This window comes from Streptomyces sp. AP-93 (assembly GCF_022808175.1).
GTDB lineage: Bacteria > Actinomycetota > Actinomycetes > Streptomycetales > Streptomycetaceae > Streptomyces.
This window is the reverse complement of the sequence record NZ_JALGBX010000023.1, coordinates 55021-112691: the sequence shown is the minus strand read 5'-3', so window position 1 is coordinate 112691 and position 57671 is coordinate 55021. Positions and strand designations below refer to the sequence as shown.

The following is a 57671-nucleotide window of genomic DNA, read 5'->3' as shown; positions in this document are numbered from 1 at the left end:
GCTCTCGTCTCCGTGACCCGTGTGGGCGAGTACGGGGCCTGCCGATGCCAGGGCCATGGACAAGGCCATCGCGGTGGCGGCGCAGACGGAGATCGCCGTGGCGAGCCTCCGGCGGGCGGGTAGGCGCGGATTGCTGCGGGACATGGCACTCCTTGCAGGCGAGAGGAAGGCACAGCGCTCCGACTGGGGGACACGTCGGCTGACACGTGCTGCGCCAGGACTGCCACATGTTCACGCACAGTGACGATCTTCAGTGTTGAGGCGCGCCGGTCGGCTGTCACCCCGAGACGTGCAGGCGGGTGACTCCGGCCAACCAAAAGGTTTCTGCACGCCATCTACCAGCGCATTCGGGGCGTGAATGGGAGGCGGTCGGCGTAATCGGCCAGTCGGAGGACGGGAGGGAGTGGGAGTGCCGCATACGTTGTTGATTACTCTGCGCAGCATCGGCGTGGAGGTGTCGATCTTCTGGAGAGAGCATGGTGGACGATCTCAAGCTGCGTGAGAGCGACGACATCCAGGGTGATGTGATCGCCGGCTTCAAGAAGGACCAGATGACCCTGCTGTTCCTCAAGTTCGAGGACGCGGCGCGGGCGCGCACCTGGGTCAAGGCGCTGGAACCGCAGATCTCCACGACGCGGCAGGTGGCCGTCTTCAACGCCGCCTTCAGCAAGGCCAGGAAGGCCTCGGCCGGCGACGACCCGAAGGCGCTGAAGGCCACCTGGATCAATGTCAGTTTCACCTACGAGGGCCTGCGGCAGCTGACCGGCAAGGATCCGCTGCCCTCCGTCAAGCCCGGCAGCGGAATGGAGGCCTTCAAGCAGGGCTCGGACAAGCGGGCGCTCGGGGACACCGGCGACAGCTCGCCGGAGGTGTGGCTCTTCGGCAACGGCAAGGGCCAGGTCGTCCACGCCGTGCTCACCGTCGCCTCGGACACCGTCCAGGACCTCCAGGCGACGGTCAGACAGCAGCGCGAGGCGTGCGCCGCGGCCAAGATCGTGATCGTGTTCCAGCAGGACGCCGCCACCCTGCTCGGCAGCCGGAGGGGGAAGGAGCACTTCGGCTTCAAGGACGGCGTCAGCGAGCCCGGTGTCATCGGCTTCGACGAGCCGGACCCCGTCAAGCGCGAGTACGTCAAGGGACATCACGGCACCCGGCTGATCCCGCCCGGCGAGTTCGTCGTCGGGCACGACCGGGTCGGTGGCGTGCCGCACGAGACGCCCGACTGGGCTGACAACGGCAGCTTCCAGGTGGTGCGCCGGCTCGGCCAGGACGTCCCCGGTTTCTGGTTCCAGGTCGCCGGGCAGCTGAAGGCGCTCAAGCAGGCCAAGGTGGTGCCGCCCGAGGCCACCACGGAGTGGCTGGCGGCCCGCCTCGTCGGCCGGTGGCGGTCCGGCACCCCCGTCGCCACGTGCCCGAATGCCGACCGGCCCTCCAGCGCGCTGGCCGGCGAGGACAACGACTTCGGCTACCGCAACGACCCCGAGGGCTTCATCACCCCGCTCTTCTCACACCTGCGCAAGACCAACCCCCGGGACGGCCTGCAGGAGAAGCCCGGCGACCGGCCGTTCGACGAGAACCCGGTGATGGACCGCCGCCGGATCATCCGTCGCGGCGCCCCGTACGGCGCGCCCTTCGACCCCGCCTCGGAGGGCCCCGGAGGGCCCGACGAGAAGCGCGGTCTGCTCTTCGTGTGCTACCAGTCGGACCTTGTGCAGCAGTTCGAGTTCATCCAGAAGGCGTGGATCGACAGCCCGGACTTTCCACCCAACAGGACCAACAAGCCCGGCCCCGACGGAATGGTCGGCGCCGCCGGCAAGCTCAGCTACGAGACCCCCGGCAAGACCACACAGCTGAGCCTGAGCCAGTTCGTCTTCACCGAGGGGTCCGTCTACGCCTTCGCTCCCTCGCTGACCCTGCTGCGGCTGCTCGGTGACGGCCGGCTCACCGACAAGCCGCCCGCGGTCGTCCGGCCGACCGACGCCTTCCTGCCCATCCCCGACATGCAACGGGACAAGGGCAAGAGCTGGTATTGGGCGTATGGGGCGGGCAGCGACGGCGCCGTCTGCCGGACCGTCTCCATCGCCGACGGGGACGAGCACACGGACGTCCGCGAACGCCCCGACCGGCCGCTGACCATGTGGCCGTGCTACGCCGGGGTGACGAAGGTCGACGCGGTCCTGCCCGTCCCGGACGAACAGCGGATCAATGGCCGCAGCCGGTTCTGGCTGTTCCACACCGTCGAGGGCCGGCAGGTCTACCGGCGGATCTGGATCGCCGACGGCGTCGAGTCCGGGCTCCCACCCGAGCAGGCGGCCGGGACCGACCTGCCGGACCGTTCGCTCTCCGCTTGGGCCTCGTTCAGCGGCATCGAAAGGGTGGACGCCTTCCTGCCCGTGCCCGACATGCAGCGGGTGAACGGCAAGAGCCACTACTGGGTCTTCCACACCCTCATGGGTCGTCAGGTCTACCGGCTCATCTCGGTCGCCGACGGCAGGATGCACCAGGACGCCCTCGAGCGCGGCGACCGAGGGCTCGACCTGTGGCGATCACTGACCGGGATCACACGGGTCGACGAATTCCTCGCGGTCCCGGACATGCAGCGGATCAACGGAATGAGTCTGTTCTGGGTGTTCCACCAGGACCAGTACCGGATCATCGTGATCCGCGACGGCCACGGCCACGAGGACCAGATCACGGTCGAGGACCGACCCCTGACCATGTGGAGGTCCCTGACGGGCTGACGGGCTGACGGGTGCCCTGCCCTTGGCCCTCGGGAGCGGCCGCTCGACCATTGGCCCCCGCATCCCCGCCACGGCCGCCCCCGGGACCCGGCCGTGGCGGGTGCGGTATCGGCGTGTTCCGGCCAGGTAGTCGTGCCGCACCGGGGGCTGATGGCGAACGGTGTCGCCGCCGGGGTTTCGGGCATCGTGAGAATCAGGGGCACACAGACACCCTGACGGTCCTGACGGCGCACGGTGAGGGGGGCCACTACGGCATCCACGCCAACGCCTCACGGGTCCGTGACGTCGGCACGGCCTGTCGGCGGTGTACGAGCTCCACCACAAGCCCCGTCGCTTCGACGGCGGCCAACTCCGGCTGTACGACACCCTGCTCCGCGAGGGTGGGGGTCAGCCGGCGGAGTCCGACCGCACCATCGAGTCCGAGCACGACACCATCGTGTTCTTCCCCGCGAGCGCCTTCCACGAGGTCGTCCCGTCCACCTGCCGTACGGGAAGGGGATGAGGATGAGGGACGGATGTCGCCAGGAGGTGCGTCATGGCTCCGGTCAGGGCGAAGGCGAGCCGAGCATGGCCTGCATCATCGCGAGCGTGACCAGCTCGACGTCGGTGAGTTTCGGGTCGATACCCACCGTCGGCCGCCACGGAGCAAGCTGGGGCGAACCCTTCAGCAGGTCGTCGGTCTCCGCGTAGAAAGTCTGGTGGCACAACCTGACTTTGGGTTCTCTTGTCTCATCAGCTGTGGGTTCCCGTATCTCGTGGCTGGCGCCGGGTGGACCTCGCCCGGTTGCCGCAGCCGAGAGAACACCATGCCTGGTCACGGCGCCTGGCCAGGAAGAACATGCCGCAACTGGGGGCGTGGCAGCGCCGCACCCGCTGACGGTCCGGACCCGCGGCCAGGACGAGCGTCTCGCGGGCGACGACGGCGTCGGCGCTGCCACCCCGTTCCTGCTGTGCGAGCAGGCCGTCGCCGGTCATCCGGAAGACGACGGGGGCGGACGAGGCGAGTTCGTTCAGGCGGGTCCGCAGGCTGTCGGTGAGCGGCCGCTGTCCGGCTGTCGCGTCCAGCGCGTCGCGGACCAACCCACGCAGACGCTCCAGCTCCTCCAAGGAGAGGGCGGCCAATCTGCGGTCGGCGGCGCGGGCGCGCCACCGCCTGGTGAGTTCCCGATCGGCGAGGAAGTCGACGTCGCCGCGCCCCGGGCCTGCGCCGACGACGACGGTGTTGGCCAGGTCGAGGACCGGGTCCTCGCCGATCCACGGCATTTCCTGCAGGTCCCGGATGGTCATGCCTCTCAATCTACTGGATTCAGGTCGGTGAACCCGTGATAACTTCTGCTCACGGATTTGATCCACCAAGTCCGTGAGTCACGTGGCCGACGAAGGGTGATGCCATGAGTGCAACCATCGAGTACGTCAGGTTCGACACCGACGACCCCGCCGCCCTCACCGCCCACCGAGAGCAGCTCGTCGAACTGCTCAAGGAGCAGTACGGCGACGGCTTCCAGGGCGCCCACCTCGCCCAGTTCGACGACGGCACCGTCCTGGACTTCATCATCTGGTCGTCCGCCGCCGTCGCCGAACGCGCGGCCAAGGAAATGCCGGCCGACCCCCGGGCACAGGGCTTCTTCAGCCGAATCGGTACCGTGCACGAGATGCGGCACGCTCAGGTGCTGCACACCGCATAGCCCCCGAGATCAAGGAGAATGACGCCGTGCCCTCGGCAGACGAACTACTCGGCGCGGACACCGTCGCCGACCTCGCCCGATGCCTTACCCGAGCCGGTGACGGGATCACGGCGCATGAGACCCGGGGGTGCGGCGCCGTCCTGGACGGGCTGAGCTTCACCGAGCGTGTCGCCCTGATCAGAAATGCCGTCCTGGCTGATCTTCCGGCGGACTACCCGGCCTTCGCGAACGTGTTGCGCGCCGCACTGCGGGACAGCGATTTCACCGGATGGATGATCTTCCCTGTCACCGAGGCCGTCGCCGTACGGGGCCGGGACGCCTTCGAACCGGCGCTCGCCCTGCTGGCGGAACTCACCCCGCGCCTGACCGCGGAGATCGCCGTCCGGCCCTTCCTCCGTGCCGACCTGGAACGCGCGCTCCGGGTCATGACGCCGTGGACCGCGCATCCCGACCTCCACGTCCGCCGACTGGCCAGTGAGGGCACGCGGCCAAGACTGCCCTGGGCGCCCCAGCTCCCGGAGCTGATCGCGGATCCGACACCGGCGCTGCCCCTGCTCGACGCGCTGTACCGGGATGACTCCGAGTACGTCCGCAGATCAGTGGCCAACCACCTCAACGACATCAGCCGTGACCACCCCGACATCGCCGCTGGTGTCGCGGCGCGCTGGCTGAGCGACCCGGCACCGACGACGACCCGGTTGGTACGGCACGGCCTGCGCACCCTGATCAAGTCCGGCCACGCCGGGGCCCTCACGCTGCTCGGCCACTCCCCGAACAGTCCTGTCGCTGTCGAGGGCCCGCACGTCCACACCTCAGAGCTCCGGGTCGGCGACTATCTGCTGTTCGACTACTCGGTGACCAACACTCACGACCAGACCGCTCACCTCGTCGTCGACTACGTCATCCACCACATGAAGGCCAACGGGACCCGCACCCCCAAGGTCTTCAAACTCACCACGCGATCCCTGGCACCCGGCGAGACGTGGCGCGCGACACGCAGACACTCCTTCAAGCCGATCAGCACGCGGCGCTACCACCCGGGCGTACACCTGGTGCAGCTCCAGGTCAACGGCCGATCCCACGGGGAAGCCTCGTTCACGCTGCACTGCTGAGGGCAGCCGCCTCGCATCCCGCCGGGCTGGCGTGCCGCTGTCATTCAGGCGCAGGGGAAGGTGCGGGCGGCGGCTTCCGCGTTGAGCCGGTAGCTGCGGAACGTCTCTTGGACGAGGTCGATGGCGGTGTTGAGGGGGAGGATGTGGCGGGTGACGAGTTGTTCGTCGTTGTCGGCTGCCACGGGGTGCCAGTAGACGCCGTCGGCGGTGATGGTGACCTCTGGTACCAGTGTTTCCATGGTGAGCTCCAGGCCGTCGCCGGCGGCGCCTTGGTGGGCGAGGGGGCGGACGACCTGGTGTTCGCGTGGGATGCCGAGGGTGTCGAGGAAGGCACGTAGTTCTCGCTCTTCGTGCCGGTCGTCGGTGGTGAGGGTGGCGGCCACCCGCACGGTGAAGCCTTCGGCGAGTGCGGTGCGGATGCCGGCGACGGCTTTGGTCCAGGTGCCGGCGCCTCGGTGGGAGTCGTGCAGGTCGGGGGTGGCGGAGTCGAGGCTGATCTGCAGGGTGAGGCGGTCGCGGGGCATGGCTTGGAGGATCTGGAGCCGGTGCCCGCGAAAGAGCATGCCGTTGGTGAGCAGTGTGGTGGGCAGGGCGGCGGTGCAGGCGGTGACGATCTCATCGAGGTCGGGGAGGAGGAAGGGTTCCCCGCCGGTGAGGAGGATTTCGCTGACCCCGGCTGCGGGGGCGGCTTTCGCGATCTGGCGGATCTTGTCCAGGCCGAGGGCGCGCCGGTCGGTCTGGGGGGAGGACCGTGCGCAGCAGTAGTCGCAGGCGAGGTTGCAGTCGAAGTTGGTGTAGAGCCACAGCCGGGCTCCGGGGCGGCGATCGGCGGGCAGGGCGGCGATCGGGTCCGGCGGGCGTCCCCTACGGACCGTGATGCCGGCTTCATCCGCGGTGATGAGGGTGTTGCCCGTGCGATCACACCATGCGGCGGCGAGCGCGGCGTCGTGGGGTGAGGTGAGGGGGAGCGTGATGGTGTCGCCTTCCGCGGTGGCGGAGAGCCTCTCGACGAGGTCGAGGATCACCATCGGAGTGCGATCTCCTGTTCTGCGACCGCTTGGAAGAGGTCGGTGTAGCCGTCGAGCTGCGGGCGTACCCAGCGGCGCAGGCCTTCCAGTTCCATGATGCGGCGGTGCTCGGGGTCGTTCCAGTCCATGCCCAGGAGGTGGTTGGTCCAGGCGTCGGCCCGCTCTTCGGCGAGGGTGTCGAGGGCGGTGAAGTTGCAGTGGCAGTAGGTGGGGCTGGTCCAGAACGATTCCAGGGCGTCGGGCATCAGCTCGTCCCGGCCGATGGATTCCCAGGTGTTGATGCCGATGGCGGCGGCGTCGGCGTCGCCGTCGAGGACGGCGCGGATGGCGTCGAGTTCGCTGCGGCCGGTGTCGCCGTGTTTTCCCAGGTCGCTGTCGATGCGCAGGAGTTCGATGTCACCATTGGCGATGCCTTCGCGGCGCAGGTAGTGCAGGGGGAGGATGGCGGCCTGTGCGGAGTCTCGGCTGCCCAGCGCCAGGCGGCGGCCCTTGAGGTCTTCGGGTCCGCGAAGGCCGGCTCCGGCGCGGCAGACGAGATGGCTGCGGAAGGTCAGGTCGGTGTCGCGCATCGCGAGTGCACGGGCGCGGTGGCCGGTCTGAAGGACAGTGCGGACCCAGGCGAGGTTGGTGTTCCAGGCGATGTCGATGGTCCCGGCGACCAGTGCGTCGACCTGGCGGCCGTAGTGGGAGAACAGAACGAAGTCCATCTCGACGGGGCCGGTGCGGTAGTAGTCGCGGATGCCCTCCCAGATGGGCACGACGTTGGGGGTGTAGGCCACGGCGCCGACCACCAGCGGTTCCATAGTGCCTCTCCTTCGGACGGGTGGCGGGGTTCAGCCGAACACCGGCTGGCCGGTGATGGCCTTGCCGTAGAAGTCGTAGAGGGCGTCTGCGGTGGGGGCCATGACGTGGCCGGCGCGGGCGTCGCGGAAGTAGCGTTCGATGGCCAGATGGTTGGAGAAGGCGGCGCCGCCGCACACCCGCATGGCGTCGTCGGTGACGGTCAGGGCGGTGTCATTGGCCAGGGCCTTGACGCCCAGGACGTACAGGGGGGTCTGCTCGTCGGGTGCGGCCATGCTCGCCGCCGCGGCGGCGAGGTAGGCGCTCGCGGCTTCCAGCCGCAGGGAGGTCTTGGCGAGACGGGCGCGGATGGTGGGCAGCTCGGCGAGGGTCTGCCCGGTGTGCTGGAGGGTCGCGCTTGTGGTGTGCCGCACGGCTGCCTGCAGGGCGGCGGAGGCCAGACCGAGGGAGACGGCAGCGTTGCCGAGGTTGAACCAGGGCATGACCGTCTCGGTCATCCTGGCCAGGCCGCTTCCCGCCTCACCGAGGCGTGCGGTGTCCGAGACGCTCACCTCGAACCGCATGGGGGCGGAGGCATTGCCCCGCAGGCCGAGGCCGCGGAATGAGCCGGTCACGCTCACGCCGGGCCGGTCTGCTTCGATGGCGTAGAGGTCGACGGTGCCGGGCTCGTCGGCCGACTGTACGGAGGTGACGTAGAGCTGTGCGTGACCGGCGGAGGTCACCCAGCTCTTGTCCGCGGTGAACCGGGCATCCGGGCCGCCGTTGCGTTTGGCCTGGGAGATGGGCGCCCAGAAGTGGGAGCGGGAGCCGGGCTCGCTGAAGGCGAGCGTGGCGAGCGTCTGCCCGCCGGCCAGGCCGCGCAGTACGGAGGGCAGCGCCCGGGGCGGGGCCGACATCACGGTCATGGCCGCGCTGACGTGCATGAGGTAGACCATGGCCGTCGATCCGCAGGCCCCGGCCAGTGCGGCGGTTGCCCGGGCGAATTCCTGCGGGCCTCCTCCCAGCCCGCCCTCCTGCTCGGGCAGCGTCAGGCCCATCAGACCCGAGCCGATGAGCGCGGATACCGCCTCGGTCGGGAAGCGGCCGTCCGCATCCACGGCCGGGGCGTGCTCCGCAGCGGTGGCCAGGACGGGATGCAGCAGGGTGTCGAGATTCATGCGGGATCATGCCTTCCCGTGGCGGGGACAGAGGCGTCCGTACTGGTTTTCGGTGCCGGTGCCGGTGCCGGTGCCGGTGCCGGTGCCGGGGCCGGGGCCGGGGCGAGGCCGAGGGCGAGCAGGCCTACGGCGAAACCGAGGAGCAGCGCGACGGTGGAACCGTCGCCTCCGAGCAGGTTCGCACCCGTCCAGCCGATCTGCACCAGCTGCAAGACCGCGGCCGCCAGGAAACCAGCCCCGGCCAGCGTGATCAGCCCCCGCACCGCCGAGAGTCCGGCAGCCACGGCCACGGCGGCGAGGATCAGCAGCACCAGCGTCCCAGCCCCGCCGAGCGTGACGATCCGCCACGGCGGGCCGTCGGCGATACCCAACACAGCGCAAGCCGCGGCACCCACGCCCAGGCCGGCGGCCGTGGGGCCGATACCGGATCGTGGAATCTGCATGGGATCGTCCTCCAGATCTACGAGGCTGCGAGGAGCACCCGCGACCATCGGCCGCCTCGCTGCCGCCATACGGGGCGAAGAGCACTGTCCACGCCGTAGGCGCGCCCGGCCGCTGTGGCCAGCAACGCCAAATGCACGGCGTACATCAAGAAGTACGACCAGAACCACTCGTGCGGCGTGTTCAGTACGGAGAAGGTGATGGCGGTCGTCTGGACCAGCCCCACCACCGCCCAGAGGCGGGTGGCGAGGCCCACCAGCAAGAACGCGCCCAGGCACGCCTCGATGGCGAAGGCCCCCCAGGCGAACACCGAGAAGTTCGGGATGATCAGGTGCTCGACCAGCCACGCCCACGGGGCGAACACCTCGTGCTCCACCCCGTTCAGGGTCCAGGCGTACAGATCGCGCGGGGGGTCGGTGTTGTTCCCGAAGTGCGGCGGGTTCTTCCAGGAAAGGTTCTGGATCCACAGCAGACCGACCGTGACACGGCAGACGGCCAGCAGCACCCGCGAGAGGCGGGAGGAGCCCAGGGGCTCCGGAACGGGGTTCACAGTCCCTTTGGTGACGGCCATGCTGAGCGACCTCTGATCGTGCTGGCGGGGCCGAGGTTCTGCTGGCTGCACTTCCATCGACTCACGCCGCCACCGCGGTGGCAAGCCCGCGTGGCCTTACGGAACGTGAACGGCACCACCCCGGACCACCCCGGAACCACCCCGGACCAGGGTGGGCAGCCCCGGGCAACCCAGCACGCCCGGCGCGGAAGCCCCCGGTGGCCGGCCACACCTGCACCATTGAGCTGTCCGGCTCCGGTGGCGGGCTGGGTCGGGCGAGTGAAGCGGGATAAAGCGGGCATAAACGGTATGTCGGTCCATGCCTGCGCGTCATGGGTGATGGTGATGCCTTACGGAGGTCATGATGGACGTTCTCGTGCTGATCGGCCGCCTGCTGTTCGTCGGCCTCTTCGCCGCTTCCGCGGTGGCACACCTGACCAAGACCCAGCAGATGGCCGGGTATGCCGCTTCCCGCGGAGTGCCCCTGGCTGTCCCGGCCACGATCGTCAGCGGTCTGGTCCTGCTCTTGGGCGCGGTGAGCGTCGCCGTCGGCCTGTGGGCCGACATCGGGGCCCTGGCGCTGGCGGCCTTCTCGTTCTCGGTGGCCCTGCTGATGCACGGCTTCTGGAAGGAAAGCGACCCGCAGGCCAAGCAGATGGAGCAGACACAGTTCCTCAAGGACACCGCGCTCGGCGGCGCGGCCCTCGTGATGTTCGCGTTCTTTGCCTACGCGTGCCACGACTTGGGCCTCATGGTCACCGGTCCGGCCCTCTCGATCAGCTGAGGAGACCTCGGCTTTCAACACCACGGGCATGAACCAGACAGGCCCCAAGCGGAAGTCGGCGACGTCCTGCGGTCCTGCGGGCACCGGTGGGACGCGACATCGCCACCATGCGCCGCCCGCGGCCATGAACCCGTCGTACTCGATGCCCTGCTCATGTCAGCGGCGCATCTGGCGGCCCCGCCGCCCCCATCAGCCGGAGTCGAGTGGATCCGCGCGGAAGTCCGGGACGGCGCGGCCCTGGCCCGGGCGCTGCGGGGAGTGGATGCGGCGGCGATGCTGCTGGTGGCCATGACGGAGACCGGGGTGCGCGAGCTGCTGCTGGCGGGGTCGATGGCCGTGTACGGGGAGGGCGGCTACGACGAGGACGCGCCGGCCGAACGCGCAGTGCGTCCGCCGCGACCAAGCTGGCCCAGGTGCATCTGGCCCCCGCCTGGGCGCGGGCGTGCGGCGGCCGGGCGGTGGCGCTGCGCTACCACAATGTGTACGGGCCGGGGCTGCCGCGCGACACCCCCTACGCGGGTGTGGCTTCGTTCTTCCGGTCGGCGCTCGCCCGGGGCGAGGCGCCGCGCGTGTTCGAGGACGGCGGGCAGCGGCGCGACTTCGTGCACGTCCGTGACGTGGCCGCGGCCAATACGGTGGCGCTGGAGGCACTGGCCGGCCGGGAGCCGGGCCTGCTGCGGCGGCTGACCGGCGAGCTGGGCTGGCACGCCGAGATCGCCTTCGCCGACGGAATGAGGGAATTCGCGCACAGTCGCCTGCGCGGGACGGGCGACGCCCGCGAGTCGTGAGGACCGCATGCCCCGCACGGGCACCCAGGGTGCGTACGGTGTGGGGCGTGAGCGCCTCGAACGCGGCGACGGTCGCTGTCGTCCTGCCGTGTCTGGATGAAGCCCGCGGTCTGCCCTCCCTCGTGCGCGAGGTGGCCGAGGGGCGGGCCGATCTGATGCTCGGCCGGCGCCGGCCGCAGGGGCACCGTGCCTGGCCGCTGCATGCGCGGGCCGGGAATCTGGTGCTGGCAGGGATGCTACGTCGGCGGACCGGACTTCGGCTGCGCGATCTCGGCCCGATGCGCGCCGCCCGCCGGGAGGCGCTGCTCGGCCTGGACCTCACCGACCGACGCAGCGGTTATCCGCTGCAGGTGGTCGTCCGCGCCGCCGACGCCGGCCGCCGGATCCGGGAGCCGGATGTCCCCTACCGGCCCAGGACCGGGACGTCGAAGGTCACCGGGACCTGGCGGGGCATCTGGCACACCGTGCACGACATGTGCGCTGTGCTCGTCCAGCCTCCACGCACGAAAGCCAGAGAGGCAGGTGGGCTGTGACGATGCTGCTCGTCATCGCCAAGGAACCCCTTCCCGGCCGTGTCAAGACACGCCTCACCCCGCCCTACACACCCCAGGAGGCGGCCCTCCTCGCCGAGGCGATGCTCGCCGACACCCTGGCCATGGTGCTCGCCGCCCCCGCGCGACGGCGCGTACTGGTGCTGGAGGGCGAACCGGGCCCATGGCTTCCACCGGGCATCGACGTCGTCCCGCAAGGCCAGGGCCGGCTCGACGAGCGGCTGGCCGCAGCCTTCGCGCTCTGCACAGGCCCTGCCGTCCTGATCGCCATGGACACCCCGCAGGCGACGCCCGCCGACCTCGCACCCGCTCTCGCCGACGACGCCTGGCACGATTGCGGCGCATGGATCGGACCCGCCCTCGACGGCGGATTCTGGGCCCTGGGCCTGGCCGACCCCGACCCCGCACTGGTGCACGGGGTGCCGGTGCCGGAATCCGAAGTCTGCGCGCAGCAGCGACGCAGGCTCACCGCCGCAGGCGTCACGGTCCGCGACCTGCCGATGCTGCGCGACGTCGACACCGCAGCCGACGCCCACGCCGTGGCCACCTCAGCACCCCACACCCGCTTCGCCACAGCAGTCACCCAGCTGACCCGGGCAGCAGAAGGCGATGAACACCGGCGACATCGCGGATGACCGTACGGCCGGTGCGTGACGGGCCCGGCGTACACGAAACGCTGATGCCGCGTGTCTCCAAGCGACATCCAGGGCCCGCCGGCTGCCACGCTGAGCCCTGTGTTCAACCCGCGCACCGTCCGCAGCGGGCGCCTGCTGTCCGCACTCGTCGCCGTACTCGTCCTGACCGTGCGCACCGACGGCTACCACGACGACCCTGCGGGATTGTCCTGGTGGTACGCCGCCGCCTACTGCTGCCCGCCACCGCCGTAGCCGCACTCGTCTACCTGCCATACGCACTGCTGTCCGAGAGCTCCGTCCTCGGACATCTCGGCGGCTACCTGCGCGAGGAAGGCTACGACGACTCCGCCTCGTCGCACTGGACGGCCGCCGGGAGTGGCTGGGCATCACCCTCGCGGGCGCCGCGACCTACGTCACGAGCCGCGCCTTCGACAATGCCCACGCCGTCGGGCGCAAGTGCGGTGATCTGCATCAACCGGCCCCATATCCAAGCCTCTTGTGGCTTCCCGGGCATCGTCTTGGAGTTCCCCGTTCCGGCGTCGCCATGATCACTGCCGTACGGTGAGACGCCGCATGGACACGCTGAGTGGCCACTGGAAGCATCCGCACGTCTGATCCCCGCTTCTGATGGCAAGGAGTCGACAGCGTGCACAGCTCAACCAGCCGGTCCCGAGGACCGGCACGGGCCACGCGCCATGGCAGAGGCCTGGCCGTTCCCCTGGCCCTCCTGCTGCTCGCCGAGGCAGGTATCGCGGCGAGCATCGCCGCTCCCGCCCTCGCGGCAGCGGATTCCCCCGCCGCAGCGCAACGCGGCACCGTCGCGCGCAGCGACCGCGAAGAGACCGCGGCCCGGCTCACCGCGCAGGCCCAAGGGCGCCGGATCGAAGTGATCGGCAGCCGCACGGAGAACACCACGTTATGGGCGAACCCTGACGGGACCATGGCGGTGGAGTCGTTCGCCGGTCCGGTGCGGTTCCGCGAGAACGGCCAGTGGGTGCCGGTGGACGTCTCGCTCGTGAAGGGTCCAGACGGTTCGGTGCGGTCCAAGGCCCACCCGCGCGGCCTCAAGCTCGCTGGGCGCACCGGTGCGTCGGGCGGTGACCTGGTCACCCTGGGCGCCGGTGAGCAGGCCGTCACCCTGGGGTGGAAGGGCGCACTGCCGGAGCCCGTACTCGAGGGCGCGAAGGCCACGTACGAGAACGTGCTGCCCGCCACCGACCTGGTGGTCGAGGCCACGAGGACCGGCTTCGAGCAGTATCTCGTGGTCAAGGACCGCGCCGGCGCCGAGCGCGCCGCGACCTTCACCCTCCCGCTGCGGGCCAAGGGCCTCAAGGCCGGGCACGGCGCCGATGAGACCGTCACCTTCACCGACGCGAAGACCGGCAAGGCCGTCGGCCAGCTCCCGACCCCCTTCATGTGGGACGCCTCGCACGACAAGACCGGCCGCGAGGGCGCCAAGCGCGTCCAGGTCGACCTGGACGTCGTACAGCGGGGCGGGGAATTCGACCTCAAGGTCACCGCGGACAAGGGCTTCCTGGCCGACGAGGAGACGAAGTTCCCCGTCACGATCGACCCCGCCGTGTACTTCGGAACCAACTTCGACACCTTCGTCCGCAACGGCGACACCGACGACTTCTCCGGCAACATCGGGCTGAACGTCGGTCGCGAATGGCAGCGGGGCGAGGCCCGGTCGTTCATCAACTTCCCCCGGCACTCCTCGGTCACCGGGCAGGACATCCTCAACGCCGAGCTGAACCTGTACTCGGTGTGGTCCGACTCCTGCGAGGCGCGGTCCTGGGAGATCTGGGACACCGGAACCGCGTCGGCCGCCACCCGCTGGAGCACCCAGCCCGCCTGGCGCTCGAAGGTGACCGCCTCGACCCAGACCTACGGGCACACCGACTGCGGAGTGCGCTGGCTGTCGGAGGACATCACTCCGCTCGTCAAGCAGTGGTCGCAGACCCCGCGCGAGGTGGACACCATCGGCCTGCGGGCCACGGACGAGGCCGACTACAAGGCGTTCAAGATCTTCGCCTCCGCCGACGCGCCGGCCAACGCCCCCTCCATCCTGGTGACGTACGAGGCGCCGGCCGACCCGGTCAAGGACCACGTCGTGTACTGGAACGACGTCCTCCAGGCCACGTACAAGGCGGTCGGCGGAGCTCCGGGCCCGCTGGCGCGCGCGGGTGCCATGATGCACGGCGCGATCTACGACGCGGCGAACTCCGCCCGTTGCGCCGAAGGCGCCACCAAGTGCCTGGGTGACCCGTACCTGGTCAAGGCCACCGCCACCAACGGAGCCCTGCCGGACGTGAACAGCGCCATCGACCACGCGGCGTTCGAAGTCCTGAAGTCGGTGTATCCGCAGTACAACTTCGACGACGAGATCGCGAGCGCCCGCTCGACGATCCCGGCCGCCGTCACCGCCGAGCAGCGGGCAGCGGGCACCGAGGTGGGCCAGAAGACCGCCGCCGCGATGATCACGGCCCGGCAGAACGACGGCTCCGCGCCTGCCGCGCCGTACACCGGCAGCACGGTGGCGGGCTACTGGCGCCCGACCGGCACCGGAAACGGCGCTACCCCTCAGTGGGGCAAGGTCAAGCCCTTCGGTATGGCCTCGGGCACGCAGTTCCGGCCGGCCGGGCCGGCCGGCCAGACCGTCATGGACAGTCTTCTCAAGAGCCAGGCGTACACCGATCAGTTCAACGACGTGAAGAGCCTGGGCCGGGCCGACTCCGCTGCTCGGACCGCCGATCAGACCCAGGCCGCGCTGTTCTGGGCCAATGACCTCGACGGCACGTACAAGCCGCCGGGCCAGCTGTTCGAGCACACCCAGATCCTCGCCCGCCAGCAGGGCCTCACCGTCGCCGGCAACGCCAAGCTGTTCGCCCTGACGTCCTTCGCGATGGCCGACGCGGCGGTGACGGCCTGGGACGCGAAGTACCAGACCGAGATCGACCTGTGGCGTCCGGAGAGCGCGGTCCGCGTGGACGGCGACGGGAACGCGAACACGGTCGGCGACCCGAACTGGCAGCCGCTGTCCCAGGACCGCAATGGCAACCACTTCAGCCCGGCCTTCCCGGCCTACATCTCCGGTCACGCCACCTTCGGCGGCGCGTGGGCCAGGGTCATGCGGGACTGGTTCGGCACCGACCAGATGACGTGGACCGCCACCACCGAGGACCCCAACGCCCTGGGTGTGACCCGTACGTTCACCACCTTCTCGGCCGCGGCCACGGAGAATGCCGTCGGGCGGGTCTGGCTCGGCGTGCACTATCGCTGGGACGGAACCGACGGCGTCGCGGCAGGCGGCCAGGCCGCCGGATACGTCACCGCGAACAAGCTCAAGGCCAACACCGCCGCCGACTGGACCAAGTACGAGGACCTGAACAACCTTGGCGGCTGCGAGGCACAGGGCAAGCGCCTGGTCGCCGAGCACCGGTGGACCTCGTACAAGTGCACCCAGATCCAGTTCCCGAGTCCCGACCACACGCTCTACGTCAAGTAGTCGCGCCGTAAGGAAGAGAGACACAGCCATGCGTGTGTGGAACAAGGCCAGGACGCGACCGGGACGTGCTGCCCTCGCGGTGGTCGCGGCCGTGGCCATCGGGGCAGTTGCAGCCCCTCTGTCCAACGCCGTCGCCAGGTCTGCCGGGGAGAACACGGCGGTCTCTGCCAACGGCCGCCCGGACGATCTCCTGTTGCCTACGCCCGAGATGCCGCGCATCTCCGACGGCCCGTACGCGGGATTCCAAGTCTGCGCCGGCCCCGCGGGCAAGCCGGTGGTAACCAGTGGCTCGCCGACTCTCGCCGCGACGCTGGAGTCGATAGCTCCTCCCGGTACCGAGGAGACCGGCAACGCCGCAGGTCCCCGCCGGAAGGTCGTCTTCGAGGTCGAGGCCGCGGACGGCAAGCAGGTCGTACGCAAGCAGCTGACCAGCGACACCAGCGACGCCGCCGCCTTCCAGCTCCCGGAAGACAAGCTCGGAAACGGCGACTACCGCTGGCGGATACGCGTCAAGGACGGCGGCACCGCATCCGAATGGACTGCCTGGTGCGCCTTCACCGTGAAGCGGGCCTGAGCGGCTCCCGGATGAACAACACCTGGTGACAGGTGCCGCATAGCGGCAAGCGGCCCCGCCGGCACAGAGCCGGCGGGGCCGCTTCTCGGTCCGTCTTCGTCAGGCCTTCGCGAGCGCCGCGGCACCGAAGGAGACGTCGAAGCGGTCGCACCAGATGCTGACGCTCGTGTACTGGGAGAGGTCGACATCGGCGGGAAGGGTGTAGTTCTGGTCGCCCTTGTTGCCCTTGAGCTTGCCCAGGCTGACGTACTTGCCGTCATCGAAGACGTGCCAGCCCGCCTCCCCTTCCTTGACCGGCGCGTCGGTGAGCCACACCCGCAGGTCCGGCCCGTTGCTCGTGTCGAGGTTCTCCAGCCGCACCGTGTGGGAACCGTCGGCCAGGCGGACGATCTTCACACTGCCGGTCGTCTTGTGCTCATGACTGATCAGCTCGCCCGCAGCGATCGTCTGCGGTCCGGCCGGGGCCGACGGCGAGGGCGTCGTCTTCGGCTGTCCGGACGTCGTCGCTGTCGGGGCCGGTGCGGCTGAGGGCAGCGCGTCCTGCACCGTTTCGTCCTGCCACAGTTTCCATGGTTGGAACCAGTACATTCCGGCCCCGACCAGGACCACCGTTACCGCTGCGATGGCGAGCACCACCGGCCGGCCCGCTATCCGTCCACGCACCATGACAACCCCACTTCCTCGGTTTCTCGCCCGAGAGTAGACGGCTCGCGCCGTCAGGATGGACTTGCGTCCGAATCCAGGAAGAGATCAGGAGCGGCCTGAACATCGGGTTGGGGCGACGACACCCCCAAGGGGCCGTTGATCTGCTGAAATGAGGCTTGCTGGGACATGGTCTTGCCGCGGTCGCGTAACGGCTGCCCCACCGCGCGGTGAGCTGAGCGACGAGGAAGACCAGGGCAGCACGCTCGGCTTCCGCCCGGATCCGGGCGGAAGCCGTACAGGGACCAGTCGAAGGGAAACGTCCCCAACGCGACTCGCCCGTTCAGGTGCTCGCGCACCCGGTCGGCCGCATTGCCCGTCGCCGGCTCCTCGCGGTTGGTGACCACGTAGTTCAGGCCGAAGGTCGAGTAGGCGGCTGTCGACGCTGCCGGGCCTGACGATCGCCCTCACCGTTCTTTCGTTCAACAGCGTTGCTCGGGCCAGTAGCGGAAATTATCAGCCTGACTTTTGAGGGTTCTTTGAGTGGTGAAGCTGTTCATGGCCTGCCCAGGGATCTTCCAAAGCGACGAGGGGCAGATCCTGTGCGATGCAGCAGGCGTCGGGCAATGGCGGGCCGATCATGATGCGCGCCGATAGCGGCATCGCGATCGACGTGCTCGTCGAAAAGGACCTGGCCCGTGGGGAGACCGCCCCCCATCATCACGGCGAGGTCCGCAATTCGGGCTACGGTGCCTTCGTTACGATCTGGCCTGACCCCTTGCACCGCTGCGACCTGTGCACCACGCACTCGCGGGGACTGTGGAAAGTCCCTGGCCCGCGGACTGGTGTGGGCTGGGGATCAGGTCCTGAGATGGCGCCACGGGGATTCAAACTCCCCAGATTCTCCACGGGGTTGATTGCGGGCCGCGCTACGACCGGACTCGATCGGACTCAAGCCCTTGGGATGGAAAGGGCAGCCTCATTTGCCTGGGAATGGGGCCGGGGAAGGAGCTGCGCCCTCTGGCATTACACCCTTTCCTGGGGGTGATCCGCCCTCTCGGTGCCCTCGGTACAGATGATCTCGGTACATGTGGCTGAGAATTCCCCAGTTTTAGCTGGTAGGGATTCGTGACGGGCGAGCCATTTCGGGGCAGCGCCTTGGACATGCAGGCCTGCGGCCCATGTAGCCTGGGAAGATGTTGACAGAAGTCACCGCGACCCGCTATGTCACGCCTCTGCGCGAGGGTGGCTCGCTTCCCGGTATCACCGAGGCCGACGACCTCGGTATATACGTCATGTAGGCCTCGAGTCCGAGGCTCTGAGCTGGGCTTTCGACCCATCAGATGACGCTGACCTGCAGCGTTACTTCTTTCGGGATCTTTCACGGGCTTTCTGTCTTACGCGGCTAGAACTCCCCAGATGCTCCCCGTACGGCATCGAATCTCCCCAGGCGCTCCCCGCGGGACGCTCTGGGGAGACGCCGGGGCGGCGGACGGCGTGAGGCCGATACCGCTGCGAGCGGAGTCTTGCCGAGCGGCCGTTGCCTGGGAGGAAGTTGCTGGTCAGGCTGAGAGTCCGGCTGTGCCGCCGCGTGCACCTCGCCGACGGACGCACGCGACTGCGGGAAATGCTGGTTCATCCGCCGGTGCAGGGGTGAGCCCCGAGGGTGCTTGGTGTCGACGAGCTCGCCTTCCGGGGGGACGCACCTACGGAACCATCCTCGTCGGCGTGGAAACCAGCCAAGTAGTGGATGTTCTGCCCGACTACACATCCGAGCCCTGCGGCGCCTGGCTGCGCGAGCATCTCGGCGCGGAGATGATCTGCAGCGGCTTCACCGAATCCCCTCCTCCTCCACCGATTCGCCGGGGAGCCGGTTGGCGCGCTCCTGCATACCGGCCAAGAACATGACGGAGTAGTGGAAGGGCGCCGGGACGCTGCGGCCGGCACGGTGGGAAAAATCGGCCGGATCCTCTCCGGAGTACAGCAAGAACAAAATGTCCGAGTTACGAAAAAGGCGACCCTCTGGTACCCAATTCGAGGGTCGTCCCGGGTCATATCGATGCCGGTTTTAGGCCACTGCTTTTATTTCAGCCCACTCGGTGTAGAAATCCAGCCACACCTCGGCGACCATCCGCGCCGCACTACGGTGCAGCTCAAGCTGACATTGACATCGAGAGGGGGGAGCCCTGACTGAATCCTCCCAAACGGTCGACTCCTTGTCGAACTCGGAACAATTCGCCCATCGATTTTTCGTCGACGCCGGCCCCGTCGCCCGGGGTCAATACCATGAGGCTACATCCGATGCACCCTCATTAGATGCATTGAGCCTTCGGCTGATAAGTGACCAGCATCACGGAGGCGTACCAGTCAAAAGACCGTCCAAATCGGGCGATCGAGTCTTCTGGATTCGTTGACAACCATATCTTCGTGAAGGAAAAGTAGGCCCAAATTTCATCCGTTCATAACTCAGAGCGAGGACCTCCACTTTGAGGCCACTATTTCCCCCTTCGTGGCTACCCAGACAGGGGGCCTCGCGACGCGATCACCTGTTCCGGGCGCGGTTGCGTCCGGTTGCTGGTGTAGCCATGCTGTCCCTGGGCCTTGGTCTTCTGGCAGTGCCAACTGCCGCAGCCACCGGCGACCGCACCTTTGGCCCCGCCGATACCGACTGGCCCGCCGCACCCCCCAAGACTCGGACCGCCGACGAAACCGCCCTCGATGCAGCACGGACCCAGGCCAAGAGCACGGGCAAGCCCGTCGTCGTCGGCTTTCTGACCACGGCGACTTCTGCGACCGTCGCCAACCCCGACGGCACTCTCAGCACTGATGCCTCGATTGCTCCGCAGCGAGTACGCAAGGCCGATGGCGCATGGCAGGACGTCGACCCCACGCTCGCCACCACCTCCGACGGCACGATCACGCCGGCTGCCGTCCCGTCAAAACTGTCGTTCTCGGGTGGCGGTGACGGACCGATGGCCACCATGACCACGGCTGACGGCAAGAAGCTGGCCCTCAAAGCACCGTTTGCTCTGCCGAAGCCCGTACTCAACGGTGACAGCGCCCTGTACAAGGACGTTCTGCCCGATGTCGACCTGGAACTGACCGCCACCACGCTCGGCGGCTGGCGTCAGGTCCTGGTGGTCCGTACCGCGCAGGCCGCAGCGAACCCCACGGTCAGGAAGTTGCACCTCGACGTGGTGGCCGACGGGTTGACGGTGAGTGCGGACGAGGCGGGTAACCTCAGAGCAGTCGACACCGACGGGAAAGCCCGGTTCAGCGCCCCCACACCGGTGATGTGGGATTCCGCCCCGCAGGCTGCCCCCCAGAAGGGCCCGGCCGGTCTGTCCGCCCCCGCTATGTCCGCAGACGACCAAACCGTCGCATCCACCTCTGACGGGCCCGGCGCGGGCGCCACCGTCGCCAAAGTCACTACCACCGCCACCGGTCAGGGCATCGATCTCGTCCCCGACACCAGCCTCCTCGGCCAGGGCAACGGTCCGTGGTTCATCGATCCGGGCTGGAATCCGACGACGGACAGCAATGGGGTGCAGGCCTGGGCTCAGGTCCAGGAGGGGTACCCGACCACTAACGAGTACAACGGCACGCAGTACGGCCAGGACAAGCCGGCCACTGGCTACTGCGGCTACATCAACTCCGAACCCGCCTGCTCGCCCACGGGGCGTACCCGCGCCTACTTCCAGGTGGGCATCGAGAGTTTCCTGCACGATCGGGCCGCGGTGGTGTTGGAAGCGAGGCTGAAGGCGACCATCGTCGCCTCCTCCAGCCCGTCCACACAGACCCCGATGAGTCTTTACGACACCGGCACCATCAGCAACCCGACCAGCTGGAACCGCCAGCCGTGCGGCACTGGTTCCGTCATGGCGGGCTGCCGGAACATCGGGACGCTGTGGGTGTCGGGCACCGGCGAGATCGACTACGGCGTCCGCGACACCATCAAGACAGCTGTCGCCAATGGCTGGCCCAACTTCACGTTTGGGTTCGCCCCCGACGATGAGTACAACAAGTTCTATCGCCAGCGCTTCAGTTCCAAGAGCGGCGAGGCTCCGCACCTTGTCATCACGTACGACATCGAGCCCACCGTGACCAATCCGCGCACGAGTCCGACGCCCGGATTCGCGAGCACCGGCAGCTTCGTCCCCTGCAGTCCGTGGGACAGTGCCGGCTGGTTCGGCGCCAACGCCGATACAGCTCTCACAGTGAACGCCAACTCGCCCACCCAGCGAACCCTCAGCACCACGTTCAAGCTCTGGGACAACGACAACGGCAACAGCACGTCGAACTTCGTGACTGGTTGGACGGCCAGCGGCGACGTCACCGTGAACGTCGGCGCCCTGACCGACGGCCATCGCTATGGCTGGCAGGCGAAGACCACGGATGACACGCTCACCAGTGACGTCACCACGCCCTGCTTCGTCCAGGTCGATCGCACGCCACCCACCGCCGCCGTGACATCCATCGACTTTCCCGCCTCAGGCACGCTCAACGCCAAGCCGCTCAAGTATGCCGGAGAGGCGGGCACCTTCACCCTGGCCGGCACCGATCCCGGCCCCGTCGGCGGTGGCCGTTCCTCGGGACTGGCCTGCGCCCGGTGGACCACCGACCCGATCAAGGCCGCGGCGACTGGCTGGAAGTGCACCGACACCACTGCGGGCGTCGTCAAGCTGACTGGCGGAACGGCCGCCATCAGTGTCACACCCGCCCAGTGGGGCACGAACTTCCTCTACCTGCAGACGCAGGACGACGCGGGCAACATGTCCCAGCCCGCCGTGTACGGCTATTACGCACCGTCCAATCCGAAGAACCCCACCAAGCCGGTCTTCGGCGACGTCAGTGGTGACAACTTCCCGGATGTCCTGCTGTCCGACTCCGCGGGCGATCTGCGCCGGATCGGCGGCGGCACCGATCCCAACACCGCTCCCAACGCGCCTTTCAAGACGGCCGACGACACCGACCCCCGGGCCGGCTTCAAGGCGTCTCCGACCGGGAACGGCTGGGCGAACACCCAGATCACGCATCGCGGCAGTCTCGGGTTCGTGAACCTCGTCGATGACCTGCTGGCCCACCAGCCGGGTGGCGAAAAGCTCTATGTCTACCCCAACGATCCCAAGAGCGGACGTTTTGACGGCCAGGCCCGGAGTGTCGTGGCGAAGCCCACCACCTGTGTCGCATCGGACGGCTCCACCAGCCTGCCTTGCACCGAGCACGGCTATGGAACCGACTGGTCGAAAGTCACCCAGATCGCAGCTTTCGGCGCTCTCGACGGCGACTCCGCCGTTCCGGCCGCCACCGGAGGGTACGTCCTCCACCGCTCCACCGTACTGTTCGTGGAAAACGGGCGGCTGTGGCTCGCCCTGGCTGGCACCACCAACCAGCTCGCATCCAAGGCTTTCCTGCTTTCCGCGAACGACCAGAAGTGGGACGGCTATGAGCTGATCACCCCGGGCCGCGCCGAGGGCACCGACCTGCCGACTTTGTGGGTCCGCTCCAAGTCCAGCGGCACCGTCCGCGTCCTTCCTGTCAAGGGGACGCCTTCGGCTCCCGACCTGACCGGGTTCACGAACCCCGCCCAAGGCGTTGCCCTGGCCACCATCGATCCCGCGCGTTTCCCACGCGTCGGCTCTGACGGCGACCTCACCGGCGACCGCATTCCGGATCTGTGGGCCGTGGACACCAATCGGCAGCTCGTCTCCTGGAAGGGTATCGGCGTCGCCCCCACCACGGAGGCTCCCCACCCCGACGTCACCAGTCTCGCCACAGCCGTAACGCCCCAGGGCAATCTGAACAGGCCGTCGGCCGCTTGGGAACTGACCGGCCAGAGTGCCGACGGCACCGTGGTCAGCAGCTCGGGCTCCTACCCGGCCACCGCTGCCAATCTCAGCTGGCCGACAGGGGTCATCGACGGACGCCGCACCAACTACGCCTCGTTCAAGGGCCCCCAGTCGACGCTCACCACAGGCACATCCGTGATCGACACCCGCAACAGTTTCACCATCAGTACCTGGGCAAAGGCCTCGGGTGCGGGCGGTGTGATCGTCAGCCAGGACAACAGCAGCACCCAGCGTAGCGACTTCCTTCTCTACCCCGACCCAGACGGCAGCACCTGGCGCTTCGCCCTCACCAACCCGACAAAACCGGCGTCCGGTTGGCAGTACGACAACACGGACGTCATCAACGCCCAAGCCCGGGTCAACCCCGACGTCTGGACGCGACTCACCGCCGTCTACAACGCGACGACCGGAAGGATGAGCCTCTATGCGAACGGCGTACTGATCGGCTCCGGGCAACACAGCAAGACCAACAGCCCGGCACCGAACGGCCCCCTCGTCTTCGGCCGTTACCAGGCCAAAGGCGCGGCCAACCCGATGGGTCAGGGCCTGTACGGAGGCGCCGGCAACCTCGCCGTATACCCGTACGCGGCCTCCATCACCGCTCCCGACGCAACCAGCCCCGTCACTGTCTCCAGCGCCGCCACCACGTGCATCGACACCGACAACGGGCAGACCGCCGACAGCACCAAGATCCAGATCTACACATGCAACCGGACCGCCGCGCAACAGGTCGCCCTGCGTGATGACGGCACTCTCCGCATTCTGGGCAAGTGCGTAGAGGCCACCAACAGCGGCACCGAAAATGAGACGCCCATCCAGCTCATGACCTGCAAGGGCACGCCCAACCAGCTGTGGCAGGCCCGCGCCAACGGCAGTTACCTCAACGTCAATGCCCAGCGCTGCCTGGAACGTCCCAACAACACGCTCAGCATCAAGACCCAACTGCAGCTGTGGAACTGCGTGGACGTCGACGCCCAGCGCTGGACCACCACCAGCCTCGGGACCGCCCCTCTGCCTTCTCCCGCGCCCTTGCCCGACAACGGCAAGGCGCCCACGTTGCCCTCCGGCGGCTTGATCCACAACGCCAACAGCCGCTCCTGCCTGGAAATCAACAACTCCAGCAAGGACGACGGCGCGGCGGCCCAGCAATGGGCATGCCTCGGACAGGCCAGCGCCAGATGGCAATTCCGGCCCACCGGCACCGAGGGCGTCTATGAGATCGTCAACGCCAACAGCGGCAAGTGCCTGGAAATCAACAATTCCAGCCCCGACAACGGGGCCCGCGCCCAGCAGTGGACCTGCAAGGGAATAGCAACCCAGAAATGGACCATCCAGTCCATTGGTGCTACAGGGAATCTGAACCTCACCAACCTCAACAGCGGAAAAACTTTGGAAATCGCCGATTCCAGCAAGATCGACGGAGCTCCCGCCCAGCAGTGGACGCACGCCCCGGACCCGAACTACCCAACTCAGAGCTGGTACCTGTAGTCATGTGCCTCGTCGGCTGACCCTCTCCCCCTGAGGGGGTCAGTCGACGGAGGGGCACCCAAGACGGAATCGCCAGGGTCCGAACCCGGCGAGATTTGACTGCGCGATCGACAGAGATCATGCGCGAATAGACTTGCCTCTATCGAGAGGTGTTGGATCCGGGCGCTACCGGGCCCGGATATTTCTCATTCTTTCCTGTGGGGGGATTTTGCTTTCTCGTCAAAGTGGTCCGATTTCGCGCACGCGCGCGAGACGGCCACGCATCGCGATGGTCGCCGTGCTTGCGGTGCTCATCTCCGGCCTGGGCTTGCCCGCGGTCGAAGCGGTGGCGAAGCCGCCGAAGGTATGGGTGCCGCCGAATACGGCCCTTCCGCAGACCAAGCCCGTCAAGGGCTCGAATGCCAAGCCGATCGCAGGCAAAGCGCCCGTCGGCAAGCCGTGGAGTCCTGACGCGAAGGCGCAGGCTACGACGGGCTCAGCGATCGTTGCGCTCGGTTCGGCGACCACATCGCGAGCCGACGGCGACGCGAGCCCCGTTCAAGCCGGCGCATTGCCGGTCTGGCTCTCCCCCACTACGGGCACGAGTCCTTCGGCCAAGGTCTCGGAGCTCGCGATCGCGCCTGCCGCCGGTGACGGCAGTTCCGATGAAGGCTCACTGCGGGTGGAGGTCAAGGACAGGGCGAAGACCCGTGCGGCCGGGGTCCAGGGTGCGCTCATCGCTCTGACCGACGCCACTGGCGAATCCGCTTCGGGGAAGGTCCGGGTCGGGTTCGATGTCGCGTCGTGGGCGAAGACGGCCGGTGCCAACTGGGGTGACCGTGCGCGTGTGGTGCGGCTGCCCGACTGTGCCCTGACCACTCCGGCTGCCGCGGGCTGTACGGCTCGCACCCCGGTTGCCTCGCACCGGGACTCCACGGGCCGCCTCGTGGTGGAGGTGGACGTCCCCAAGACCACCACCACGAGTCCGTCGAAGTCTTCGGCAGGCGCGAAGTCGGCTCCCGCGCCGGCGCCTCAGGTGCTCGCACCGAAGGCCGTGGTCCTCGCGGTGGAGGCGGGTCCGTCGGGTGCGAGTGGTGACTTCACCGCGACGCCGATCGCACCGTCGATGGCGTGGCAGGCCGGGGCGAACGCGGCGAACTTCACCTATGGCTACACCGTCGAGGTTCCGTCCTCGATCGCGGGTGCGGGTCCGGATGTGGGCCTGGCCTACGACTCGTCTTCGATCGATGGCCGTACGGCGTCGACGAACGCGCAGGCCTCCGGCTTCGGTGAGGGCTGGGACTGGAGTCCGGGCTCGATCTCCCGTACCTACAAGGGCTGCAAGGACGCCGGGATCGCGGAGTCGGGTGACGAGTGCTGGGCTGGGGACATCCTGTCCCTGAACCTGGCGGGTCACTCGGGTCAGATCGTCCGCGACGACACGTCGTGTGTCTATCACCTTCAGGGTGAGGACGGTACGAAGATCGAGCGTTTGACCGGGCAGCGCAACGGCGCGTGGAAGGGTGAGGGCTTCAAGGTCACCACGACCGACGGCACCCAGTACTACTTCGGCTCCAACCGCCTGCCCGGCGGGGATGGAACCGACCCGGAGGCCAAGTCGGTCTCGACGGTCCCGGTGTACTTCAACAGTGGTCAGGATAAGTGCCTGGGCGCGACCACTCCTGCGAACGGTACGTGGCAGCAGCTCGGCTGGCAGTGGAACCTCGACTATGTCGTGGACCCGCACCAGAACCTGGTCTCCTACCGCTACGAGCAGGAGGACAACTTCTACGGGCGGGGTGGCGGCCAGAACGGCGGCACCGGCACCAACACGAAGTACCAGCGCGGCTCCTACCCGACCTGGATCGGCTACGGCCAGCGCCTCCCCGAGCAGATAGCGGCCAAGGGCGCGGCCAAGCCGGCTGCCCAGATCAACATCAAGAACGCCGAACGCTGCGTCGTGATCGGGACGGTCACCTGCACGGACACCGCCCAGCGTGTGAAGGCGAACGCGAAGTCCTGGCCCGACACCCCGATCGACCAGGAATGCCCGGCGACCGGCGAGTGCCTGAACCTGTCGCCGACGTACTTCACGACGAAGAAGTTCACCCAGATCGCCACTCAGGTCTGGATGGGAACGGCCTGGCGCACGGTCGACTGGTACGACCTCAAGCACTCCTTCCAAGACCCAGGCGACGGCACGTCACCCACGCTCTGGCTTGATTCGATCCAGCGCAACGCCACCAACAAGAAGACCGCGATCAAGCTTCCGGCGGTCCTGTTCCAGGCGACGCAGATTCCCAATCGCGTCGATGGTGTCGTCCGGCGCCCGGACGGTACGGATGCCTCGGCTCCGAGTTACCGGCGTCCGCGGATCCAGACGATCACCACCGAGACCGGCGGCCAGGTCAATGTTGTCTACAAGGCCCCGGAGTGCTCGCGTCTCGCCGGGACGATGCCGTCCTCCGAGGACGGCAACACGATGGCCTGCATGCCGGTCAAGTGGTACCTGCCCGGTCAGTCCTTCGCGGACCCGGTCAACGACTGGTTCCACAAGGTCGTCGTCCAGTCCGTCACCCAGCAGGACAAGGTCGGCGGCCAGGTCAGCCAGGTCACCGACTACGAGTACGGCGGCGGCATAGCCTGGCACCGCAACGACTCCGAGTTCGCCGACCCCAAGACCCGCACCTGGGACCAGTTCCGCGGCTACGCCACCGTCACTACGAAGACGGGCAGCGGAAACGCGAGCGAAGCCCCGCGCACCAAGAACGTCGCCACCTACCTGCGCGGCATGGACGGCGACGTCCTGGCCAACGGAACCAAGCGCAGCGTGTCGGTCAATGACACGCAGGGTGGGACGATCAAGGACGAAGACGTCCTGTCCGGCTTCGTCCGCCAAACCCAGACCTACGACCGCGACGGCGGGGCGGCCGTCTCGGACGAGGTCACCACTCCGTGGATCGGCCCGGTCACTGCAACCCGCGCCCAGTCGGCGGGGATGCCCCCGATCACGGCCCGTGCGTTGAACACGGCGAAGGTCACCACTCGCGCGAAGCTCGCAAACGGCAGCTGGCGCACCGGCGAGCGCTCGTCCACGTACGACTCCACGCTCTCCACACGTCCGCTCCAAGTGGACGACAACAGCGACGTTGCCCGTACGGACCAGCGTCTGTGCACCACGTTCGAGTATCCGACCGGCCCTGGCGGGGCGGTCACGGAGCTCGCTTCCCGCACTCTGGTCCTGTCCGGCACGTGCGGGCAGACCCCGACCGCGGCCAACACCGTGGGCGACACCCGCTCCTACTTCGACGGGCTGGCCTACGGCCAGGTCGGAGCGACGGCGGACGGCACGGGCACCGAGGTCCTGGAGAAGTACGACGTCACCGGCAAGCCGGTCTACCGCCTCAACTCCACCTCCACCTACGACGCCTACGGCCGTGTCATCAGCAACACCAACAAGGTCCGCACCGACGCCACCCACCCCGGCGGCGCCGTCAACACGACCGAATACTCCCCGGCCTCCGGCGTCCTGCCCGACAAGGTGACCCACACCAACCCGCTGGGCTGGAAGTCCGTCACGACCCTCGACATCGGCCGCTCGCAGCCGCTGAAGACCACCGATGAGAACAACCACGTCGCAGAACGCGAGTACGACGCCCTCGGGCGGATCGTGAAGATCTGGCAGCCCGGTCAGGACTCCACGACGGACCTGCCGGTGCGCAAGTTCTCGTACGCGATGAACGGCATGAACGCGCCGTCCGCCGTTCTGAGCCAGGCGCTCATGAACGACGACACCTACACCTCTTCATATGCGATCTACGACGGTCTCGGCCGGGTCCGCCAGACCCAGGCCAGCGCCCCTTCGGGCGTGGCCGGGCGCATGATCACGGACGCGCTGTTCGACTCGCACGGCTGGCAGACCAAGACCAGCGCCGCCTACTACACCGACCAGGACGCGCCCTCCGCGGCGCTGTTCCTGCCCAACGACGGTGTCCAGCCCGACAGTAAGATCCCGTCCCAGACGATCAACGTCTTCGACGGCCTCGGCCGGTCCACCGCGTCCATCTTCACGTCGTTCGGCGTGGAGCAGTCACGCTCCAAGACCGAATACCCGGGAGCTGACGAGGTCCGCCGGATCCCGCCGGCCGGCGGGTTCGCCACATCGACGATCACCAACGGCACCACCTCGGTCCTGCGCCAGTACAAGGCCAACACCCCCACCGGTACCTACGACCAGACGACCTATCTGTCCAACACCCAGGGCCAGGAGCTGTCGCGCAAGAACTCCGCCGGCAACGAGTGGACGTTCGCCTACGACCTCCTCGGCCGCGTGGTGAAGACCACCGACCCCGACGCAGGCACCAGCACCACGCTCTACGACGACAAGAAGAACCTCACCACCAGCACCGACGCCCGGGACAAGAGCGCAACCACAGTCACGGACATCCTCGGCCGCACTGTCGCCACATACGAGGGCAAGGCCGTCGACCCGGCCAAACAGGTCGGCGCGTTCACCTACGACACCAAGAAGCTCGGCAAGCCCGACACCACCACCCGCTACGTGGGCGGCAAGACAGGCAGCGCCTACGTCACCGAGGTGACCGGCTACGACGGCGGCTACCGCCCCCTCGGCACCAAGGTCACCATTCCCGCAGTGGAAAAGGCCCTGGCCGGTACCTACGAGACGACCAACACCTACGACGCCTACGGGCAGTTGAAGACGACTACCCTGCCGGGTATCCCAAAGGCCGGCCTCAACGCCGAGACACTCGCGTATGGCACCGACATCGCAGGCAACTTCACCTCCCTCGACGGCGAGATCGGACTCACCAGGACTCCGTACGTCGTGGACATGCGCTACGACCCCTATGGGCAGGCCATCCGCACCACCGTCGGCAACGCCGGCGCGCAGATCGTCTCCACCGTCGACTACGACGCCGGCAGCGGCCGTCCTGTCCGCAGCTTCCTGGACAGACAAGGCTCCTCCACGCACGTGGACGTGCTGGATTACACCTACAACAAGGTCGGCCAGCTCACCTCGATCGGTGACACTCGGGGCGGCACCAGCCGGGACCTCCAGTGCTTCACCCACGACTACCTCGGACGCCTGACCCAGGCCTGGACCGACACCGGCACCCAGACCACGGCCCCCGCACCCAGCGTCCGCGGCATCGGCGGGTGCACCAACGCAGCCGGCCCCGCAGTCGACGGCACCGGCAAGCCCAGCGTGGGCGGCCCGGCCCCGTACTGGCAGCAGTACACCTACGACAACCTCGGCAACCGCAAGAAGCTGATCAAGAAGGACGCCACCGGCAACGCGGCCAAGGACACGACGGTCACCCAGACCTTTGGAACCGGCCCCAACACCCCGTCCACCGACCCGAAGACAGGTGGCGGCACGGGCGGCCCGCACGCCCTGATGACCTCGACCGAGACCGGCCCGTCCGGCACCCAGGTCACCTCCTACACCTACGACGCGGTTGGTAACACCACCGGCATCACCACCACCGCCGGCACCAAGTCCCTGACCTGGAACGGCCAGGGCAAGCTCGACAAGATCGTCGGCACCGGTGAGAGCGCCGGCACCAGCTACCTGTACGACACCGGCGGCAACCAGCTCATCCGCCGCGACCCCACCAGCACGACCCTCGCCATCGGCGCCGACCAGATCACCCTGGACATCGCCAGCGGCAAGGTCTCCAACGTCCGCACTTACCCGGCCCCCGGCGGCCTCTCCGTCACCCGCACCACCAGCACCACCAGCGGCTCCACGCTCACCTACCAGAGCTCGGATCATCACGGCACCGGCGGAGTCCAGTTCAAGGCCTCCGACCTCACCTACATCCGCCGCGCATCGGACCCGTTCGGCAACGAACGCGGCACCCAGCCCGCCCCCGGCGCCTGGGCCGGAGACAAGGGGTTCATCGGCGGCACCAAGGAGAAGTCCACCGGATTCACCCTCCTCGGAGCCCGCGAATACGACCCCACCACCGGCCGCTTCATCAGCCCCGACCCGATCATCAACGCGAGCAACCCCCAGCAGTGGAACGCGTACTCCTACTCCGAGAACAACCCCGTCAACAAATCCGACCCGACGGGCCTGGAGAGCTGCTTCGGAGTCGCGTACTGCTCGGGCAGCAACGGCACGGACACCGGCTCCACGTTCGACCCGGAGTTCGGCAAGGACACCAGCGACGACGACGGGCCCTCAGACACAGGGCTGAAGACGGCCACGAAGAAGGTCTCCGACGCCAAGAAGAAGCGCGACAAGCTGATCGATGAAGTCGTCGACATGGTCGGCGACCTGATCGGCTTCAACGACGCCCGGGACTGCTTCACCAAGGGCGACGTGATGGCCTGCATCAACACGGCCCTGAACTTCGTCCCCTGGGGCAAGCTCTTCAAGGCCGTCAAGATCGGCATCCAGGCCTTCAAGATCTACAAGGAGGTCAACAAGGCCTACGACGCCATCCACGAGGCCGAACGCGGAGCCGCCAAGGCCGCCGAGGCCTACAGCACGGCGAAGAAGGCCTTCAAGGAAGCGCGCGACGCCGAAGCCAAGGCAGCCCAAGCCGCATCGGAGAAGGCCGCCAAGGAATCCGCGAGCGACAGCGCGGGAACTGAGTCCAGAGCCGCGGCGGAACAAGCAGACGCAGCCAAGAGCAGCGGAGGCGACACCCCGCCCGCCGCAACAAGCTGCAACAGCTTCCCCACGGGTGTTCAGGTTCTGATGGCCGACGGTTCCTCGAAGTCCATCGAGGACGTCAAGGACGGCGACGTGGTCACGGCCACCGACCCGCAGACCGGCCAAACCCTCCCCAAGACCGTCACCACCACCATCACCACCCCCGACGACAAGGAATTCACCGACCTCACCCTCACCAACGAGGCAAACCCCCGCGGCCCGCCGGCAAAGATCACCTCCACCTACCACCACCCCTACTGGAGCGAAACCCGCCACCAGTGGATCAACGCCGGCGAAATCACCACCGGCGAACAACTCCGCCAGCCCAATGGCACCACCCTCACGGTCACAGCCACCCGCAGCTACCCGCACACCGTCACCACTCACAACCTCACCGTCGACGACTTCCACACGTACTATGTGCTCGCAGGCGCCATCCCAGTCCTCGTCCACAACTGCGGCACATTCGACACCATCAAGGCCGAGCACCCTGAAGGTCGATATCTCTACCGAGGCGTACCTGAAGGTCATCCCGGGTTTCAAAATGCACTGGAGGGGCGGGCTGCGCCGCGGGGCGGTAGGGCCACCCCCGTGGAGCACAACGACGCCAACACGGATAGCCCGTACACGTCGTGGACGACTAGCCCTGAAGTTGCGCGAAGGTTCGCCATGGGGATGCGCGAAGGGGAAACTCCGGGCGTGATCCTCAGAATTTCACTTCCGACCCCAGGTAATCCACTTCGCCAAATGGCTCTATATGGCGAAGATAAGTGGGGTGAGAGTGAAGTTCTCGTGGAGAATCTTGTGCAAGGTGCCAAGGTTTTCGATCTACGCTGATTACGGATCAGCTAGGCAGTCAGGGGTGAGAGTCGCATGTTGAAGGAGATTGACGGACCCGCGGCCCGTCGCATGCTAGGTGCGCTTATCGACTTGGGTTGGGTCTCTGCCCGACGCGGGCTGGAGATCCTGGCTAGTCTGAATGAGTTCTCTTACCACGCTGCCCCAGCGGCGAGGGGCGATGTGGAGGCGCTTTATTCGTCCCGTGCGATGGGACTCCAGGACAGGGGTAGTGAGACGGAGGAACTCGACAGGTTCCTTGAGGCGATTCGAGGTAGCTCCCTGACGGAAGTTCTGGTCTTCTCGGTCTCACGTAACGACTGGTCATGTGTTTGCGTAGTCGCGCCTAACCTGCGAGATGTTGTTGGGTCGACCGCAATTCGTATCGGGCAGGTTCCTGAAAGGATCTTTCCGTAACGTGTTGGCGCCTGCGATTCACCCGAAGGTCTTAGGGGCTCCTAGTTGAAAAGAGTCTCGTTGAGGCTTCGAGTTCAGTCAGTCTAGAATTGAACAACGTCGCCGGGGAGTGCGTGGATGCACTCTCCGGCGATGGCCGTCATATGGCCAGGGGGGCTTGACGGCAACGGTGACGGCAACGTCCGTGGACGGCCTGCCCCCGCGGGGCAATCGTCGCCCGCGCTTAGGGAGTCTGTGAGGGTGTCGATGGCCTGGCGTAGGAGGCGGAGCCTTACATGGGCGTAGACGCCGATGTGGGCATGGCCGAGCAGTTCCTTGATGACGACGAGATCGACTCCCTGTTCCATGAGCAGGGTGGCAGTCGAGTGCCGTAGGTCGTGGAAGCGGGTGCGGCGCAGCCCTGCCCGGTCGAGGAGGCCGCGGAAGCGGCGGGTGAGGTTGACGGGGTCCAGGGGGACACCGGTTTGGGTAGTGAAGACGAGCCCTCGTTCCTTCCAGCTCGTTCCGGAGACCGTGCGTTCTTGCCGACGGCAACAGGGGCGCGCAATGCGACACTTGCACGCACGCCCACGGACTGGCCGAATTCCGCTGACCTGTGAAAACGCAGATGACAGCAGTCTGGCCTCTTCGAGCAGCAGTAGACGGCTGCGGGAGGTCTCACGAAGGGCGCGGCACCTGAGGAATGGACCTCGGGGCCGTGGGCACCCCGTCTTGACGCGATCGGCCGCTGGCCCTGCATCACCGAACCTTGCTTCTACCTGTGAGGCCCGAAGGCGTGCGAGACATCGGACACTCTTATGGCTCCCAACGGCCTCCCTTTTGACGGTTCTTTGATTGGTGAGGCTGTTCCTAGCCTGCGCAGGGATCTTCTGAAGCGAGGAGGGGTAGATCTTGCGCGATGCAGCAGGCGTTGGGCAATGGCGGGCTGATCATGATGCGCGCCGATAGCGGTATCGCGATCGACGTGCTCGTCGACAAGAACCTGGCCCGCGAGGAGGCCGCCCCCATCACGGCGAGGTCCGCAAGTCGGGCTACGATGCCTTCGTTAAGGTCTGGCCTGATCTCTTGCTCGGCCGAGACTTGTGGCAAGGCCGGGACTGTGGAACGCCCCTGGATCGCGGACTGGGTGGGCGTGGGATCAGGTGCTGAGCTGGCGCCACGGACGGATTCAAACTCCCCAGATTCTCCATGGGGTTGACTGCGGGGGGCGCTACGACCGGATTCGATCGGACTCAAGCCCTTGGATTTGAAAGGAGAGCCGTCCACTTGCCTGGGAATTGGGTCGTGAAGGAGCTGAACCCTCTGGCGTGGCCCCCTTATCAGGGGTGATCCGCCCTCTCGGTATCCCCAGTGCAGATGATCTCGGTACATGTGGCCGATCATTCCCCGGTATTGGCTGGTCGGGATGCGTGACGGGCGAGCCATGCCCGGGGCGGCACCTTGGACATGCAGGCTTGCGGCCCATGTAGCCTGGGAAGATGTTGACAGAAGTCACCGCGACCCGCTATGTCACGCCTCTGCGCGAGGGTGGCTCGCTTCCCGGTATCACCGAGGCCGACGACCTCGGTATATACGTCATGAAGTTCACCGGAGCCGGCCAGGGGCGCAAGACCCTGGTTGCCGAGGTCATCTGTGGCCGGCTGGCCCAGCGGCTGGGGCTGCGCGTTCCCCGGCTGGTGCAGATGCAGCTCGACCCGGTCATCGGGCTCGGCGAGCCCGACCAGGAGGTCCAGGAGCTGCTCAAGGCGAGCGGCGGGCTGAACCTCGGGATGGACTACCTCCCCGGCTCGATCGGCTTCGACCCGCTCGCCTACCAGGTGGACCCGGTGGAGGCGGGGCGCGTGGTCTGGTTCGACGCCCTGATCAACAACGTCGACCGGTCCTGGCGCAATCCCAACATGCTCGTCTGGCACGGGGACCTCTGGCTCATCGACCACGGCGCCACCATGATCTGGCACCACAACTGGCCCACCGCCGAGAGCGCCGCCGCCAAGCCGTACAACGCCTCCGACCACGTACTGGCCCCCGTCGGCCCGGACATCGCCGAGGCGGCGGCCGCGCTCGCGCCGCTGGTCACCGAGGAACTGCTCACCGAGGTCGCGGCCGACGTGCCCGACGAGTGGCTGGTCGACGAGCCGGGCTTCGACTCCACCGACGCGCTGCGCCGCGCCTATGTGGAGGCCCTGCTGCCGCGCGCCGCCACGATCCACGAGAGGATCACGATGGAGGCCGAGGCGAAGGTCCGGTCGGGTCCGCCCGGCTGGCTCGCCGACCGCCTCGACCCCCGTCCCCGGAAGATGAAGAGCGACAGCGAGTGACCAAGCGGGACGTGTTCGAGTACGCGCTGGTGCGGGTGGTGCCCCGGATGGAGCGCGGCGAATGTTTCAACGCCGGCGTGATCGTCTACTGCCGGGCGCATTCCTACGTCGCCGCGCGCACCCACCTCGACGAGGCCAAGCTGCTCGCCCTGGACCCGGAGGCCGACGTGGCCGGGGTACGGGCCGCCCTGCGCGGGGTCGAGGGCGTGTGCGCCGGCGGAGAGTCGGCGGGCCAGGCGGCGGGTGACGACCCGGGGCGGCGGTTCCGGTGGCTGATCGCACCACGGAGCACGGTCGTGCAGCCCGGCCCGGTGCACATCGGCCTGACGGCCGATCCCGCCGCGGAGGTGGAGCGGCTGCTGGACCTGCTGGTTCGGTAGTCCGGGCGGGTTCGGGCGCGGCGCCGTTGCCGGGGGCTCTGCCCCCGGACCCCGGCGCCTCAAACGCCGGGCGGGGCTGGATTCGGCTGGTGCCGTCCGCCTCCGAGAAGGCTGGGAGGGCCGCCCGTTGACACGGAGTGCCAGGGCTCCTAGCGTCTCCTCAGCTGAAGCTACTAAGCGGTTGCTCACCCCTGAGGGGCCGCTTTCCGAGGGCGAGGAGATCCAGCATGTCCACCACCGAGCAGCGCGTCGCGATCGTGACCGGGGCGGCCCGGGGCATCGGCGCGGCCACCGCCGTACGCCTGGCCGCCGAAGGACGGGCGGTCGCCGTCCTCGACCTGGACGAGGCGGCCTGCAAGGACACCGTGGAGACCATCACGGCGGCCGGCGGCACGGCCGTCGCGATCGGCTGCGACGTCTCCGACAGCGCGCAGGTGGAGGCGGCCGTCGAGCGGGTGGTGAGCCTGCTCGGCGCCCCGACCATCCTGGTCAACAATGCGGGTGTGCTGCGGGACAACCTGCTCTTCAAGATGAGCGACACCGACTGGGACACCGTCATGAACGTGCACCTGCGCGGTGCGTTCCTGATGTCGAAGGCGTGTCAGAAGCACATGGTGGCAGCCAAGTTCGGCCGGATCGTGAGCCTCTCCAGCAGCTCCGCGCTCGGCAACCGCGGCCAGGCCAACTACTCGGCGGCCAAGGCCGGCCTGCAGGGCTTCACCAAGACCCTGGCCATCGAGCTCGGCAAGTTCGGCATCACCGCGAACGCCGTCGCCCCCGGTTTCATCGTCACCGAGATGACCGCGCACACGGCCGCCCGGGTCGGCATGGACTTCGAGGACTTCCAGGCCGCGGCCGCCACCCAGATCCCGGTGCAGCGCGTCGGGCGCCCGGACGACGTGGCCAACGCGATCGCCTTCTTCACCGGCGAGGCCGCCGGCTTCGTCTCCGGCCAGGTCATGTACGTGGCCGGCGGCCCGCTCAGCTGAGAGAAGGCAGGGTGCACGTCATGACGTACGACGGAACGGACAGCGGCAAGGTCGCGCTGATCACCGGGGCGAGCCGGGGCATCGGCTACGGCATCGCCGAGGCTCTGGTGGCGCGCGGCGACCGGCTCTGCATCACCGGCCGGAACGAGGAGGCCCTCAAGGAGGCCGTCGAGCAGCTCGGCGCGGACCGGGTGATCGCGGTCGCGGGCAAGGCGCACGACGAGGCCCACCAGGCCGTCGCCGTGGAACGCACGATGGAGGCCTTCGGCCGCGTCGACTTCCTGATCAACAACGCGGGGACCAATCCGGTCTTCGGGCCGATCGCGGACCTGGACCTCGGGGTCGCCCGCAAGGTCTTCGAGACCAACGTGATCTCGGCGCTCGGCTTCGCCCAGCGGACCTGGCACGCCTGGCAGAAGGAGAACGGCGGGGCGATCGTCAACATCGCCTCGATCGCCGGTGTCTCCGCCTCGCCCTTCATCGGGGCGTACGGCATGAGCAAGGCGGCCATGGTCAACCTGACGCTCCAGCTCGCCCACGAGATGGCGCCGGGGGTCCGGGTCAACGCGATCGCGCCCGCGGTGGTGAAGACCAGGTTCGCGCAGGCGCTCTACGAGGGCCGGGAGCAGGAGGCGGCGGCGGCCTACCCGCTGGGCCGGCTCGGGGTCCCGGAGGACATCGGAGGGGCCGCCGCGTTTCTTACATCTGCACAAGCGGAATGGATCACGGGACAAACTCTCGTCGTCGACGGAGGAATGTTCCTCAATGCCGGGGTGCATTGACCGATAATCGGACGCATTTGCCTCCGAAGAGGAGGCAAATGCGTACCGAATGGGCACGTAATCGGTCAAGTGCCGCACGAAACCTACCCATTGGTTTCGTGATGCTCTGCGGTAGGGTCTGCCGCACCCCTGGCTGATCGAGGAGCGTGCACGTGTTCAACCGGACCAGATGCCTGCAGATCACTGCGGCCCTTGCGTCCATATCCCTGCTCTCCGGATGCGGCCTGTTTTCGGACGACGGCGGCAATGGAGAACAGCGGATTGTCGTCGGAACGACGAGCGCCCCCACGACCCTCGATCCAGCCGCGGCCTGGGACGGCTCCTGGGAGCTCTACCGGAACGTCTACCAGACCCTGCTGGCGTTCCCCACCGGTGCCACCAAGCCCCAGCCGGACGCCGCACAGAGCTGCGAGTTCACCGACTCCGGGAACGAGTCGTACCGCTGCACCGTGCGCAAGGGCCTGAAGTTCTCCGACGGCGAGCCGCTGGACGCCAAGGCCGTCAAGCACTCCCTGGACCGGATCAAGACCATCAACGCCCCGTCCGGCCCCAAGGCCCTCTTCGGCAGCCTCGACAAGATCGAGACGCCGGACGCGCAGACGGTGGTCTTCCACCTGAACACCCCGGACGCCACCTTCCCCTTCGTGCTCGGCTCCCCGGCCGCCTCGCTGGTCTCGCCGAAGCAGTACCCGGCCGACAAGCTGCGCGAGGGCGACGAGGTCACCGGCTCCGGCCCGTACACCCTGGAGTCGTACAAGGAGAGCAGCGAGGCGGTCCTCAACCGCAACGACAAGTACAACGGCTTCGCCAACCGCCGCAACGGCGGGGTCACCATCCGTTACTTCGCGGACTCCAAGAAGATGATCTCGGCCCTCAAGGGCAAGGAGATCGACGCGACCTACCGCGGCCTCTCCGCCGACGAGGTCAAGGACCTCCAGGCCCCCGCCTCGCACGACGCGGGCGTCCAGGTCGTCGAGAACGTCGGCGCGGAGATCCGCTACCTGATCTTCAACCCCGCGGACCCGCAGGTCGCGAAGGTCGAGGTGCGCCAGGCGATCGCGCAGATCGTCGACCGCGGGGCGCTCGTCTCGAAGGTCTACCAGGGCACCGCCGAGCCGCTCTACTCGATGGTCCCCAAGGGCGTCGTCGGCCACAAGACGCCGTTCTACGACTCCTACGGCCAGCCGGACGTGGCCAAGGCCAAGAAGGCCCTCAAGGACGCCGGGATCCCCACGCCGGTGAACCTGACCTTCTGGTACACCACCGACCGCTACGGCGCCTCCACCGCGGACGAGTTCACCGAGCTCAAGCGCCAGCTCGACGAGAGCGGGCTCTTCAAGATCACCCTGCGCGGGCAGCCCTGGAAGGCGTTCCAGGAGGGCTACAAGAAGGGCGAGTACCCGGTCTTCGGCCGCGGCTGGTTCCCCGACTTCCCGGACCCGGACAACTTCATCGCGCCGTTCGTCGGCAAGGAGAACGCGGTCGGCACCCCGTACGAGTCCGCCGAGATCCTGAACGTGATCCTGCCCAAGTCCCGCCGCGAGAGCGACCGGTCGGCCGGCATCCACGAGTTCGAGAAGGCCCAGAAGATCTTCGCCGACGACGTCCGGCTGCTGCCCCTGTGGCAGGGCAAGCTGTACGTCGCCGCCCGCGACGACATCGCCGGCGCCGAGCGGGCGCTCGACCCGCAGACCGTCATGCAGGTGTGGGAGCTGTACCGCAAGACCAGCTGGTAGCAGGCCCGTACACCGCCCCGCCCGTCCGCACCGCCCACCGGGCGGGGCGGGCGGGCGCCGCGTTGTCAGTGGCCACCGGTAAGTTCTGGACCAGTCGCGCGAAACAGTTGCGCGAGCGCGCATGCGTGCAGACGTGCAGACGCGCAGACGTGAAGTCTCGAACAATGTGTACCGGAGGTTGTCGCCGTGACCCAGATGCTGCCCGAGTCCTGGCTCCCCGTCCTCGGCGGAGAGCTGGACCAGCCCTACTTCAAAGAACTCACCGAGTTCGTCGAGAAGGAGCGGGCGAACGGGCCGGTCTACCCGCCCCGCGAGCAGGTCTTCGCGGCCCTGGAGGCCACTGCCTTCGACCAGGTGAAGGTACTGGTCCTCGGCCAGGACCCGTACCACGGCGCGGGCCAGGGCCACGGACTGTGCTTCTCCGTGCAGCCCGGCGTGAAGACCCCGCCCTCGCTGCGCAACATCTACAAGGAGATGCATGCCGAGCTGGGCACCCCCATCCCGGACAACGGCTACCTGATGCCGTGGGCCGAGCAGGGCGTGCTGCTGCTCAACGCGGTGCTCACCGTCCGCGAGGCCGAGCCCAACTCGCACAAGGGCAAGGGCTGGGAGAAGTTCACCGACGCGGTGATCCGCGCGGTGGCCGCGCGCCCCGACCCGGCCGTCTTCGTCCTCTGGGGGGCGTACGCGCAGAAGAAGCTCCCGCTGATCGACGAGGAGCGGCACGCGGTCGTCAAGGGTGCCCACCCCTCCCCGCTGTCGGCCAAGAAGTTCTTCGGCTCCCGGCCCTTCACCCAGATCAACGAGGCCGTCGCCGCCCAGGGCCATGCGCCGATCGACTGGCGGATCCCGGACCTGGGCTGATGCCCGACCGCGCCTAGGCGGCATTGCCGGTGCCTCCGGCTAGCGTCTTGATGATCAGACCGGAGCAGGTCTGACGGGATCAAGCCGGAGGCCGCGTTGACGGAGCAGCAGGAGGCGTCCGAGGACGCCGTCATGACCAGGATCGGCCAAGCGGTCATCCTGCTGCACGCCGGCGACCGCGAGGAGGCCCGCAACCGGCTCGGCGAGATCTGGTCCGAGATCGGCACGGAGGGCGACTCCCTGCACCGCTGCACGCTCGCGCACTACCTGGCCGACGCGCAGGACGACCCCGCCGAGGAGCTGGCCTGGGACCTGCGCGCCCTGACCGCCGCGCACGCCGACGCCGACGGGCCCGGTCCGCCGGCGGCCGTCCGGGTCTTCTACCCGTCGCTGCACCTGAGCCTGGCCGCCGACTACGTGAAGCTACGGCGCCCCGAGGCGGCCCGGATCCACCTGGCGCGGGCCCGCGCCGCCACGGGGGCCCTGGCCGACGACGGGTACGGCAACGGCGTACGGGCCGCCATCGCCCGGCTGGAGCGCCGGATCGCGGCGGATCCGGTGGAGGGGCCCCGGCCGTTCCCGGAGCAGAACCAGTAGCGGGAGCGGGGGGCCGGGAAGCGCCAGACCGGGAGCGCCCGACCGGGGTCCGGCAGGGGGTCCGGCAGGGTGGAGCCGTCAGCCGCCCTGGACGCCCGCGCAGATGCGGGCCTCCGGGCTGTCCGGGTGCCAGCGCCCGTGCCGGCGGCCCAGCGCGCACACGTCGGCCGGCCGCACCGGCAGCTCCCGCACCAGCTCGCGCGGCACCTCGCCGCCCCCGGAACCGGGCCGGCCGGGGTGCTGCCCGCCCGGCCGCCCGTCGGCGCCGTCGCGGTGCCCGCCGGGCTTCCGGGGCTCCGGGATGTCGTCCGGGACCTGCGCAGCGGCCGCCGGGGCTCCGCGGGCCGCCCGCCGGCCGTTCCCCGGCGCCTGCGCGGCCGGGACTCCGGCCCGCGGGACGGCGGCCCGGCCGGAAGTGGAGGGGGCCGGCCCGGCGGGCTGTCCCGGCACCGCCTCCACGGCCTCCAGCGCCTCCAGGGCGGGTGCCCGTACGACCACGGGCGCGGCCCCCGGCCCGCCGCGGGGCTCGTGCCGGGGCGGCGCCCCGGAGGTGCCGGGGGCGGCCGCCGGATGCAGGGGGGCCGGGGTCACGTTCACGCAGCCGGAGACGGCCGAGACCGCACAGGCGACGCCGAGCAGCAGCTTTGTCGTGGTTCGGGTTGGATGCACTCACACAACTCTGCTGTGCGAGGACTCCGCCCGGAAAACCCGGAGCCGAAATTCACCCCGCACGGGTGACGGCTACTCGCCCGTGGCGCCGTCGACGTGCTCCCGCAACAGGTCCGCGTGGCCGTTGTGGCGCGCGTACTCCTCGATCATGTGGTGGTACACCCAGCGCAGGCTGAACACCTCGCCCCGGCGGTGGCTCTCGGGCTTCGAGGCGAGGTCCAGGGAGTGGCCGGCCGCGGCCTGCCGGGCCAGCTCTATTTCGGTCTGCCACACCTGCTCGGCCTCGGTCCAGGTGTCGCCGTCGGCGAAGTGGAAGTCCCCGTCCGGGTTCTCGCGGGTGCTGTACAGCTCGGGCAGCTCCTCGTCCAGCATGATCTCCCGGAACCAGTACCGCTCCACCTCGGCCATGTGCCGCACCAGCCCCAGCAGGCTCAGTTCGGACGGCAGCAGCGGGGTCGTGCGCAGCTGCGCGTCGGACAGTCCCTCGCACTTCCAGGCCAGGGTGGAGCGGTGGTAGTCGAGCCAGCCGTCGAGCATCTCGCGCTCGTCGGCCGTGGTGGAGGGTTCGGAGCGGTGGGAGCCGTCGCTGATCGTCATGCGGCCCATCCTGGTCGAACACGGCGGTGGCCACCACCGATTAGGCTGCGTACTCCCACAAGGAACAAACCTGGAGGTCCCGGTGAAGGTCGGCTGTATCGGACTCGGAGACATCGCGCAGAAGGCGTACCTGCCCGTCCTGACCACCCGCCCGGGACTCGAACTGCACCTGCAGACCCGGACCCCGGCCACCCTCGAGCGGGTCGGCGCGCAGCACCGCCTCCCGGCCGAACGCCTGCACACCGACCTCGACTCGCTGCTCGCGCAGAAGCTCGACGCGGCCTTCGTGCACGCCCCGACCGCCGTCCACCCCGAGATCGTGGAACGGCTGCTGGAAGCGGGCGTGCCGACCTACGTCGACAAGCCGATCGCCTACGAGCTCGCGGAATCGCGCCGCCTGGTCGCACTGGCCGAGGAGCGCGGGGTCTCGCTCGCCGTCGGCTTCAACCGCCGCCACGCGCCCGGCTACGCGCAGTGCGCCGACCACGCGCGCGACCTGATCGTCATGCAGAAGAACCGGGTCGGTCTGCCCGAGGACGTACGCACCTTCGTCCTGGACGATTTCATCCACGTCGTCGACACCCTGCGCTTCCTGCTGCCCGCCGAGGCCGACCAGGTAGACGTACGGGCCGTGGTGCGGGACGGCCTGATGAGCCAGGTGGTGCTCCAGCTGTCCGGTACGGGCTTCACCGCGCTCGGCATCATGAACCGGCTCTCCGGTTCCACGGAGGAGGTGCTGGAGGTCTCCGGGCAGGACACCAAGCGTCAGGTCGTGAACCTCGCGGAGGTCATCGACCACAAGGGGCAGCCCACGGTCCGGCGGCGCGGGGACTGGGTGTCGGTGGCCCGCCAGCGCGGTATCGAGCAGGTCGTCGACGCCTTCCTGGAGGCCGTCGCCACGGGCACGACCCTCAGCGCGCGCGACGCGCTGCTCACCCACGAACTGTGCGAGCGGGTGGTGAGGTCCGCTCTGGAGCAGGCGTCCTGAGCGGCCGCGGCACGGGCGGCTACCCGGTGGGCGTCCGTGGGCTTCCGAGGGGCGCCCCGGCCGGTTTCCCGCGCCGCACGGAGCGGGCGCCCGCCACCGCGCAGTAGACGGCCAGAGCGGTCAGCGAGGCGCCCACGGCCCAGTCCCCGAAGCGGACGTACAGGGTCGTGCCCCGTGCCAGCGGGACCTCGTACACCCGGGCCGTGCTCGCCGAAGTGGGCAGCGCCGGCCCGATCCGCTCGCCGGACGGGCCGCGCACCTCGCTGATGCCGGTGAGGGTGGCGTGGACCACGGGGCGGCCGGTCTCGGCGGCGCGCAGCGCGGACAGCGAGGCGTGCTGGGCCGGGGCCCAGCTGTCCTGGAAGGTGGACGTGGCCGACTGGTCGACCAGCAGGGCGGCGCCCTCGCGGGCGAGGTGGCGGCTCATGTCCGGGAACGCCGATTCGAAGCAGACGAGCGGGCCGACCCGGACGCCTGACCGGCCGGGCAGGTCCATCAGGACGGGCGTGCTGCCCGGGATGCGGTTCTCTTCCGCCGCCTTGCCGACCGAGGTGGCCCAGCCCATCAGCTCTCGGGCCGGCACGTACTCCCCGAAGGGCACCAGGCGCATCTTGTCGTACCGGTCACCGGTGGGGCCCCCGGGACCGACGAGCACGGCCGATTTGCGGATCCCCGGCCGGTCGGCGGCCCGCGCGTCCACGTTGACCAGCAGCGGAGCCCCCACCCGCGCCGACAGGGCGGCGAGCCGCCGGGTCAGGTCCGGGCGGGCCGTCAGGTCCCCGCCGACACTGCTCTCCCCCCACACCACCAGGTCGGGACCCTGGCCCGCCAGGGTCCCGGTCAGTTGCTCACCGACGGCGAACCGCCGCTCCGCACTGTCCGGGGAGTCCGGGAACAGGCCCGGCTGCACGAGCGCCACGCGCAGCGAGCCCGCCGGCTCCGGGCGGGGCGCCCACAGCCACACCGCCCCCGTCAGCACCGCGCAGGCCGTCACCCCGGCCAGCGCCGCCGCCCGGGCCCCCGGCGACGTGATCAGCAGGACCAGCGCGCAGTTCACCGCCACGACCAGCAGGCCGACCAGCCAGACCCCGCCCGCCGAAGCCAGCCGCAGCGCGGGCGCCACCTGCCACTGACTGGCACCGAGCAGCCCCCACGGCCCGCCCAGCCCCTGCCAGGAACGGGCCAGCTCCGACAGCAGCCAGCCCGCCGGTACGAGGACCAGCGCGGCCGCCGCCCGCCCCGGTCCCGGAGTCCCGCCGAGGAATTCCCGCACCAGCAGCGCCCAGGGAATCCAGAGCAGGCCCACGAGCGCCGCCACGGCGAAGAGGAACACGTGCAGGCTGGGCAGCAGCCAGTGGTGGACGGCGAAGACGAAGCCGGCGCCGCCGAGCCAGCCCTCCAGGGCCGCGCGCCGGCCGGTGGGCGCCGACCTCAGCAGCAGGATCCAGGGCACGAGGGCGACGTAGGCGAACCACCACAGCGCCGGGGCGGGGAAGGCGAGGCAGGGCAGGGCTCCCGCCGTGACCGCCGCCGGCGCACGCCACCACGGGACCCGCTTCGAGACCGTCGAGACCGTCAACATTTCGTAGGGCCTCCGCTTCCAGTGTGGAACAGCCCTGCCGGTCGAACCATCAGAACGACATGTGCCGCCACATCTCGTGGACGGTGACCCGCGAGAGCCGCCACCCGGAGCGGGCGGTACGGGCGACGGCGAAGGTGTAGCGCCCCGCCGCGACGAAATTGGGCGCGGTGACGGCGGCACCGCCCTCATCGGGCGCTTCCCCGGCCAGCCGCATGGGATTGAGGAAGTCGGCCCGGACCTCCGCCGTGTCACCGGGGGAGCCGCCCTGGTCCTGGATCCGGATGAGCCGGTTGACGATGAGGTGCTGGCGCACCGGGAACAGCTTCATCGTCTTGGCGAGCCAGTCCGCGACCTCCCCGGCCGGGCCCTCGATCCCGCCGGCCGAGGCGTAGTCGGCCCGCCCGCCCGGGGCGAACAGGGCGCGGTACGCGTCCCAGTCGCCGTCGTCCACGGCGATGGCGTACCCCGTGACCAGCTCGTCGATCGCCAGTCGGTCCATCACGCCCGCAAGGTCCACACGCTGCGTCATCGGGTCAGTGTGCGGGCGCGGGGCGCGGAGGCCAAGGGGCGTGCGCGGTCCGGATCTTCCGGCCCCGGGTCAGTGACCGGAACGCGCCTCCCGGGGACGGACCACCACGAGGTACGCGTCGCTGGCCAGATCCATCACCACCTCCGCCGGCACGCCCTCGCGCATCCGCTGCGCCGCGTACTCCTCGGCCGGCCAACTCCCCCTCGGACTTCCGGCCGGAAACCGCTCCAGCACCACTCGACCCATGGGACACCCCCTGCTGCTCGCCTTCAGGTCTCTCACAGCACAACGACGCGCAGGCCGCCCGGGAACGTTCCCGGGCGGCCTGCGATTCACGCGAAGCGGTGAGCGGGAGCCGGTCTCCCGCAGAAGAACGGGGCCTAGCCTGCCGACTCGCCGGCGTGGGGGCTGAGGACACCCATGCCGATCAGGACGAACAGCAGGATGCCGAGCAGCACCCGGTAGATCACGAACGGCATGAAGCTCTTGCTGGAGATGAACTTCATGAACCAGGCGATGACCGCGTAGCCGACGAGGAAGGCGACGACCGTGGCGAAGATCGTCTGGGGCCACTCGATGTGCCCGGGGTTCTCCATCACGTCCTTGATCTCGAACAGGCCCGAGGCCAGCACGGCCGGGATGGCGAGGAGGAAGGAGTAGCGGGCCGCCGCCTCGCGGGTGAAGCCCAGCAGCAGACCGCCGGAGAGCGTGGCGCCCGACCGGGACACACCCGGGATCAGGGCCAGGGCCTGGCAGAGACCGAAGATGAGGCCGTCCTTGACGCCCAGCTCCTTCAGGGTCTTGCGCTCGCGGATGGCGCGGTGCCGGCCGCCCTCCTCGTCGCGCGCGGCCATCCGGTCGGCGAAGCCGAGCACGAGGCCCATCACGATGAGGGTGGTGGCGATCAGTCGCAGATCGCGGAACGGGCCCTCGATCTGGTCCTTGAAGGCGAGGCCGAGGACACCGATCGGAATCGAGCCGACGATCACCAGCCAGCCCATCTTGGCTTCCTGCTCGGAGCGCAGCGCCTTCGTGTACAGCGAGCGGAACCAGGTGGAGATGATCTTCGCGATGTCCTTGCGGAAGTAGATCAGTACGGCGGCTTCGGTGCCGATCTGCGTGATGGCGGTGAAGGCCGCTCCCGGGTCGTGCCAGCCGGCGAACGCCGCGGTCAGCCGGAGGTGGGCGCTGGAGGAGATCGGGAGGAACTCCGTGAGTCCTTGGACGAGACCGAGGATGAGGGATTCGATCCAGTTCATGTCGGGGTGCGCTCGTCCTTGTGATCGTTGGGCAGTTCGGGTCCGATGCTAGGGCCCGTGGGGTGCCGCGGTGACCACAGGGGGGTGTACGGCCGTCAGTTCCCGCGCCGGCACGGGACGATCGGGCCTTCGTACGGGCGCCAGCCGGTGCCGCTTGCGCCAGGCGACGACGGCCGCACCCACCGCCGAGACGGCGATGAAGCCGAAGGAGGCGAGGAACGCGGGGGAGGTCGGCGAGGAGGCGCTGGCCCCCGCGATCACGTACGCGGCGGTGTTCGGGACCACGCCGATCGCGGTGGCGAGGAGGAACGGGAGCCAGCCGCAGCGGGACAGTGCGGCGGCGTAGTTGGCCATGGCGAAGGGCAGACCGGGGAAGATCCGGACCGCCAGCATCGAGCGGAAGCCGTGCCGGGCCAGCTGGTCGTCGGCCGCCTGCAGCCAACGGCCGCGGATCAGCGGACGCAGGGCGTCACGGCCCATCATCCTGCCGAGGCCGAAGGCGATCCCGGCGCCGATCACCGAGCCGCCGACCGCCGCGACCAGGCCGAACTGGGAGCCGAAGAGGGCCCCGGAGGCCAGGTTGAGCAGGGGGCGCGGCACCAGGGCGGCCGTGCACACCCCGTACGCCGCGGCGAAGAGCAGGACCGCGGTGCCCACCGGGAGGCCCGGGGGCCAGCCCTCCGACAGCAGGCGCTGGGGCTCGTACAACACGACGCAGACGCCGGCCGCGAGGAGCAGCACGACGAGCAGCGAGAGCCGCGTCCACGGCGCGAGGAGGAGGGACATTCCGGGAGACTAACCGACCCCCCTGTCCGAGCGCCGTAATCTGGGCCTCATGCAGTCGAACGACCGGCGGCCTCCGCGCGTTCCGCACAGCGACCTGGCCGACCTGTTGGTGGCGCGCCTCAGGGAGTCCTACGGCGCCGCGGCCGACGCGGGGCGGGCCGGGCCCATGGCCGCGTACATGAAGGACGTCTCGCCGTTCCTCGGGATCCCCACCCCGCTGCGACGCGAGCTGTCGAGGACCGTGACCAAGGACACCCCGAAACCGTCCGAAACGGACTGCGCGGCCCTCGCGCTGCGCTGCTGGGAGCTTCCGGAGCGTGAGTACCGGTACTTCGCCGTCGACTACCTGCGCCGGCACGTCTCCCGCTGCTCCTCCGGCTTCCTGCCCGTGGTCCGGCACCTGATCGTGACGGTCCCCTGGTGGGACACCGTCGACCTGCTCGCCGCGCACACGGTCGGGCCGCTCGTGGCGGCGGACCCGGCGCTCACCGCCGTCATGGACGAGTGGATCGAGGACGAGGACCTGTGGGTGGCCCGCAGCGCCCTGCTCCACCAGCTCCGGTACAAGTCCGCGACCGACGCCGGGCGGCTCTTCGCGTACTGCCGCCGCCAAAGCGGCCACCCCGACTTCTTCGTCCGCAAGGCCATCGGCTGGTGCCTGCGCGAGTACGCCAAGACGGACCCCGGCGCCGTACGCGCCTTCGTCACCGCCGAGCGGGAGTCGCTGTCCCCGCTCTCGGTGCGCGAGGCGCTGAAGAACACCGGCGGGGCGTAGGGCGGCGACCGCCTGACGGGCGCACACCAGGCGCGCCCCGGGGCAAGTCCCGCCCGGCGTCGCGAAATTCATTGGCCCCGGCGCAGACGGTCCGGCAGGATCGACCGCATGTCCAGGCACGCCTTCCCCGCAGCGCCGTCCGCAGTCGCGGACGCGCCGAAGGCTGCCGTCCCCGCACAGCTCGCCGCAGGCGCACCCGCATTCGGCGGCGCACGAAGCTGACCCTTCCCGGATCGTCCGGCGGACCCCACAGGGGGAGGGTCGGTTCGCTCAGGGGGTCCCGTATTTCCAGCTTCGGACCACACGGGAAGACATCATGGCCAAGACGGCCTTCGTGCGCACCAAGCCGCACCTCAACATCGGCACCATGGGTCACGTCGACCACGGCAAGACGACGCTGACCGCCGCCATCACCAAGGTCCTCGCCGAGCGCGGCGGCGCCTCCTTCGTGCCCTTCGACCGGATCGACCGGGCCCCCGAGGAGGCCCGGCGCGGCATCACCATCAACCTCACGCACGTCGAGTACGAGACCGACACCCGCCACTACGCCCACGTGGACATGCCCGGCCACGCCGACTACATCAAGAACATGGTCACCGGCGCGGCCCAGCTCGACGGGGCGATCCTCGTCGTCTCCGCCCTCGACGGGGTCATGCCGCAAACCGCCGAGCACGTGCTCCTCGCCCGGCAGGTCGGCGTCGACCACATCGTCGTCGCGCTGAACAAGGCCGACGCCGGGGACCCCGAGCTCACCGACCTCGTCGAGCTGGAGGTCCGCGAGCTGCTCACCGCGAACGGCTACGGCGGGGACGGCGCCCCGGTCGTACGGGTCTCCGGGCTCGGGGCGCTGGAGGGCGACCCGCGCTGGACCTCCTCGATCGAGGCCCTGCTCGACGCCGTGGACACGTACGTGCCCATGCCCGTGCGGTACACCGACGCGCCGTTCCTGATGCCGGTCGAGAACGTCCTGACCATCACCGGGCGCGGCACCGTCGTCACCGGCGCCGTCGAGCGGGGCACCGTGGCCATGGGCGACCGCGTCGCGCTGCTCGGCGGCGACGGCGCGGCCGTGGAGTCCGTGGTCACCGGGCTGGAGACCTTCGGGAAGCCGATGGAGTCCGCCGAGGCCGGGGACAACGTCGCGCTGCTGCTGCGAGGGGTGCCCCGCGACGCGGTGCGCCGCGGCGACGTCGTGGCCGCGCCCGGCAGCGTCGTACCGAGGCGCCGCTTCACGGCGCGGGTGTACGTCCTGTCCGCCCGGGAGGGCGGCCGCACCACGCCGGTGGCGACCGGCTACCGGCCCCAGTTCTACATCCGCACCGCAGACGTGGTGGGGAACGTGGACCTGGGCGAGGCGGGCGCGGCCCGGCCGGGGGACACGGTCACCATGACCGTGGAGCTCGGGCGGGACGTCCCGCTGGAGAGCGGGCTCGGCTTCGCGATCCGCGAGGGCGGGCGCACCGTCGGGGCCGGGACGGTGACCGAGGTCGGATAGCGGCCCGGTAGCGGGCGGGCGGTACCCGCTGTGGTGGCGGTGGTCGGCTTGCGCCAGACTGCCGTCACCACTGGCATGCGGGGAGGGAGCAGTTCGTGGAAGACGGCAGCGGCGGGAGCGGTAGCGGCGGGAGAGGCAGCGGCGGCAGCGGGGAAGGCAAGGGCACGGCTCTGGTGCTCGGCGGAGGCGGCCTGACCGGCGTCGGCTGGGAGGCCGGCATGCTCTACGGGCTCGCCCGCGCGGGCGTCGACCTGACCGGAGCCGACCTCGTCGTCGGGACCTCGGCCGGTTCCGTCGTCGGCGCGCAGCTGACCTCCGGACTGCTCACCCCGCAGGAGCTGTACGAGCGCCAGCTCGGCGACCCCGGCGGGGAGCTCCCCGCCAAACTGGGGGCCTCCCTGATCGGGCGGTGCGCCGTCGCGATGGTGCGCTCCCGCGACGCGAAGTCCTACCGGCGCCGCATCGGCGCCTTCGCGCTCGCCGCCGACACGGGGCCGGAGGCGGTGCGCCGCAAGGTGCTGGAAGCCCGGCTGGTGTCGCACGAGTGGCCCGAGCGGCGCCTCGTCGTCACGGCGGTGGACGCGCTGACCGGCGAGCTCGCCGCCTTCGAGCGCGGGAGCGAGGCCGGGCTGCTCGACGCCGTCACGGCGAGCTGCGCCGTACCGGGTGTGTGGCCGCCGGTGACCGTCGCCGGGCGGCGGTTCGTCGACGGCGGGATCCGCTCCGCGACCAACGCCGACCTCGCCTCCGGCTACGCGCGCGTGGTCATCCTCGCGCCGATGGCCGCGGGCGCCGGGCTGATCCCCTCGCCCGCGGCGCAGGCCGCACGGCTGCGGGAGGCCGGGGCGAAGGTGCTGCTGATCACCCCGTCCCCGCAGGCCCGCAAGGTTTTCGGACGCAACGTACTGGACCCCGCGCGCCGCGATCCCGCCGCGCGGGCGGGGCTGGAGCAGGCCGCGCTCCACGTGGAGCAGGCGCGCGAGGTGTGGGCGGCTCCGGGGGCCTGACAATGGTCCGGTGAGTGACGAACAGATCCCGGTGATCCGGGACGTGGCCCAGGGCACCGCCAAACTGATGCCGGACATCGACCGGGAGCGGGCCTGGCTGCTCACCGTGGACGGGGCGCCGCAGTCGTACGTGGACCTCGACGACCCGGAGCACCTGGAGTTCGAGTACGTACGCCGCCTCGCGCACGTCCTGGACTGCGTGGGCGAGCCGGGGGCCCCGCTGGACCTGCTGCACCTGGGCGGCGGCGCGCTGACCCTGCCGCGGTACGCGGCGGCGGGCCGGCCGGGGTCGCGCCAGGACGTGGTCGAGTTCGACGCCGGGCTCGTCGCGCTGGTCGGCGAGTTCCTGCCGGTGGCCGCCGGGAGCGGGATCACGGTGCACGTCGCCGACGCGCGGGCCTGGCTGGCCGGGGCGCCGGACGCGAGCGCGGACGTGGTGGTCGGGGACGTCTTCGGGGGATCCCGGGTGCCCGCTTCGCTGGCCTCGGTGGAGTACGCGCGCGAGGTGGCGCGGGTGCTGAGGCCCGGCGGGGTGTACGTGGCGAACCTCGCCGACGGGGCGCCGTTCGCGTTCCTGCGGGGACAGCTCGCGAACTTCGGGGCGGCCTTCGGGGAGTTGGCGCTGATCGCGGAGCCGGGGGTGCTGCGCGGGCGGCGCTTCGGGAACGCGGTGCTGCTGGCTTCGGAGCGGGAGCTGCCGGTGGCGGAGCTTTCGCGGGTGTGCGCGGGGGACGCGTTTCCGGCGCGGGTGGAGGTGGGGGCGGCCCTCGCTCGGCTGATGCGGGGGGCTCTGCCGGTGTCCGACGCCGATGCGGTGGCTTCGCCGGAGCCGCCGGAGGGGGCGTTCAGCCTCGGCTGAGGCGCTTGCCGGCCGCTGCGCGGGCGAAGTCCCCTACCCGCCCTTCGCCCGTTCCCCGGGGCTGCGCCCCGGAGCCCCCTGGGGCTGCGCCCCGGACCCCCCTCGGGCTCCGCCCCAGACCCCGCGCCTCAAACGCCGGCGGGGCTGGATTTGGCGGGGCTCGGTTCGGCGGGGCGGTGGGCGGCGGGCGGTTTGCGGGTCATGCGGCGGACGTCCGGGACCAGGAGGACGGCTGCCGTCACCACGACCACCAGGGCCGCGCAGCCCCAGAGGGCCGAGGTGCGGCCGATCGCGGTTTCGACCGGGCCGGCCACCGCCATGGCCAGCGGGAGCATCGAGAGCGAGCCGAACCAGTCGTAGGAGGAGACGCGGGAGAACATCTCCTCGGGGATCTCCTGGTGCATCGTCGTCATCCAGCTCACGCCGAACACCTCGATGGCGGCGCCGCTGACGAACATCACCGCGCACAGGCCCCAGACGGGGAGCGGCACCGCCAGCCCCGCGGAGGGGAGCGCCAGCGGGAACACGCACAGGGTGCCGGCCAGCAGCAGGCGGCGAGGTTTCCAGACCATCATCAGGACGGCCCCGCCGATGGTGCCGAGGCCGAAGAAGGCCAGGGCCACGCCCCACGGAGCCGCCCCTCCCAGTTGCTCCATGGCGACCAGGGGCCCGTAGACCGCTTCGGCGGCGCCGACGACGGCCACGACGACGGAGAACTGGAGCACGATGCTCCACAGCCAGGGACGGCTCCTGAACTCCACCCAGCCCTCGCGCAGATCGGACAGCAGGCCGCCGCCGGGAGCGCGTTCGGCGATGTGGCCGACGTCGAGGAAGGCGCGCAGGGCTCCGGCTGCGGCGAAGGCGGCCGCGTCCACGGCGAGCACCCAGCCGGGGCCCATGAAGGCGACCATGGCTCCGCCGAGGGCGGCTCCGCCGACGCCGGCGCCGTTCATCGCCATCCGGAAGAGGGCGAAGGCGCGGTTGGCCTGCGGGCCGGAGACGCTGGACATGAGCATGCCCGCGGCGGCCGGGTTGAAGAAGGCCGTACCGGTGCCGCACAGCGCCGTGAGCAGCATCATCTGCCACAGCTTCGGATCGCCGCTCAGGACGAGGGCGGCGAAGACGGCCTGCGAGAGGCAGTTGAGGGTGTTGGCCGCGACCATGACGTGGTGGCGGGGTATCCGGTCGGCGACCGCTCCGCCGATGAGGAGGAAGAGGACGAGCGGCAGCGTACGGGCGGCGGCCACCAGGCCGAGGTCGCCGGCGGTGCCGCCTGCCTGGCCGACCGCGAAGGCGGTCGCGATGAGCGCCCCGTGGCTCCCGAGGTTCGTGATGACCGCGGCACCCGTCAGCAGGGTGTAGTTGCGGCCGGCCCACTCGGGCCTCCGGCGCACGGAGGTCGGACGGCCGGTACCGGGGGAGAGGGAGGGGGGAGAGCTCACCCCCGGACTATCCCCGTCCCGGGCCGGGAATCCAAGCGGATTTCCGGCCCGGGAGGCAGGGCGTGGGAGATCAGCCCGCGTTGAGGCGGACGCTGCTCAGGATCTTCTCGTAGGTCTCCTTGCTCACTTCGCCCGGGACACCGGCGGCGCCGTAGAGGATCCAGGTGCAGAGGTCACCGTTGGCGGTCAGGAAGCTGAAGGAGACGGACTTGCCGTCGGAGGAGCACTTGTTCTCCTTGGGCAGGCCGCTGACGGTCGCGGTCGCCATGTGGCCCTTGAGTCCGGAGGAGGTCGTGTACTCCTTCGCCTCGGCGACCTTGGTGGTGCCCTTCGGCGCCTTCTGCGCGTACGCGGCGAAGGCCCAGTTGCCGGCCTCGTTGTACGCGGCCTCGGCGGTGCCCTTCGCGCCCATGCCGCCCTTGGTGCCGGTGGCGGCCAGTGAGGTCGAATCCTCCTTGCCGTCCTTGTCGGAGTCGACCATGCACCACTCCTCCTTGAGGATGGCGGGCGCCCCCATCATGACGATGGCCGTGCCGTCGTTCTTGGATTCGTCCCCGAAGCCGATGGACAGGCCCGAGGACTGGACGTCCCAGTCCGGCGGGACGTCGAAGGCGGTGCCGCGCTTCGGGTTGAGGACGACCTTCCAGCCGGGGATCACCGGCTTGACCTCGGCGCCGCCGCGCGGGTTGGCGCTCGGGCTCGCCGGGGCGGGAGCGGCGGAGGAGGCCGGGGCGGAGGGCGAGGAGCTCGGCTTGCCGTCCGCCTGGTTGGAGCCCTTGTCGTCCCGGGTCAGGACGAACGCCCCGGTGGCGGCGGCCGCCACGACGACGGCCGAGGCCGCGACGATGGCCACGGTCCTGGTCGCGAACGGGCTCCCGCCGCGCGGGGGCTGAGGCGGCGGGGTGCCGCCCCACTGGGGTACGGGAACGGTCGGGGGCTGCTGGCCCCACGCCTGGGGAGCGGGGGGCTGCTGCGGGTACCCGTAGCCGGGCTGCTGCTGCTCCCCGTACGCCGCCGTGGGCGGTTGCTGCTGGTACGGGTTCGGTGTTCCCGGCTGCTGCTGGTACGGGTTCTGATGCGCGTCCTGGGGGTTCGGTTCGCCCCCGGGCGGCTGCTGCTGTCCTGGCCACATGGCCGGTAACGATAGTGGGAGTGCGGTCGGGGATCCACGGCCGCCCCCGTGCGGGTATGGCCAACGCCTACTACTCGCGGGTAACATCGCGTCCCATGAGCGCTGAACAGATGAACGTGGGCGAACTGCTCGCCGCGACCGTGCCGATGGCCAAGACCCTGAACCTCCAGTTCGTGGAGACCACCCCCGAGCGTGCCGTCGTCCGGCTCCCGGACCAGCCGGACTTCCACAACCACCTCGGCGGCCCGCACGCCGGCGCCATGTTCACCCTCGCCGAGTCCGCGAGCGGCGCGATCGTCCTGGCCGCCTTCGGCGACCAGCTCTCGCGCGCGGTGCCCCTCGCGGTGAAGGCGGAGATCGGCTACAAGAAGCTCGCCAAGGGCGTCGTGACGGCCACCGCCACCCTCGGCCGCCCGGCCGCCGAGGTCGTCGCCGAACTCGACGCGGGCGGCCGCCCCGAGTTCCCCGTCACCATCGCCATCCAGCGCGAGGACGAGGCCGTGACCGGCGAGATGACCGTGGTCTGGACGCTGCGGCCGAACGCCTGACCCCGCTAGAGTCCCTCCTCCGACGACGGATGGAGGGGGTCCCGTGCCGGGCCGAGCCAAGATCAGCATCAGCCTCGACGCCGAGCTCGTGGTGGAGGTGATGGTCCTCGCCGGGATCGGTTCGCCCCAGGACGCCGTGGAGGCCGTCGTACGGGACTACGTCGAGCGCGGCCACCGCACCGAGGCGCGGGTCCAGCTCCAGGACGAGCCCCGGCGCGAGGCCGACCCCGGCGGGCAGCCGCAGGGCTGAACCCCGGCGTCTGCCGGGCTTGCGGGGGAGCCGCCTCGGGGCTGAACCTCGGCGTCTGCCGGTCGCGTGGGGGAGCCGCCTCGGGGTTGAACCTCGGCGCCTGGTGGCCTTGCGGGGGAGCCGCATCGGGGTTGAACACAGCGCCTGCCGGTCGCGTGGGGGAGCCGCCTCGGGGTTGACCCCGGCGTCTGCCGGTCTCGTGCGGGAGCCGCCACAGGGCTGAACATCGGCGTCGTGGTGGCGCGCCTGAAGCGGGCCCGCGCGGCGGTCGGCGCACAGTGGGCGGCGGGAGCGGTCCGGCGCGGGCCGCTCCCGCCACCTGACGCCGATGCCCACGCCGCAGGGAGCGCCCATGAGCGAGGCCGTGTCCAGGCGCCGTGCGATGCGCCTCCTCGGAGCGATGGGCGCGGCCCTCGGCGCGGCCGGCTGCGTACCGGCGCCGCCGCCCGGCACGCAGCCCCGTAAGGCCTCCGGCTCCGCGAGGTCCCCCGCCGCCGCACCCGCGGCCGGCCGCACCGCCCGGATCGACGCCCTGCTGGAGCGGCTCACCCTGGAGGAGAAGACCGTCCTGCTGCACGGCGGCCCGGACCCGGACCCGCTCGGCCAGGCCGGCTACGTGCCCGGCATCCCGCGCCTGGGCATCCCCGCGCTCCGCCTCGCCGACGGTCCGGCCGGCGTCCGCGTCGCCAGGCCCGCCACCGCGCTGCCCGCGCCGGTCCTGCTCGCCTCCGCCTTCGACCCGGCGCTCGCCCGCGCGTACGGGCGGGTCATCGGCCGCGAGGGCCGCGCGCTCGGCATCGACGTGCTCCTCTCCCCGATGGCCAACCTGATCCGCACCCCGTACGCCGGGCGGAACTTCGAGACGTTCTCGGAGGATCCGAAGCTGACGGCCGACCTGGTCGCCGAGGTCGTCCGGGGCATCCAGGACGAGGGCCTCATCGCCACCGTCAAGCACTTCGCGCTCAACAACCAGGAGAAGGGCCGCGACACCGTCGACGTGATCGCCGCCGGACAGACCCTCCACGAGACGGAGCTACGGGGCTTCGAAGCCGCCGTGGCCGCCGGGGCCGGCGCCGTGATGGGTGCCTACAACAAGGTCAACGGGGTCTACGCCTGCGAGAGCAAGCCCCTCCTCGACGAACTGCTCCGCGGGCGCTGGGGGTTCGACGGCTGGGTGATGTCGGACTGGAACGCCACCCACAGCACCGTCGCCGCGATCGGCGCGGGCCTCGACATGGAGATGCCCGGGGGGACCCATTACGGCGCCCCGCTCCGGGAGGCGGTGCGCGGCGGCTCCGTCCACGAGGGCACCGTGGACCTCGCCGTACGCCGGATCCTGACCACCCTGGACCGCGTCGGACTGCTCGCCGGGCACCCCGCCGCCCGGCCCGCCCGGGACGCCGCCGCCGGGGCCCGCACCGCACGGCAGATCGCCACGGCCGGAGCGGTCCTGCTGCGCAACGAGCGGGCCACCCTGCCGCTGACGGGACCCGCCGCCCGCTCCATCGCCGTGATCGGCCCCACCGGGCGGACCCCCTTCGTCGGCGGCGGCGGCAGCGCCCACGTGGTGCCGGACGCGGCCGCCGCCCCCCTCGACGAGATCCGGCGGCGGGCCGGGAGCGGCTCCACGGTGGGCTACGCGCTCGGCGAGGACCTGTACGGGCGCCCGCTGCCGGCGAAACTGCTGGCGCCCGACCCCGGCCTCGACGACCGGGCGGTGGCCCCCGGGCGCACCTGGGGGTTCCAGGGGACCTTCCGGCTGGCCGCCGACGACGAGTGGACCCTGCTCGTCCACTACACCGGGAAACGGCCTTCCGTCCGGCTCGACGGGGAGGAACTCTTCCCCGTACGGCAGGGCGTGGCCGAGCAGTTCGCCGGCGGACTGCTCGGCGCCGCGCCCGACGGCCGCACCGTGCGCCGCCGCACCCTCGCGCTCAAGGCGGGCGAACACCGCCTCGCCGTCTTCGCCGAGGGCGGGCCGAAGGGGCAGCGGCTGCGGCTGCGGCACACCACGAAGGCGACCCGGGCCGCCGACGTCGCCGAGGCCGTCAAGGCGGCCAGGGCGGCCCGCAGCGTGGTGCTGTTCGCCTACGAGGACGCCACCGAGGGCAGCGACCGCACCTCCCTGGGCCTCCCCGGCGGCCAGGCGGCGCTGATCGAGGCGGTCGCCGCGGCCAACCCGCGCACCACGGTGGTGCTCAACACCTCCTCCGGTACGACCATGCCGTGGCTCTCACGTACCGGAGCAGTCCTCCAGATGTACTACCCGGGCCAGGAGGGCGCGGCCGCCACCGCCGACGTGCTCTTCGGCGACGCGGACCCGGGCGGCCGCCTCACCCAGACCTTCCCGGCCGACGAGCGGGCGACCCCGGTCGCCGCCGACCTGATGCGCTACCCGGGAGTGGGCGGGCGCCAGGAGTACACCGAGGGGGTGCACGTGGGCCACCGCTGGTACGACCAGCAGCGGGTGGCTCCGCTGTTCGCCTTCGGGCACGGGCTCTCGTACACGTCCTGGGCGTACGAGAAGCTCGCCGTCCGGCCGGGCGGCGCGCACGGGAAGCGGAGCGGGCTGCGCGTGGAGTTCACCGTCCGCAACACGGGACGCCGCACGGGCACCGAGGTGGCCCAGGTCTACGTGGGCCCGTCCCCGGACCTGAAACTGGACCAGCCGGTCCGGGCGCTGGCCGGGTACCGGCGCCTGACCCTCGAGCCCGGAGAGACCCGGCGGATCGTCCTGGACATCGACGCGCGCACGCTGTCGTCGTGGGATCCGCAGCGGGACGCGTGGGTCCTGGGGACAGGCCGGCGGGAGGTGTTCGCGGGGCGTTCCTCGCGCGAACTGCCGCTGCGGGCAAAGGCTGTGGTGGCGACCGGATAGGCTGCCCGTTCGGCCCGCCACAGGGGGCGGGCCGGGCGGAGAACTCAGGAGGACGTACCGGTGCACATCCAGGAATGGCTGGAGACGATTCCGGCGGTCAGCATCTACCTCCTGGTGGGGATCGTCATCGGACTGGAAAGCCTCGGCATCCCGCTGCCGGGGGAGATCGTCCTGGTCAGCTCGGCGCTGCTGGCCTCGCAGCAGGGACACATCGACCCCGTGGTGCTGGGCATCTGCGCGACCACCGGGGCGATCGTGGGCGACTCGATCGGCTACGCGATCGGCCGCAGGGGCGGGAAACCGATGCTGGAGCGGCTGGGCCGGCGCTTCCCCAAGCACTTCGGGCCGGACCAGGTGGCCATGGCGGAGCGCTCCTTCGACAAGTGGGGCATGTGGGCCGTCTTCTTCGGGCGGTTCGTGGCCCTGCTGCGGATCTTCGCGGGTCCGCTGGCGGGTGTCCTGCACATGCCCTACTGGCGGTTCCTCATCGCGAACGTCCTCGGCGGGATCCTGTGGGCGGGCGGCACGACGGCCGTCATCTACTCGATCGGGATCGTCGCCGAGCCGTGGCTGAAGGGGTTCTCGTGGGTGGCCCTCGCCCTGGCCCTCGTCTGCGGGCTCGCCATGACCGTGGTGGTGCGCGGACGGATGAAGAAGGCGGCCGAGGCGGCACGGGCCGAGGCCGCCGCGCCGGATGACGCCCCGCACGCGGCGCCGGTGCCGGGGCAGGCCTCGGCCGCTCCGGCCGTGCTCACCGACTGAGAGGCCGGGTCCCCGCCCGGCCCGAGGGCGGGCGGGGGAGCAGCGGCGCGCACCGGGCGCCGGCGCACGTTACGCGCCCGGGGTCACCGAGGCGCGGTGCTGCTCGGCCAGTTCGGTGTACATGAGGGCGTTGACCTTGAGGCCCTCGCGCTCCTCCGCGGTCAGCTCGCGCCGCACCTTCGCCGGGACGCCCGC

At 69.8% G+C, this 57671-nt stretch carries 47 protein-coding genes and 3 pseudogenes (2 of these 50 only partly in view); 30 read left to right on the top strand and 20 right to left on the bottom strand.

The genetic code is table 11. From position 1 onward, the window contains the following. A protein-coding gene (locus tag MTF69_RS31855; protein ID WP_243339688.1) for a galactose oxidase early set domain-containing protein crosses the window boundary here: on the bottom strand, window positions 1–144 show its beginning. The gene continues 1833 nt to the left of window position 1, outside the view; the window shows 144 of its 1977 coding nt (coding positions 1–144); its start codon is at window positions 142–144; its stop codon lies off the left edge, out of view. 332 nt (window positions 145–476) lie between these two features. Between MTF69_RS31855 and MTF69_RS31850 the strand changes: the two genes are divergently transcribed. Further along, window positions 477–2741: a Dyp-type peroxidase gene (locus MTF69_RS31850; RefSeq protein ID WP_243339687.1), complete on the top strand. Its 2265-nt coding sequence runs from the start codon at window positions 477–479 to the stop codon at window positions 2739–2741. Between the two features lie 304 nt (window positions 2742–3045). Next, window positions 3046–3243, top strand: a complete 198-nt coding sequence (locus MTF69_RS31845; RefSeq protein ID WP_243339686.1) for a hypothetical protein — start codon at window positions 3046–3048, stop codon at window positions 3241–3243. A gap of 43 nt (window positions 3244–3286) precedes the next feature. Here the strand turns inward: MTF69_RS31845 and MTF69_RS31840 are convergent, their stop codons facing one another. Both MTF69_RS31840 and MTF69_RS31835 read right to left on the bottom strand, forming a co-directional pair. Then, a complete protein-coding gene (locus MTF69_RS31840; protein ID WP_243339750.1) occupies window positions 3287–3448 on the bottom strand; it encodes a hypothetical protein in 162 nt (53 codons plus the stop codon). A 25-nt stretch (window positions 3449–3473) separates the two neighbouring features. Further along, complete coding sequence (locus MTF69_RS31835) at window positions 3474–4028, bottom strand: ABATE domain-containing protein (RefSeq protein WP_243339685.1); 555 nt, start codon at window positions 4026–4028, stop codon at window positions 3474–3476. 104 nt (window positions 4029–4132) lie between these two features. On the opposite strand from MTF69_RS31835, the gene MTF69_RS31830 reads away from it, so the two are divergent. After that, window positions 4133–4426, top strand: a complete 294-nt coding sequence (locus tag MTF69_RS31830; RefSeq protein WP_243339684.1) for a hypothetical protein — start codon at window positions 4133–4135, stop codon at window positions 4424–4426. Between the two features lie 26 nt (window positions 4427–4452). Next, window positions 4453–5538: a DNA alkylation repair protein gene (locus MTF69_RS31825; RefSeq protein ID WP_243339683.1), complete on the top strand. Its 1086-nt coding sequence runs from the start codon at window positions 4453–4455 to the stop codon at window positions 5536–5538. A 44-nt stretch (window positions 5539–5582) separates the two neighbouring features. Here the strand turns inward: MTF69_RS31825 and MTF69_RS31820 are convergent, their stop codons facing one another. Genes MTF69_RS31820 through MTF69_RS31800 form a run of 5 tightly spaced genes read right to left on the bottom strand, consistent with a single transcriptional unit; the run spans window position 5583 to window position 9515 of the window. Continuing rightward, window positions 5583–6566: a radical SAM protein gene (locus MTF69_RS31820; protein WP_243339682.1), complete on the bottom strand. Its 984-nt coding sequence runs from the start codon at window positions 6564–6566 to the stop codon at window positions 5583–5585. Continuing rightward, window positions 6560–7369: a phosphate/phosphite/phosphonate ABC transporter substrate-binding protein gene (locus tag MTF69_RS31815; RefSeq protein WP_243339681.1), complete on the bottom strand. Its 810-nt coding sequence runs from the start codon at window positions 7367–7369 to the stop codon at window positions 6560–6562. Before MTF69_RS31815 ends, MTF69_RS31820 begins: the two co-directional genes overlap by 7 nt. A gap of 30 nt (window positions 7370–7399) precedes the next feature. Beyond that, entirely contained in the window at window positions 7400–8524 is a 1125-nt protein-coding gene (locus tag MTF69_RS31810; protein WP_243339680.1) for an acyl-CoA dehydrogenase family protein, read from the bottom strand. Next, the gene (locus MTF69_RS31805) at window positions 8521–8967 is read right to left on the bottom strand and encodes a hypothetical protein (protein ID WP_243339679.1); all 447 of its coding nucleotides are present in this window, start codon (window positions 8965–8967) and stop codon (window positions 8521–8523) included. The genes MTF69_RS31810 and MTF69_RS31805 overlap by 4 nt, the downstream gene beginning before the upstream one ends. Window positions 8968–8984: 17 nt before the next feature. Further along, on the bottom strand, window positions 8985–9515 hold the full coding sequence (locus MTF69_RS31800) for a DoxX family protein (RefSeq protein WP_243339678.1): 531 nt from the start codon (window positions 9513–9515) through the stop codon (window positions 8985–8987). Window positions 9516–9876: 361 nt separating this feature from the next. On the opposite strand from MTF69_RS31800, the gene MTF69_RS31795 reads away from it, so the two are divergent. The 7 genes and pseudogenes from MTF69_RS31795 to MTF69_RS31765 all read left to right on the top strand — a co-directional run bounded on the left by MTF69_RS31795 (window position 9877) and on the right by MTF69_RS31765 (window position 16355). Then, on the top strand, window positions 9877–10299 hold the full coding sequence (locus MTF69_RS31795; RefSeq protein ID WP_308401480.1) for a DoxX family protein: 423 nt from the start codon (window positions 9877–9879) through the stop codon (window positions 10297–10299). Between the two features lie 153 nt (window positions 10300–10452). After that, window positions 10453–11087 (top strand): annotated as a pseudogene (locus tag MTF69_RS31790) (NAD-dependent epimerase/dehydratase family protein). 62 nt (window positions 11088–11149) lie between these two features. Continuing rightward, window positions 11150–11620 (top strand): annotated as a pseudogene (locus MTF69_RS31785) (glycosyltransferase); the annotation flags it as partial. A 2-nt stretch (window positions 11621–11622) separates the two neighbouring features. Continuing rightward, window positions 11623–12273, top strand: coding sequence for a DUF2064 domain-containing protein (locus MTF69_RS31780; protein ID WP_243339746.1), 651 nt, complete (start codon window positions 11623–11625; stop codon window positions 12271–12273). A 51-nt stretch (window positions 12274–12324) separates the two neighbouring features. Further along, complete coding sequence (locus MTF69_RS31775; RefSeq protein ID WP_243339677.1) at window positions 12325–12525, top strand: hypothetical protein; 201 nt, start codon at window positions 12325–12327, stop codon at window positions 12523–12525. A gap of 394 nt (window positions 12526–12919) precedes the next feature. Next, a complete protein-coding gene (locus MTF69_RS31770; protein WP_243339676.1) occupies window positions 12920–15781 on the top strand; it encodes a DNRLRE domain-containing protein in 2862 nt (953 codons plus the stop codon). A gap of 193 nt (window positions 15782–15974) precedes the next feature. After that, window positions 15975–16355 (top strand): hypothetical protein, encoded by a 381-nt coding sequence (locus MTF69_RS31765; RefSeq protein WP_243339675.1) that lies wholly within the window; start codon window positions 15975–15977, stop codon window positions 16353–16355. 99 nt (window positions 16356–16454) lie between these two features. Here MTF69_RS31765 and MTF69_RS31760 read toward each other — a convergent pair whose 3' ends face one another. Continuing rightward, entirely contained in the window at window positions 16455–17021 is a 567-nt protein-coding gene (locus MTF69_RS31760) for a DM13 domain-containing protein (protein ID WP_243339674.1), read from the bottom strand. A gap of 525 nt (window positions 17022–17546) precedes the next feature. Between MTF69_RS31760 and MTF69_RS31755 the strand changes: the two are divergent. The 3 genes and pseudogenes from MTF69_RS31755 to MTF69_RS43530 form a co-directional block, all read left to right on the top strand. Continuing rightward, window positions 17547–17739: pseudogene (locus MTF69_RS31755) on the top strand (dihydropyrimidinase); the annotation flags it as partial. 1843 nt (window positions 17740–19582) lie between these two features. Further along, window positions 19583–24334, top strand: coding sequence for an RICIN domain-containing protein (locus MTF69_RS31750; RefSeq protein ID WP_243339673.1), 4752 nt, complete (start codon window positions 19583–19585; stop codon window positions 24332–24334). A 277-nt stretch (window positions 24335–24611) separates the two neighbouring features. After that, window positions 24612–31835 (top strand): polymorphic toxin-type HINT domain-containing protein, encoded by a 7224-nt coding sequence (locus tag MTF69_RS43530; protein ID WP_243339672.1) that lies wholly within the window; start codon window positions 24612–24614, stop codon window positions 31833–31835. Between the two features lie 500 nt (window positions 31836–32335). Here MTF69_RS43530 and MTF69_RS43845 read toward each other — a convergent pair whose 3' ends face one another. After that, on the bottom strand, window positions 32336–32704 hold the full coding sequence (locus MTF69_RS43845) for a tyrosine-type recombinase/integrase (RefSeq protein ID WP_374324564.1): 369 nt from the start codon (window positions 32702–32704) through the stop codon (window positions 32336–32338). A gap of 1026 nt (window positions 32705–33730) precedes the next feature. Between MTF69_RS43845 and MTF69_RS31730 the strand changes: the two genes are divergently transcribed. From MTF69_RS31730 to MTF69_RS31700, 7 genes are all read left to right on the top strand, one after another. Continuing rightward, window positions 33731–34570, top strand: a complete 840-nt coding sequence (locus tag MTF69_RS31730; protein ID WP_243339671.1) for a HipA family kinase — start codon at window positions 33731–33733, stop codon at window positions 34568–34570. Beyond that, window positions 34567–34950, top strand: a complete 384-nt coding sequence (locus tag MTF69_RS31725; RefSeq protein WP_243339670.1) for a DUF3037 domain-containing protein — start codon at window positions 34567–34569, stop codon at window positions 34948–34950. Before MTF69_RS31730 ends, MTF69_RS31725 begins: the two co-directional genes overlap by 4 nt. 227 nt (window positions 34951–35177) lie before the next feature. After that, window positions 35178–35939 carry a 3-oxoacyl-ACP reductase FabG gene (gene fabG / locus MTF69_RS31720; RefSeq protein ID WP_243339669.1) on the top strand — a complete coding sequence of 254 codons (762 nt, stop codon included), beginning with the start codon at window positions 35178–35180 and terminating at the stop codon, window positions 35937–35939. A gap of 20 nt (window positions 35940–35959) precedes the next feature. After that, window positions 35960–36721, top strand: coding sequence for an SDR family oxidoreductase (locus MTF69_RS31715; protein WP_243339668.1), 762 nt, complete (start codon window positions 35960–35962; stop codon window positions 36719–36721). Window positions 36722–36873: 152 nt separating this feature from the next. Continuing rightward, a complete protein-coding gene (locus MTF69_RS31710) occupies window positions 36874–38457 on the top strand; it encodes an ABC transporter substrate-binding protein (protein WP_243339667.1) in 1584 nt (527 codons plus the stop codon). 195 nt (window positions 38458–38652) lie between these two features. Then, entirely contained in the window at window positions 38653–39321 is a 669-nt protein-coding gene (locus MTF69_RS31705; RefSeq protein WP_243339745.1) for a uracil-DNA glycosylase, read from the top strand. Window positions 39322–39417: 96 nt separating this feature from the next. Further along, entirely contained in the window at window positions 39418–39918 is a 501-nt protein-coding gene (locus tag MTF69_RS31700; protein WP_243339666.1) for a hypothetical protein, read from the top strand. A gap of 78 nt (window positions 39919–39996) precedes the next feature. Here MTF69_RS31700 and MTF69_RS31695 read toward each other — a convergent pair whose 3' ends face one another. Then, window positions 39997–40587 (bottom strand): hypothetical protein, encoded by a 591-nt coding sequence (locus tag MTF69_RS31695; protein WP_243339665.1) that lies wholly within the window; start codon window positions 40585–40587, stop codon window positions 39997–39999. 72 nt (window positions 40588–40659) lie between these two features. Then, window positions 40660–41184, bottom strand: a complete 525-nt coding sequence (locus MTF69_RS31690) for a DinB family protein (protein WP_243339664.1) — start codon at window positions 41182–41184, stop codon at window positions 40660–40662. 82 nt (window positions 41185–41266) lie between these two features. On the opposite strand from MTF69_RS31690, the gene MTF69_RS31685 reads away from it, so the two are divergent. Continuing rightward, the gene (locus MTF69_RS31685; protein WP_243339663.1) at window positions 41267–42172 is read left to right on the top strand and encodes a Gfo/Idh/MocA family protein; all 906 of its coding nucleotides are present in this window, start codon (window positions 41267–41269) and stop codon (window positions 42170–42172) included. A 19-nt stretch (window positions 42173–42191) separates the two neighbouring features. On the opposite strand, the gene lnt is transcribed toward MTF69_RS31685, so the two are convergent. The 5 genes from lnt to MTF69_RS31660 all read right to left on the bottom strand — a co-directional run bounded on the left by lnt (window position 42192) and on the right by MTF69_RS31660 (window position 46328). Beyond that, complete coding sequence (gene lnt, locus MTF69_RS31680; protein ID WP_243339662.1) at window positions 42192–43754, bottom strand: apolipoprotein N-acyltransferase; 1563 nt, start codon at window positions 43752–43754, stop codon at window positions 42192–42194. A 49-nt stretch (window positions 43755–43803) separates the two neighbouring features. After that, window positions 43804–44283, bottom strand: a complete 480-nt coding sequence (locus MTF69_RS31675) for a nuclear transport factor 2 family protein (protein WP_243339661.1) — start codon at window positions 44281–44283, stop codon at window positions 43804–43806. A gap of 69 nt (window positions 44284–44352) precedes the next feature. Further along, on the bottom strand, window positions 44353–44529 hold the full coding sequence (locus MTF69_RS31670) for a hypothetical protein (RefSeq protein ID WP_243339660.1): 177 nt from the start codon (window positions 44527–44529) through the stop codon (window positions 44353–44355). 134 nt (window positions 44530–44663) lie between these two features. Next, window positions 44664–45542: an undecaprenyl-diphosphate phosphatase gene (locus MTF69_RS31665; RefSeq protein WP_243339659.1), complete on the bottom strand. Its 879-nt coding sequence runs from the start codon at window positions 45540–45542 to the stop codon at window positions 44664–44666. 48 nt (window positions 45543–45590) lie between these two features. Then, window positions 45591–46328, bottom strand: coding sequence for a TVP38/TMEM64 family protein (locus MTF69_RS31660; protein WP_243339658.1), 738 nt, complete (start codon window positions 46326–46328; stop codon window positions 45591–45593). A 49-nt stretch (window positions 46329–46377) separates the two neighbouring features. Here MTF69_RS31660 and MTF69_RS31655 point away from each other — a divergent pair, with 49 nt between their 5' ends. The 4 genes from MTF69_RS31655 to MTF69_RS31640 all read left to right on the top strand — a co-directional run bounded on the left by MTF69_RS31655 (window position 46378) and on the right by MTF69_RS31640 (window position 50464). Further along, the gene (locus MTF69_RS31655; RefSeq protein WP_243339657.1) at window positions 46378–47103 is read left to right on the top strand and encodes a DNA alkylation repair protein; all 726 of its coding nucleotides are present in this window, start codon (window positions 46378–46380) and stop codon (window positions 47101–47103) included. A gap of 316 nt (window positions 47104–47419) precedes the next feature. After that, window positions 47420–48598, top strand: coding sequence for an elongation factor Tu (gene tuf, locus MTF69_RS31650; protein WP_243339656.1), 1179 nt, complete (start codon window positions 47420–47422; stop codon window positions 48596–48598). A 95-nt stretch (window positions 48599–48693) separates the two neighbouring features. Next, window positions 48694–49605, top strand: coding sequence for a patatin-like phospholipase family protein (locus tag MTF69_RS31645; protein WP_374324511.1), 912 nt, complete (start codon window positions 48694–48696; stop codon window positions 49603–49605). Between the two features lie 67 nt (window positions 49606–49672). Then, window positions 49673–50464, top strand: a complete 792-nt coding sequence (locus MTF69_RS31640) for a spermidine synthase (RefSeq protein WP_243339743.1) — start codon at window positions 49673–49675, stop codon at window positions 50462–50464. 128 nt (window positions 50465–50592) lie between these two features. Here MTF69_RS31640 and MTF69_RS31635 read toward each other — a convergent pair whose 3' ends face one another. Both MTF69_RS31635 and MTF69_RS31630 read right to left on the bottom strand, forming a co-directional pair. Further along, a complete protein-coding gene (locus MTF69_RS31635; protein ID WP_374324509.1) occupies window positions 50593–51906 on the bottom strand; it encodes an MFS transporter in 1314 nt (437 codons plus the stop codon). Window positions 51907–51976: 70 nt separating this feature from the next. Beyond that, window positions 51977–53038, bottom strand: coding sequence for a hypothetical protein (locus tag MTF69_RS31630; protein WP_243339655.1), 1062 nt, complete (start codon window positions 53036–53038; stop codon window positions 51977–51979). Between the two features lie 95 nt (window positions 53039–53133). On the opposite strand from MTF69_RS31630, the gene MTF69_RS31625 reads away from it, so the two are divergent. The 4 genes from MTF69_RS31625 (at window position 53134) to MTF69_RS31610 (ending at window position 57476) form a co-directional block, all read left to right on the top strand. Then, window positions 53134–53586, top strand: a complete 453-nt coding sequence (locus MTF69_RS31625) for a DUF4442 domain-containing protein (RefSeq protein ID WP_243339654.1) — start codon at window positions 53134–53136, stop codon at window positions 53584–53586. Window positions 53587–53686: 100 nt separating this feature from the next. Beyond that, window positions 53687–53836, top strand: coding sequence for a DUF2191 domain-containing protein (locus MTF69_RS31620; RefSeq protein WP_243339741.1), 150 nt, complete (start codon window positions 53687–53689; stop codon window positions 53834–53836). A 352-nt stretch (window positions 53837–54188) separates the two neighbouring features. Beyond that, window positions 54189–56714, top strand: a complete 2526-nt coding sequence (locus tag MTF69_RS31615; RefSeq protein ID WP_243339653.1) for a beta-glucosidase — start codon at window positions 54189–54191, stop codon at window positions 56712–56714. 60 nt (window positions 56715–56774) lie between these two features. Beyond that, window positions 56775–57476 carry a DedA family protein gene (locus MTF69_RS31610; protein ID WP_243339652.1) on the top strand — a complete coding sequence of 234 codons (702 nt, stop codon included), beginning with the start codon at window positions 56775–56777 and terminating at the stop codon, window positions 57474–57476. A gap of 69 nt (window positions 57477–57545) precedes the next feature. Here MTF69_RS31610 and MTF69_RS31605 read toward each other — a convergent pair whose 3' ends face one another. Next, window positions 57546–57671, bottom strand: partial view of a gamma carbonic anhydrase family protein gene (locus MTF69_RS31605; RefSeq protein WP_243339651.1) — the 3' portion only. The gene runs 420 nt beyond the window's last position; the window shows 126 of its 546 coding nt (coding positions 421–546); its start codon lies beyond the right edge, outside the window — the gene reads right to left on this strand; it ends in the stop codon at window positions 57546–57548.

Bases quoted from the DNA above. Each gene is read 5' to 3' on its own strand.
- lnt (WP_243339662.1), bottom strand. From the start codon at position 43,754: ATGTTGACGGTCTCGACGGTCTCGAAGCGGGTCCCGTGGTGGCGTGCG.
- MTF69_RS31705 (WP_243339745.1), top strand. From the start codon at position 38,653: ATGCTGCCCGAGTCCTGGCTCCCCGTCCTCGGCGGAGAGCTGGACCAG.
- MTF69_RS31655 (WP_243339657.1), top strand. From the start codon at position 46,378: ATGCAGTCGAACGACCGGCGGCCTCCGCGCGTTCCGCACAGCGACCTG.
- MTF69_RS31760 (WP_243339674.1), bottom strand. From the start codon at position 17,021: ATGGTGCGTGGACGGATAGCGGGCCGGCCGGTGGTGCTCGCCATCGCA.
- MTF69_RS31795 (WP_308401480.1), top strand. From the start codon at position 9,877: ATGATGGACGTTCTCGTGCTGATCGGCCGCCTGCTGTTCGTCGGCCTC.
- MTF69_RS31630 (WP_243339655.1), bottom strand. From the start codon at position 53,038: ATGTGGCCAGGACAGCAGCAGCCGCCCGGGGGCGAACCGAACCCCCAG.
- MTF69_RS31670 (WP_243339660.1), bottom strand. From the start codon at position 44,529: ATGGGTCGAGTGGTGCTGGAGCGGTTTCCGGCCGGAAGTCCGAGGGGG.
- MTF69_RS31660 (WP_243339658.1), bottom strand. From the start codon at position 46,328: ATGTCCCTCCTCCTCGCGCCGTGGACGCGGCTCTCGCTGCTCGTCGTG.
- fabG (WP_243339669.1), top strand. From the start codon at position 35,178: ATGTCCACCACCGAGCAGCGCGTCGCGATCGTGACCGGGGCGGCCCGG.
- MTF69_RS31675 (WP_243339661.1), bottom strand. From the start codon at position 44,283: ATGACGCAGCGTGTGGACCTTGCGGGCGTGATGGACCGACTGGCGATC.
- MTF69_RS31620 (WP_243339741.1), top strand. From the start codon at position 53,687: ATGGTCCTCGCCGGGATCGGTTCGCCCCAGGACGCCGTGGAGGCCGTC.
- tuf (WP_243339656.1), top strand. From the start codon at position 47,420: ATGGCCAAGACGGCCTTCGTGCGCACCAAGCCGCACCTCAACATCGGC.
- MTF69_RS31625 (WP_243339654.1), top strand. From the start codon at position 53,134: ATGAGCGCTGAACAGATGAACGTGGGCGAACTGCTCGCCGCGACCGTG.
- MTF69_RS31715 (WP_243339668.1), top strand. From the start codon at position 35,960: ATGACGTACGACGGAACGGACAGCGGCAAGGTCGCGCTGATCACCGGG.
- MTF69_RS31835 (WP_243339685.1), bottom strand. From the start codon at position 4,028: ATGACCATCCGGGACCTGCAGGAAATGCCGTGGATCGGCGAGGACCCG.
- MTF69_RS31815 (WP_243339681.1), bottom strand. From the start codon at position 7,369: ATGGAACCGCTGGTGGTCGGCGCCGTGGCCTACACCCCCAACGTCGTG.
- MTF69_RS31805 (WP_243339679.1), bottom strand. From the start codon at position 8,967: ATGCAGATTCCACGATCCGGTATCGGCCCCACGGCCGCCGGCCTGGGC.
- MTF69_RS31665 (WP_243339659.1), bottom strand. From the start codon at position 45,542: ATGAACTGGATCGAATCCCTCATCCTCGGTCTCGTCCAAGGACTCACG.
- MTF69_RS31810 (WP_243339680.1), bottom strand. From the start codon at position 8,524: ATGAATCTCGACACCCTGCTGCATCCCGTCCTGGCCACCGCTGCGGAG.
- MTF69_RS31750 (WP_243339673.1), top strand. From the start codon at position 19,583: ATGCTGTCCCTGGGCCTTGGTCTTCTGGCAGTGCCAACTGCCGCAGCC.
- MTF69_RS31640 (WP_243339743.1), top strand. From the start codon at position 49,673: ATGCCGGACATCGACCGGGAGCGGGCCTGGCTGCTCACCGTGGACGGG.
- MTF69_RS31830 (WP_243339684.1), top strand. From the start codon at position 4,133: ATGAGTGCAACCATCGAGTACGTCAGGTTCGACACCGACGACCCCGCC.
- MTF69_RS31690 (WP_243339664.1), bottom strand. From the start codon at position 41,184: ATGACGATCAGCGACGGCTCCCACCGCTCCGAACCCTCCACCACGGCC.
- MTF69_RS31615 (WP_243339653.1), top strand. From the start codon at position 54,189: ATGAGCGAGGCCGTGTCCAGGCGCCGTGCGATGCGCCTCCTCGGAGCG.
- MTF69_RS31820 (WP_243339682.1), bottom strand. From the start codon at position 6,566: ATGGTGATCCTCGACCTCGTCGAGAGGCTCTCCGCCACCGCGGAAGGC.
- MTF69_RS31730 (WP_243339671.1), top strand. From the start codon at position 33,731: ATGTTGACAGAAGTCACCGCGACCCGCTATGTCACGCCTCTGCGCGAG.
- MTF69_RS31850 (WP_243339687.1), top strand. From the start codon at position 477: ATGGTGGACGATCTCAAGCTGCGTGAGAGCGACGACATCCAGGGTGAT.
- MTF69_RS31780 (WP_243339746.1), top strand. From the start codon at position 11,623: ATGCTGCTCGTCATCGCCAAGGAACCCCTTCCCGGCCGTGTCAAGACA.